Genomic DNA, 57671 nt, shown 5'->3' with positions numbered 1-57671 from the left:
TAAATGAGATTGTGATGGATTTTTATGATAAATTAAAGTCCTTAACAAAAGGTTATGCGAGTTTTGATTATGAGCCTATAGAATTTAGAGTAGGGGATTTGGTAAAACTTGATATTAAGGTAGCGGGTGAAAATGTTGATGCGCTAAGCATTATCGTGCCTAATGAAAAAGCGCAAAGTAAAGGAAGAGAACTTGTTAGTGCTATGAAAGAAATAGTTCCTAGACAGCTTTTTGAAGTGGCCATTCAAGCAAGTATTGGAAATAAAATCATCGCAAGAGAAACTGTTAAATCCATGGGTAAAAATGTGACAGCAAAATGTTATGGTGGGGATATTACTAGAAAAAGAAAGCTTTTAGAAAAGCAAAAAGAAGGTAAAAAAAGAATGAAAGCTATAGGTAAGGTAAATTTACCTCAAGAGGCTTTTTTGAGTGTTTTAAAGATAGATTGATGATAAATTTAAAACTTGGCTTGAAATTTGCTTGTATTTTTAATACAATTTTAAAATAATTTTCTAAGGAGAAAAAATGTTTAAAAAATTTTTGATTTTTATAGTGCCTATTTTATTTTTGAGTGCTTGTGCAACTAAACAAGATACTTTTGCTCAAGTTAATCAAATTTCTAAAAATTCTCAATGCAGTTCTTGTGAAAGTCCTGGTGGTTTTGAAGCAAAGATTAAAGGGCTTTTATACATTAGCGATGTTGGAATTCAATGTTGTGCCAATAAACGCACTTTAGACACTGGTATTGCTTTGAAAAAGGTTTATTTACATAGATTTTATGATTTAAAAGAAGAGCAAAAGGTTTTAAATGCTAAAGGGAAAAAGTTATTTGTTGATGTGAATTTTAATGCGGTATTTTATACTTATTTAAAACAAGAACTTGAAGCTAGAGGAATAGTTGTGCTTGACAATAACGATCAAAATTCACCTTATGTGAGTAAGATTGATTTAGAATTTATATCTTATGGAGCAACTCAAGATGCTATAGGATTACATTCAAAACTAGTAGGAGTTTTACAAGTTAGTGATATAAATAAAAATAAGAAATTTACAATCCGCACCAAGCAAGATGTACAAGGTTTTGATGATTTAAAAGAAACAACTTTTTATACTCATTTGTTAATAAAACAAATGGCAAATAAAGCAGCTAGTTTAATCTCTGAACTTTGAGGTGTATAAATTGCGGAGCTTTTGCTCTGCTCTGCTTTTGTGAATTATGCGAGCTAGAGCTTTCTGAATTTTCCTTAAATGTAAGAAAGCTTGATAATAATTTCAAAGTCTATTCTTTTTATAAATACCATGAAATACAACACTTGCTTCACTCTAAACATTATTTTTATGGTTATTTTGTTTATAAAATGCTTGCTAAATTAAGTTTTGCAAAATTTAAAGATTTTTTTGATCCTAGAATGACAATTAATGTTATAGCTTTAGATGATAAGGTTGAAGATATGCTTTATTCGCATTCTGCTATTTTAGCTAGATATCTTAAAACAAAATTTGTAAAACCTGTTTTTAATGTTTTAAAAGCACAAAATCATATTAAATATTCTGGAAAAAGTTTAGAATTTCGTCAAAAACATAAAAGAAATTACAAACTCTTAAAAACCATTCACGAACCTGTAGTTTTAGTAGATGATATTGTAACGACTGGTTCTAGCCTTTTGGAAGCTAAAAAAGTTTTAGAAGAAAATAAAATTTCTGTACTTTTTGCTCTTGTTTTAGCTGATGCAAAAGTTTAATATGCTATAATCAAAACTTTGAACTAATAGAAGGATTTTTATGGAGAATATTTTTAGCAAGGATTCTGATATTGAACTTGTAGATATAGAAAATTCTATAAAAAGTAGTTACTTAGACTATTCTATGAGTGTTATTATAGGTCGTGCTTTGCCTGACGCAAGAGATGGTTTAAAGCCTGTTCATAGAAGAATTTTATATGCTATGCAAAATGATGAGGCAAAAAGTAGAACAGATTTTGTCAAATCAGCCCGTATAGTGGGTGCTGTTATAGGTCGTTATCATCCACATGGAGATATAGCAGTTTATGATGCTTTGGTTAGAATGGCTCAAGATTTTTCTATGAGATATCCAAGTATTACAGGACAAGGCAACTTTGGATCTATAGATGGTGATAGCGCTGCTGCGATGCGTTATACTGAAGCAAAAATGAGTAAACTTTCTCATGAGCTTTTAAAAGATATAGATAAAGATACGGTCGATTTTGTTCCAAATTATGATGGTTCAGAAAGTGAACCTGATGTCTTACCTTCTAGGGTTCCAAATTTATTATTAAATGGTTCAAGTGGTATAGCTGTAGGTATGGCGACAAACATCCCACCTCATAGTTTAAATGAGTTGATAGATGGACTTTTATATTTGCTTGATAGTAAAGATGCAAGCTTAGAAGAGATTATGCAGTTTATCAAAGGTCCAGATTTTCCAACAGGTGGAATAATTTATGGTAAAAAAGGTATTATAGAAGCTTATCGCACAGGGCGTGGTCGCGTGAAAGTGCGCGCTAAAACTCATATTGAAAAAAAGACAAATAAAGATGTTATTGTTATAGATGAGCTTCCTTATCAAACCAATAAAGCTAGGCTTATAGAGCAGATTGCAGAGCTTGTTAAAGAAAAGCAAATTGAAGGAATATCTGAAGTAAGAGATGAGAGCAATAAAGAAGGAATCCGCGTTGTTATAGAGCTTAAACGTGAGGCTATGAGTGAAATTGTTTTAAATAATCTATTTAAATCTACTACTATGGAAAGTACTTTTGGTGTGATTATGTTGGCAATTCACAATAAAGAACCTAAAATTTTCTCTTTGTTAGAACTTTTAAATCTTTTCTTAACCCATAGAAAAACAGTTATTATTAGAAGAACGATTTTTGAACTTCAAAAGGCAAGAGCAAGAGCTCATATTTTAGAAGGTCTTAAAATTGCACTTGATAATATAGATGAAGTGATTGCTTTGATTAAAAATAGTTCTGATAATAATACCGCAAGAGATTCTTTGGTAGCTAAATTTGGTCTTAGTGAGCTTCAAGTCAATGCTATTTTAGATATGAAACTTGGTCGTTTAACAGGACTTGAAAGAGAAAAAATCGAAAATGAACTTGCAGAATTAATGAAAGAAATTGCAAGACTTGAAGAAATTTTAAAAAGTGAAACCTTGCTTGAAAATTTAATTCGCGATGAATTAAAAGAAATTAGAAGTAAATTTGATGTGCCACGTATTACTCAAATTGAAGATGATTATGATGATATTGATATTGAAGATTTGATTCCTAATGAAAATATGGTTGTAACTATTACGCATCGTGGTTATATTAAGCGTGTGCCTAGTAAACAATATGAAAAGCAAAAACGAGGCGGAAAAGGAAAATTAGCCGTTACGACTTATGATGATGATTTTATAGAAAGTTTCTTTACGGCAAATACACATGATACACTTATGTTTGTAACAGATCGTGGACAGCTTTATTGGCTTAAAGTTTATAAAATTCCTGAAGGCTCAAGAACGGCTAAAGGAAAAGCAGTGGTAAATCTTATTAATTTACAAGCTGAAGAAAAAATCATGGCTATTATTCCAACCACGGATTTTGATGAGAGTAAATCTTTATGTTTCTTTACTAAAAATGGTATTGTAAAGCGTACAAATTTGAGTGAATATCAAAATATCAGAAGTGTAGGAGTTAGAGCGATCAACTTGGATGAAAATGATGAGTTGGTAACTGCTATTATTGTTCAAAGAGATGAAGATGAAATTTTTGCCACTGGTGGTGAAGAAAATTTAGAAAATCAAGAAATTGAAAATTTAGATGATGAAAATCTTGAAAATGAAGAAAGTGTAAGCACACAAGGTAAAATGCTCTTTGCAGTAACCAAAAAAGGTATGTGTATCAAATTCCCACTTGCTAAAGTGCGTGAAATCGGCCGTGTAAGTCGTGGGGTGACGGCTATTAAGTTTAAAGAGAAAAATGACGAATTAGTAGGTGCAGTTGTTATAGAAAATGATGAGCAAGAAATTTTAAGCATAAGTGCAAAAGGTATAGGAAAACGCACCAATGCTGGAGAATATAGATTGCAAAGCAGAGGTGGTAAGGGTGTAATTTGTATGAAACTTACAGAAAAAACCAAAGATCTTATTAGCGTAGTTATAGTAGATGAAACTATGGATTTGATGGCTCTTACAAGTTCAGGCAAGATGATACGTGTTGATATGCAAAGCATTAGAAAAGCAGGGCGTAATACAAGTGGTGTCATTGTAGTTAATGTGGAAAATGACGAGGTGGTTAGCATTGCTAAGTGTCCTAAAGAGGAAAATGATGAGGATGAGTTAAGCGATGAAAACTTTGGTTTAGATTTGTAATAAGTTTAAAGTTGGAACGCTTATTGCTTTTTATTTTTTACTAATTACAATATTTTGAAGGTGTAAAAATGAAAAAAATTTATTTTATGCTAGCAATAGCAGGAATTTTCGCTGGTTGTGTACCAAGTGCAAACAGTGCAACTAAAAATTCAAGTGCAAATAGCACTGCCCCATCTCAAGATGTTATCGTGCAAAAAGTCGATAAAGATGATGTGCGTGATATTATCAGAGAAGAAAAAATGTTGGCTCCAGATGCTAGCGAAACGGAACTTAGTTTTACAGCAGTTGGTGAAGGGATTGCTCCGATGAATACAGTTTCTACTGCTCAAGCCCTAGCTTTAGCAAAAAGAGCAGCGATTACAGATGCTTACAGACAGCTTGCAAGTAAGCTTTATGGTGTGAAAGTGAATGGTAAAGACACTGTAAAAGATGCAATGCTTAGAAGTTCAACTATTACTGCGCAAGTAAATGGTTTGATAAAAAATGCAAGTATTATTGATGAGAATTTTAATCAAGGGCTTTATAGGGTAAACTTAGAACTTAAAATCGATGCAGACAAGTGGAAAGAATTGTTTGCTTATTAATCTTTCTTAGCTTTAAGCTTTTTGCCCAAGATGAATTTATTTTTTGGGCAGAGCTTTCTAGTAAAAATTTCATTCTTTTTCATCAAAATCAAAATTTATCCTTAGCAATGACGCAAAGCGAAAATGTTGAAGAACAATGGGTATGTGAAATTTCTTATAGTGATCAAGATTTAAAAGTTTTACCTCGAACTTCTTTAGCATTGATTGATGATAATATGCCAAAAACAATTAAATTTAATTTTTTAAATTCTCATAAAGATGAATTAAGCGATTGCTTTATAGGAGCTAGAATCAGTGTTAAGGATATTGTTAATACTGACTTATTACATGCCCAAAGCGAAACTTATGTCAAAATTTTACCCTTGCGTTTTACCGTGGAATTTGGCGAACAAAATGCGATAATTTATTATCTTAAAAAAAAGTAAATTCAAAATTAAGCGCAAATTGGATACCATAGCAGAAATTTTTTAAAAGGCTTAGGATGAATTTAGTCATAGTAGAAGATGATATTAATATGCGCAAATCCTTAGAAATTGCATTAGCAGAGTATGAAGAATTTAATATTAAATCTTATAAATCTGCCACTGAGGCTTTAAAAAAAATAGATGATAATACAGATTTGATTATTACAGATATTAATATGCCAGGAATTGATGGCATAGAATTTGTTAAAGCCTGTGAAAATAAATATGATTTTATTATTATGACAGGAAATGCTACTTTAAGCCGTGCTATAGAAGCGGTTCGTTTGGGAGTAAAAGATTTTCTAACCAAGCCTTTTGATGTTGATACTTTAGTCGAGGCTATTAAGCGTGCTAAAATCATAAGAGAAAAAACAGCCAATAAAAAAAGCAAAAAAAATGAAAAAAAAGAAGAAAATAAAGATTTTTTTTCAACTTCTCCTAATTTAGAAAAAACATTAAATTTAAGTCAAAAAGCGGCTAAAACTGATGCCTCTGTAATGTTTTTTGGAGAGAGTGGAGTAGGAAAAGAGGTATTTTCTCGTTATATTCACACTCATTCTAAACGCTCTAATAAGCCTTTTGTTGCTATTAATATGGCAGCCATTCCTGCAAATTTGATTGAAAGTGAGCTTTTTGGTTTTGAAAAAGGTGCTTTTACTGATGCCAATGCAACTAAAATAGGGCTTTTTGAAATGGCTAATGAGGGTACTTTGTTTTTAGATGAAATTGGCGAAATGCCTTATGAAATTCAAGCCAAACTTTTAAGAGCTTTGCAAGAAAAAGAAATTACGCGACTTGGAAGTACGAAAAGCATCAAAATAGATGTAAGAATTATCAGTGCAACTAATGCAAATTTAGATGAAAAAATAAAAAATGGCGAATTTCGTTCAGATTTATATTATCGTTTAAACACTGTTCCTGTTAATATCCCGCCTTTAAGAGAGCGCAAAGAAGAAATTTTAGGTATAGCTCAAAAGGTTTTAGAAGATACTTGTAAAGAATATGATTTTAAGGAAAAACAGCTCAGCCAAGAAGCTAAAAATGCTTTACTTGAATATGATTTTCCTGGTAATATTAGAGAATTAATATCCGTTGTACAAAGAGCTTGTATTTTAAGTGAAAATGATGAAATTTCAAGTGAAGATTTGTTCTTAGAAGCTAGAAGTATAAAAAAAGATGTAAAGAATTTAGAGAAAGAATTGATTTGTGAAGTTCTTTTAAGTGTAGATTATGACAAGGATCAAGCTTCTCAAATTTTAGGTATGGATATAAAAATTTTAAATGAAAAAATTAAAAAATATCAAATAAAGGATAGGTAATGTCAAAAAAACAAAAAATAGCCATTGTGGGTGCTACTGGTGCGGTTGGGGAAGAGCTTTTAAATGTTTTAGATGAACTTGATTTTCCAGTGGAAAGTATTTTACCTTTAGCAAGTGCAAAAAGTGTAGGTAGTGAAGTAGAATTTAAAGGCAAAGCTTATAAAGTCAAAGAACTTACTGAAAATGTATTTAAAGAAAATCCTATTGATATTGCTTTTTTTAGCGCAGGTGGAAGTGTGAGTGAAAAATATGCTAAATTTGCAGTAGAATCGGGTGCTGTTGTTATTGATAATACAAGTCATTTTAGAATGGAAAAAGATGTTCCTTTGGTGGTTCCTGAATGCAATCCTGAGGATATTAAAGATTGGAAAAAAACAGGGATTATTGCTAATCCAAATTGTTCTACCATACAAATGGTGCAAGTTTTAAAACCTTTAAATGATGCATTTAATTTAAAGCGTGTTGATGTAAGTACCTATCAGGCTGCAAGTGGAGCAGGAAAAGAAGGAATGCAAGAATTGGTTGAAGCCATGCAAAGTTTTTTTGCTTTTAAACTTGATGAATTTGAACCTCAAACTTTTCCTTATACTTTAGCACTTAATCTTATTCCACAAATTGATGTTTTTATGGATAATGATTACACTAAAGAAGAACTTAAAATGGTCAATGAAACTCAAAAAATTTTACATAAAAATTTAGAAGTTTCAGCAACTTGTGTAAGAGTGCCTGTTTTAAGAAGTCATAGCGAAGCCATTACTATGCATTTTGAAAAAGAAATAGATGTAAAAAAAGCTAAAGAAATTTTAGAAAAAGCACCAAGTGTTGTTGTCATAGATGATCCTAAAAATAAAAAATACCCTATGCCTTTAATGACTAGCGATACTAATGAAACTTATGTAGGAAGAATTCGTGCTGATGTGTATGATAAAAAAATACTCCATCTTTGGTGTGTGGCAGATCAAATTCGTGTAGGTGCTGCAACAAATGCTGTGCGTATTGCGCAAAAATGGTTAGAATTAAAAAATAAATAAGGAAAAAAATGTTAGAGAAAATATTTGAATCTTTACTTGTTAGAAGTCGTATTGTTACAATTTTACCCGTAATTTTTGGTTTAATTGGAGCTTTTGTATTGTTTTTTATTGCAAGTTATGATGTTTTAAAAGTTATATTTTATACTTATAATTATTTTTTTGATGCAGGTTCTAATGTGGATTTGCATGAGGATGTGGTGGCTTTAATTATAGGAGCTGTTGATCTTTATCTTATGGCTTTAGTTTTGTTTATTTTTTCTTTTGGAGTTTATGAGCTTTTTATCAGTGAAATAGAAGAATTTAAACAAACAAAACAAAGCAAGGTTTTAGAGGTGCATAGCTTAGATCAATTAAAAGACAAGCTTGCAAAAGTTATCATTATGGTCTTAGTGGTAAATTTCTTTCAAAGGGTTTTGCAGATGAAATTTGCTACTCCTGTGGATATGGCTTTTCTTGCTGGATCGATTTTAGCTCTTTGTGTAGGACTTTATTTTTTACATAAAGGTGGTCATTAACAAGGATTATCTTTTTTTGATATAATCGTTTTTTGTGTTTAAAGAATAAAAATGAAAAAAATATTTTTAATTGGTATGATTTTAAATCATTTTGTTTTTGCAGCTCCTTTAGATGAAGTCTTTAAAGATATAGAAGTTTCAGGGACTGTTCGTTATCGCTATGATATTAAAAAAGAAAAAAAATACAACAAAAAAACACATAGATATCAAAATAAAACACAAACGGAAATTACAATAAAATAAGGAAAATCATGATTATACGATGGTTGTTTATTAGTTCAATATTTGTTGTTGCGCTTTTTGGTATTAATTTGAAATCATTTTTTACTTATACCTTTGATGCAAATAAGCAATATGATATGGAAAAAGCGAAGGCTTTGTATTTTCAAAATAAATGCAATACTTGCCATGGAGATAATGCTGAAAAGAGTGTTATAGGATCTAGAATTTTAAAAGATATGTCTCCTGAGGATATTAAAGGAGCTTTGATAGGTTATACTCTTGATAGTAGTAGTTCTACAACAGCTTCTCAAATGGCTTTTTATGCTAGAAATTTAAGCCACGAGGATATAGATAATATTATTGCTTATATTAAAGGTGGAAATTTTGCGCTTGATTTGCAAGTAAAAGATCTTCTTGAAGAAGAACCTGCGCAAAAAACAAAACATAATATATTTCTAAAATAAAATGTAAAAACTATAATTAAAAGGAATGCTATGAAAAAACTAACTTTAACTTTAAGTGTTTTAACTATGGTAAATTGCTTATATGCTAAGGATATTAATATAGGAGTAGTTTTACCTTTAACTGGAACTGTGGCAGCTTATGGGCAAGATGTTTTTAACGGAATTGAACTGGCTAATAAGCTACAGCCAAAACTTTCAAATGGAGATGTTATTAAACTTATCACAATAGATACAAAAGGAGATAAGCTTGAAACTTCAAACGGAGTTAATCGTTTAATAGCAACAGATAAAGTCCTTGGGATTATTGGAGAAGCTACAACTCCAAATACCATTCAAGCTATTTCTATAGCAGAAGAGAAAAAAATTCCTCTAATAGCTCCAGTGGCATCTGGAGATAAATTGCTAGATAAAAAGAAATATGCAAGTAGAGTTTGTTTTAAAGACAATTTTCAAGGAGATAAATTTGCCACTTATGTATCTAAGGATTTAGGACTTAAAAATGCTGTTATCATCATAGATCAAAGCAATGTTTATTCTTTAGGTTTGGCAAGAGCTTTTGAAAATTCTTTTAAGAATAATGGTGGGAAAATTATAAAAAAACTTGTTATTAATTCAGGAGATAAAGATTTTAGAGCTGTGGTTTCGCAACTTAAGAGTTTAAATCCTGATTTTGTTTATATGCCTATTTATCATCCTGAAGCTGCTTTAATTGCGAGACAAGCAAGACAAATTGGTTTTGATAAACTTTTAGCAGCAGGAGATGGTGTTAATAATCAAACTTTTATAGATCTTGGCGGAAGTGCTGTCAATGGAGTAATTTTCACTGATAGTTTTGATTATAACAATCCATCTACACAATTAGGAAAAGATTTTGTTGCAGCTTATGAGAAAGTTAAAGGAACAAAAGAACTTCCAGCATTTTCGGCTATGGGGGCTGATGCGTATTTTGTAATGTTGAATGCTATGAATGCTTGCGTTGATAATCTTAGCAGCGAATGTATTAATAGTAAAATTCATCAAACTAAAGATTTTCAAGCTGTTGGTGGTGTGATTAGCATAGATGAAAGCGGTAATGCCATTCGTTCTGTTGTGATTAAAGAAATTCAAAATCAAAAACAAAATTATAAAACAATTATAAATCCATAATTACTAAAATAAAGGTAGAGAATGAAAAAAAGTTTAATTTTAGCAAGTATTCTAAGTTTAAGTTTAAGTGCTGCGGAAGTCAAAATAGGAGTTGTTTTACCACTTAGCGGAGCTACTGCAGCATATGGACAAAGTGCACTAGAAGGGATTAAACTTGCAAATTCAATGCAATCAACTTTAAGTAATGGAGATAAGGTTTCTCTTGCTATTATTGATACTAAAGGTGATAAATTAGAATCTTCGAGTGGAGCAAATCGTTTAGTTTCTCAAGATAAAGTTATAGGTCTTATAGGGGAAATGGTTACTGCTAATACATTGCAAGTTATGCGCGTAGCAGAAGATAATAAAATTCCATTGATCGCTCCTGCTGCAACTGGTGATAGATTGCTTGATAAAAAAATATATTCTTCTCGAGTATGTTTTATGGACAGTTTTCAAGGTTCATCTTTAGCAAAATATGTTTTTTCAAAACTTAATTACAAAAGTGCTGTTATTGTAGTAGATCAAAGCACTGACTATTCCTTAGGTTTAGCAAAAGCTTTTGAAAAACAGTACAAGTCTAATGGCGGTCAAATTCTTAGAATTTTAAGAGTTAATTCAGGTGATAAAGATTTTAGAGCTATTGTAGCTCAAGTTAAAAGTTTAAATCCAGAATTTATTTTTTTACCGCTTTATTATAGTGAAGCTTCTTTATTTGCAAGACAATCAAAACTCGCAGGTTTAAATATTCCTATGGGTTCTGCAGATGGAGTTGCTGATCAAACTTTTATTAGTTTAGCTGGAGATGCAAGCGAGGGTTATATTTTCACAGATAGTTTTGATGCTAATAATCCAACTACAAAATTAAGCAAAGAATTTATCAGTGTTTATGAAAAAGCTAAAGGAACAAAAGAAGTTCCAAATTTTTCAGCTATGGGGGCTGATGCGTATTTTGTAATGTTAAATGCTATGAATGCTTGCGTTGAAAATCTTACTAGTAAGTGTGTCAATGAAAAAATTCACCAAACTAAAAATTATCAAGGTGTTTCTGGTGTTATCAGTATTGATCAAACAGGAAATGCAACTCGTTCTGTAGTGGTTAAAGAAATTAAAAATCAAAAGCAAAATTATAAAGATATTATCAATCCTTAAAGGAAAAATAGAAAGATTATGGATTCTACTTTATTTTTACAACAACTTGTTAATGGACTTAGTTTGGGCAGTATGTATGCCCTTATTGCTGTTGGCTATACTATGGTTTATGGCGTGTTAAGACTTATTAATTTTGCTCACGGCGATATTATGATGGTTGGTGCTTATGCAGCTCTTTTTTGCATGACTAATCTAAATGTTCCTTTTCTAGGAGCTTTGTCTTTGGCAATGATTTTTGCTGCCTGTGTTGGAATAGCTACAGATAGAATCGCTTATAAACCTTTAAGACAGGCTCCTAGAATTTCATTGTTGATTACAGCAATTGGTATTAGTTTTTTCTTGCAAAATCTTTTTAATATGCTTTTTACTTCAACACCTAGAACTTTTACACCGCCAAGTTATTTTGAGGAAAGTGTTAATTTTGGCGGAGTGATAACAACTTATGGTTCTTTAATGGTTCCTGCTCTTACATTTGTTATTTTAATAGCAGTGTTATGGATTTTGTATAAAAGCAAGTATGGTATAGCTATTCGTGCTTTGGCATTTGATATACAAACAGTAAATTTAATGGGTATAGATGCAAATCGTATTATTGCTATAGTTTTTGCCCTAGGTTCAGCTTTGGCAGCAGTTGGGGGTGTTTTTTGGGCTGCAAATTATTACTCTGTTGAACCTACTATGGGAACTTTAATAGGTTTGAAAGCTTTTGCTGCTGCAGTTTTAGGAGGTATAGGTTCTGTAGTAGGTGCAGTTTTGGGTGGACTTATTATAGGATTTACTGAAGTTGTTGTTGTGGCTTTTTTTCCAGATTTATCAGGCTTTAAAGATGCATTTGCTTTTATTTTTTTGGTGTTTATATTGTTATTTAGACCTACGGGAATTTTAGGTATAAATTTTGAAAAGAGTAGGTTTTGATGATGGTTAGAATTAAGGTTTCACATTTAATCTTTTTAATTGCTTCAATTGTTTTTATTTTCGTTTCTCCTTATATTTTTGGGGACTATGGATTAAACATTGTTAATCAAATTGCTATTTTTATTATTTTGGCTGTGAGTTACAACCTTATTAATGGTGTAACTGGACAATTTTCACTAGAACCCAATGGATTTGTTGCAATTGGAGCTTATGCGGCTGCTTTAGTTCTTTTAAGTGCTGATGCGAAAAATGATCAGTTTTTTTTAGATGGTCCTAGTTCTTTTATTTTAGCCATCCATTCAAATTCCTTTATTCTAGCTTTAATTGTAGCTGGAATTTGTTCATCTTTACTTGCCCTGATTTTGGCTTTTGCTGTATTTCGCGTGAGAGGGGATTATTTGGCTATTGTAACTTTAGGCTTTGGAATAATTATTAAAATAGCTGCTATTAATTTTCCTTCTATTACTAATGGCTCAAGAGGACTGGTAGATATTCCACAATTTTCCACGATTTATTGGACAGGTGGTATTGCTATTGTAGCGGTTATTTTAATTTTAAATATAGTTTATTCTAAATATGGTCGTGCAATGAAGGCTATAAGAGATGATGAAGATGCTGCAAGTGCTATGGGAATAAATACTTTTTGGATAAAAACTTTAGCTTTTAGCACTTCAGCATTTTTAGAAGGTGTAGGTGGGGGACTTTTGGCTTGTCTGTTGACTACCGTATCTCCAACTCAATTTGATTTTTTACTTACTTTTCAGCTTTTGATTATTATTGTTTTAGGCGGACTTGGTTCTACTACAGGTGCTATTATAGGTGCGATATTAGTTATTGGTGGAAGTGAGTGGCTTAGATTTTTAGATGAGTTAAATATAAAAATAGATTCTTTAAATCTTGATATCCAATCAACGCCAGGGCTTAGAATGGTTGTTTTTTCTATTGTTCTGATTTTAGTAATGCTTTTTGCAAGAAAAGGCATAATGGGTTATTATGAGTTGAGTGATGTGATTAGAGGGATTAAAAAGCGTTTTAAAAGGAGTGAAAAATGATTTTGGAATTAAAACAAATTTCAAAAAGTTTTGGTAGTGTTAAAGCTATTAATGAAACTTCTTTTAAAATCAATGAGGGTGAAATTTTTGCTTTAATTGGACCTAATGGGGCTGGCAAAACAACTCTTTTTAATATTATAACAGGTAACTATAAACCTAGTTCAGGTTCGGTTGAATTTCTAGGAGAAAGAATTGACCACTTAAAACCTCATAAGATTGTGCATTTAGGAATAGCTAGAACATTTCAAAATATTAGGCTTTTTTCAAGCATGAATGTGCTTGAAAATGTTCTTATTGGTTTTAATAAACAAATGAAATATAATATTTTTGAAGCCTTTTTGCATTTAGGGCGTTTTGGAAAAATAGAACAAGTATTTAAAGAGAAGGCTTATGCAATATTAGAAGAACTTGGTATTGCAGAATTTGCCTATGAAAAGGCTACTAGCTTAAGTTATGGACAACAAAGAAAAGTTGAGATTGCAAGAGCAATGGCTACTCAGCCAAGATTATTATTGCTTGATGAGCCAGCCGCTGGGATGAATAGCTCTGAGAGCGATGAACTTGCTGAGCTCATTTTTAAATTACGAAAAGATTATAAAATTAGCGTTTTGCTTATAGAACATGATATGAAATTTGTAAATAAATTGTGTGATCGCGTATTGGTACTTGATTATGGAAAAACAATTTTTGAAGGTAAACTTTGCGATGCTGTAAATCATAAAGAAGTAATTGCTGCGTATTTAGGGGATTTTGATGCTAATAGTTAAAGATTTGCATGTTTATTATGGATTAATTGAAGCTGTTAAAGGGATTGATTTTAAAGTGGAAACAGGTCATATTGTTTCTCTTATAGGTTCAAATGGAGCAGGTAAAACTTCAACTTTAAATGCGCTTTTAAACTCAGTTAAAAGAACTGGTGAGGTTAATTTCTTAGGTTATGATACTAAAAGACATTTAACTCATACTTTAGTTCAAAAAGGTATAGCTTTAGTTCCTGAAGGAAGACGTGTTTTTATTAATTTAAGCGTAGAGGAAAATTTAAAAATAGGTGCTTTTAATAATGCTGAAAATTATGAGCATTTAAGAGAGCAAATGTATAAACTTTTTCCAAGACTTGCAAGTAAAAAGCATGCTTTAGCTGGAACATTGAGTGGAGGGGAAGCGCAAATGCTTGCGATTTCAAGGGCTTTAATGAGTGAGCCAAAACTTTTGATGTTGGATGAGCCTTCTTTGGGGCTTGCTCCAAAGATTGTGGGTGAAGTTTTTGATATTATTGTGCGTTTAAAAGAAGAGGGTATAACTATTCTTTTGGTAGAGCAAAATGCTTATTCTGCATTAAAAATAAGTGATTATGCTTATGTTTTGGAAAATGGTCGCATTGTAATGGAAAACGAGGCTAAAAATTTAATAGGTGATGATGAGATTAGAAAGAAATATTTAGGGCTTTAAAATTTAAAGGAAAAAGAATGAAAAATATAATAAAAAGCATAGGGGATTTAAGAGTTTCGGTTGTATTGTTTTTGCTTTTTGCGCTTTTTTGTGCTTTGGCAACTTTTATTGAAAGTGCTTATGGAACTCCTACGGCTTGGGCAATGGTTTATGATACTTTTTGGTTTGAATATATACAACTTTTACTTGGTATTAATTTACTATGCGGGATGTTTCGTTATAAAATGTTTGGGCTTAAAAAATTGCCTTTAATGATTTTTCATATTTCTTTTTTATTTATTTTAGTGGGTTCTGCAATGACAAGATATGCTGGTTTTGAAGGTATTTTACCTATTAGAGAGCATACTCAAAATTCACTTATAGAAAGTTCTAAGACTTCTTTGCGCATTTCTGCTATAAAAGATGGAGAACGCTATAGTGCGGTTAATGATCGTTATATAGGAAATTTGCCTTTTGCTAATTCTTTTAAACTAAAACTTAATTTAGGTGATGATCAAGCTGTATTAAAATATAAAGATTTAATCTTAAATGCTCATTATACTTATAAAGAAAATAATAATTCTAATCCTTTATTGGTTTTAATGCTTTCTCAAAAAGGATCTCAAGGTGTTGATGTTAAATTTGAAAAAGGTGAAGTTAAGAATATAGAAGGGGTTAACTTTGCTTTTATGAATGATAATGTTAAAGCACCTTTTGTAAAAATTGACGAAAATTTAACTTTAAGTTCAAGTGAAAACTTACATTTTCTAAGTATGCTAGATGGACAAAATTTAGACCTTAAAATTGGAGAAAAGGCAAATGCTAAGGAAAGAAGGCTTTATGAAATTAATGATATTAGTTTTGTAGTTAAAGCTGCTTCTTTGCATGCGCAAGAAGCTTTAGAAGGTTCCAATAGACCTCAAGATGAAAGTTTTTGGTTATGGTTTAAATCTGCTTGGTTAGAAGTGGGTAGAACTATGTTGATTTCTACTTTTGGCGAGCCTCAAAATTGGAAAAATTCTTTATTATTGCATTTTAAAGATTTTGCCTTAAGCAATGAGAATAAAAACTTAGAATTAACTGGCTCTAATGCTTTAAAATTAGAATTAAGCTATAAAAATGAAAGTAAAGAATTTTATATTTTTGAATATAATAAACCTATTATGATAGAACTTGCGGGTCAAAAATTCTTTATTTCTTGGGCGCTTTCTTATGAACAATTGCCTTTTGATATTTATTTGAGAGATTTTGTATTAGATCGTTATCCAGGTTCTATGTCTCCAGCTTCTTATGCAAGTGAAATTACCGTAAAAAATAATAATGAAAATTTTGATTATAGAATTTTTATGAATAATGTTTTAGATTATGATGGCTATAGATTTTATCAAAGTTCTTATGATCAAGATGAAAAAGGGACTGTTTTATCTGTAAATAAAGATCCAGGTAAAATACCAACTTATATAGGTTATTTTTTGCTTTGTCTTGGAATGTTTATGAATTTTTTAAATCCACATTCTAGATTTAGAACTTTGGCAAGATTAATTAATAAAGACACTTTAAAACATGCAAGTGTGATTATTTTTATTTTATTGCTATCTTTTGGTTCTGAAAAGACTTTTGCTCAAGATTTAAATTTGACCTTACCTGTGGTAAATACTAATCATGCTAAAGCTCTTGCTACTTTAATAGTTCAAAAATCAGCAGATGGAAGAATGGTGCCTTTTGATACGCTATCAAGAGAAATTTTAGAAAAAATTCATCAAAGTGATAGCTATAAGGGTCAAAATTCTAACGCTGTTATGCTTTCCATGCTCGTTGATGTAGATAAATGGCAAATGGAACCTTTTATTTTAATGCCACAAAATCAAGCAGTTCGTGATGCTATTGCAAATATTTTAGAAATTCCTAGCACTAAATATATTTCTTATAAAGATTTCTTTGATGAGAATAACCGATATAAACTTCAAAAATATGTTGAAAATGCAAATCGTAAAAACCCAAATGCAAGAGGAGTTTTTGATAAGGAAATTATAAAACTAGATGAAAGAGCTAATGTTGTAAATTTAGTTTTTAGTGGTGAATTATTTAAATTTATTCCTGTTCAAAATAATCCAAATAATGTTTGGCTTGCACCTTTTTCTGCTGTAACTACTCTTAAGGGGGATGAAGGGCATATTGTTTTGGCTTTAATACAGAATTATTTTAGTGCCGTGGAAAATGCTTTTAAAGATGGTAATTGGACTAGAGCTGATGAAGGCTTGAAATTTATCAAAGAATATCAAGAAAAAATAGGATATAAAGTCATGCCTAGTAAAACCAAGGTTGAAATGGAAATTTTTTCTAATAAGGCTGAAATTTTCGTTAAACTCGCTCCTGTATATTTAATTGCGGGTTTTTTACTTTTGATTCTTGTTTTTTCTAAAATGGTCGTACCGAATTTAAAAATCTCTTTTATATTTAAAGTGGTATATGTTTTAAATGTTTTAGCTTTTGTAATTCATACAGTAGGTCTTGGACTTCGTGCTTATTTATCAGGTCATGCTCCATGGAGTAATGGCTATGAAAGTATGGTGTATATAGCTTGGGCATTGTCTTTGTCGGGTATATTTTTCTCTAGAAAAAGTCCTATAGCCTTGTCATTAACTTCTATTTTATCCGGTGTTGTATTAATGGTTGCACATTTAAGCGAAATGAATCCGCAAATTACAAATCTTGTTCCTGTGCTCAATTCTTATTGGCTTAGTATTCATGTATCTGTTATTACTGCTAGTTATGGATTTTTAGGACTTTGTGCCTTACTTGGTATCTTTACACTGTTCTTAATGTGTTTTCTTAAGAAAGATGGAAAATATAATCTTAATATTTTGAGAAATATTACAGAGGCTACAAGAATTAATGAAATGGCAATGATTTTTGGACTTTGTTTGCTTACTGTAGGAAATTTTTTAGGTGCAATTTGGGCAAATGAAAGTTGGGGGAGATATTGGAGTTGGGATTCTAAGGAAACTTGGGCTTTAGTTAGCATTTTGGTTTATGCAGCAATTTTGCATCTTAGAATGATTCCAAAATATTGTAATCAATTTGTGTTTGCTTTATGGAGTATGTTTGCTTATTGGGTTATTATTATGACTTATTTTGGAGTAAATTACTTTTTAACAGGACTTCATTCTTACGCTGCAGGCGAAGCGGCTCAAATTCCTAATTATGTTTATTGGGGATTTGCATTGATGGTGGTTTTAGCTCTTTTTGCAAGAAGGAAGCGAAATTTTGTAGGCAAACTGTAAATGAGCCATATTTTTTTGGTTATTTTTTGTGCTGCTTTAGCGCTTTTATTGTTTTTAGGCATGATTGCTTATCTTATTACAAGTGATGGCAAAAAAACAATTAAAAAGCAAAAAACTAGCCAAAAGCAGCATGTAGCTGAAAAGACTAAAAAATTTGATACAGACTTAGATAAAATGATAATTGCTGCTTCCGATGTTAAACTAACAGATATTGAATTAAAAGAACTTGCTAAACTTTATGTGCAGACACATAAACTTGGTTCAAAAACTTCTAAAGAATTAGATGAAGCAACAAAAAAGAAACTAGAATTTGTTTCTGCTTTGGCTGCAAATATTAATGCAAGTGCACAAACAGTAAGTTACTTAAATAAAGAACTTAAGAAAATTTCTGGATCTTACAAAAAAGAAATTGATGCTTATGAGCATATGGGATTGGCTAAAAGAAAAATTAAAGAAGATAAATAATATGGTGCGCTCAAGAGGATTCGAACCTCTGGCCTTTTGAACCGCAATCAAATGCTCTATCCAGCTGAGCTATGAGCGCAAAAATAAGTTAAAATTATATATAAATATTCTTAAAATAAGCAAAATTTTGCTTATTTTGTTTGTTTTTTAGCTTTTTTACCTTCATCTAAATCAAATTCTTTAGTCTTTTTTGAATGATAAAATATAAAACCTACAATCAAAATACAGCAAATCAAAGAAAAAATATAAAGTGTGCCATAAGGGCTATCTTTGAAAAAAAGATTATTAGTATTCATTCCAAAAAATCCTACGATCAAATTTAAAGGCAAGAAAATAGAAGAAAGTATACTTAAAAGATAAATACTTTTATTCATTTTTTCATTTTTAATTGCACTTGTTAATGTATAAAGAGTATCAACTCTTACTAGATGTTCTTTGGTGTTTTTACTTAAGATGCTGATGGATAAATTTAGAATTTTTAAATGTTTTTTGTATTGTGCTTGTTCGCTAAGCAAAAGATTAAAAGCTTCGCTTAGAAGATTAATTTGCTTTAGATTTTTGTTGATTTTTTGTCTTAACACAAAGGATTTTTTGTAAAAATTTTTAACAAAACCACCTTTTAAGATAATACCTTCTTTGTGTTCTAAAAGGTTTTGAAAATGAGTATTTTGTACTTTAAAATCTTCTAAAATGGATTTAATAAAATTTGAAAATTCTTCTATACTAGAAAGCTTAAATTCTTCATCTTGAAGTTTATAAATTTTTTCATCGTTAAAAAGCCAAGTTTCCAAATTTAATCCCACATAAACAAAAATTTTTTGTCCATAAATTTCACTATAGAAAGTTTCTAAATTCTTTGCTTGTAGGATTTTTTTTAGATTTTCGTGTAGTTCTAGCATTTTATTTGCCTCTTAAGTGATAAAAATTTCTTTTAAATTGCGTAAAAGAATTATTCAAAATTGCTTCACGCATCTTTCTTGCAAGTTCAAGATAATAATGTAGATTGTGCAAACTTGCCAAACGAAAAAAAGTAAGTTCTTTAGCTTTGAAAAGATGGTTTAAATAACCCCTTGAAAAATTACAACAAGTATAACATGAGCAAGCAGGATCTATGGCTTCATGATCGTTGATAAATTCTGCTTTTTTGATATTAAATTTTCCAAAACTTGTGAAAAATGTTCCATTTCTTGCATTTCTAGTTGGCATCACGCAGTCAAACATATCTACCCCTCGCTCAACATTTTCTACTAAATCTTCAGGAGTTCCTACGCCCATTAAATATCTTGGACGATTTTCATCTAGATAAGGGTTTAAGTTTTGGACTGTTTCGTACATCAAGGCGTTTTCTTCGCCCACGCTAAGCCCACCTATAGCTAAACCATCAAATGGCATTTCGTTTAAACTTAAAGCACAACGCTTTCTTTCTTTGTAATCTGTACCACCTTGGATAATACCAAAAATATTTTGCCCTATACCTATACCTTTATTTTGCATACTTTTATGATAAGTAATAGCCTCTTTTGCCCAAAGTATAGTGCGATCAACAGAAATTTTAACCCTTTCTTTGGTTGCGGGTAGGGCTACTAAATCATCTAAAATCATCATAATATCAGAATTAAAATCATATTGAGTATCTAAAACACTTTTTGGAGTAAAAAGATGACGACTCCCATCGATGTGACTTTTAAATTCTATACCTTCATTAAAATGTTTAGAATTTTTACTTAAAGAAAAAGCCTGAAAACCACCACTATCGGTTAAAAAACTTCTATCAAATTTCGTAAAACCATGCAAACCTCCAAAATCTTTTACCACTTTGGAAGTTGGACGCAAGTACATGTGATAGGTATTTGCTAAAATAATTTTTGCATCAAGCTCATTTTTCATATCATTGGCATCAAGACTTTTAACCGCTCCTACTGTGCCAACAGGCATAAAAACAGGGGTTAAAAAAGTGCTGTGTGCGGTAGTGATTTCACAAACCCTTGCCATTCCATCTTTATGCTTTAATTTAAATTCCATTTGTTATAATTTCCTTTTTGGAGTTTAAAATGAATAATATTTTAATTATAATAGACGGTATTTTAGCAAAGCATTTCTTAGAAAGGCTTTGTTTTGAAAAAGGCTTAGGTTACTTTTTTACAGTAGTGTGTCAAAATAGTGAAAAAAATAACTTAAATATTTCTAGTGAGTATATTGACTTGCATTATTTTGATCCTACAAGCACAGCGCGTCTTGAAAATATTATGAGTAAAGATTTTAAACAGGCTTTTATTTATATGCAAGATGAATTTGAAACTAAAAAAAGTTATGAGGCTTTGCGTTCTTTAAATCCAAATTTAGAAATAGAAATAATGGATTTTTGGGGGTTAAGTGTTAATGATACTCATGCAAATTTAGCTGATGCTAGAATGACTTTAAGCCGTAGATTTATGGATTTTTTACCAGATATTGCTTTAACAGCTCAGTATATAGGACTTGGGGTTGGAGAGATTATGGAAGTAAAAATTCCAGCAGGGTCTATTTTTGCTTATAGGCACATAAGTTCAATACAACAAAAAAGGTGGCGCATAGTCCTTATTTATAGAAATTCTAAGATTTATTTTGTAAAACCATCTTTTGTTTTAGAGCCAAATGATAGCATTTTGATCGTTGGAGATCCTGTTGTTTTACAAAGTATTTTTCATAATATAAGAGGCAAAGCAGGGCAATTTCCTATGCCTTTTGGAAGTAATGTTTTTGCTTTAATTGATATGAAAAATATGAATCAAAATATGCAAGAAAGAGTGCTTGATACTACTTTAAAATTAACTCAAAAAAGCAATGCAAAAAGATTTTTTATACATGTTATCAATCCTAAATTAGGGGTAATGTATGAAAAATTAAAAAAACTTTCTGAGGATAAAGAAGGTGTGTTTTTTGATTATTTCAACACGGATTTTAAACAAATTTCCACATGGTTGCAAAATAATGATGTAGGATTAGTTGTAACCGATATAAAAAATTTTGAGAAAGAAAAACAAGCTTTTTTTGATTTAAAAATTCCTATTATGAAAGTGGGTGAAGCTTCTTTTGATGAACTTAAAGAAGCGATTATTTTAAGTGCTGATGAGAGTGAACTTGAAAACAATGCAAATGTCATTACTGATTTAAGTAAACAGCTTGATTTTGGAGTTATTTTATATTATTATAATCCAAATTCTCAAAATACTACAGATATGGAGGAGTATTTTAGAAGTTTATCTAAGCTTTATGATAAAAATATACAAATTATTAATAAAAATGATGAAAACCCTCTTTTAAATTTGCAATATCGCGAAGATTTGTTACAATTTGTGAGTTTTCAAAAAGAATTACTAAATAGAGATTTTGGCAGAAATTTAAGTACAAATTTAAATAGGCATTATTATAAAATGAGACAAAATTACCAACTTTTCATACCGGTAGAATAAATAATTAATTAAATGTGATAGAATAAACGCAAAAAGAGTAGTTCAATGCAAGTAGAAGTTAAGTTAAAAGAAAATGCTTATAAGGTTTATATTGATGAACTTGAAGAATTAGAATTTGATAGTAAGGTTTTTATACTTTCAAATCCTAAGATTTCAGGTCTTCATTTGAAAACATTACTTTCTAAAATTAAGGCAAGAGAAATTTTTATTGCCGCTGTAAAAGATGGTGAAGAATATAAAAATTTAAGCACCATGGAAGAAATTTTAAACCAAATGTTTAATTCTAAATTGGATAGAAAAAGCGTGCTTATAAGTTTTGGTGGTGGCGTGATTAGTGATATGGGCGGATTTGCTGCTAGTATTTATCAAAGAGGCATTGATTTTATAAATATTCCTACTACACTTTTAGCTTGTGTTGATGCAGCAGTAGGTGGAAAAACAGGTGTTAATAATAATTTTGGTAAAAATCTTATTGGCACTTTTTATCAACCTAAAGCTGTATATTGTGAGAGTTCTTTTTTAAAGACTTTGAGCTCTAGAGAACTTGCTGCAGGCATGGCTGAATTTATTAAAATGGCAGCAATGTTTGATGATAGTATACTTGATTTTATAGAAAAAATTGATGAAAAAAGTTTCTTAAATGCTACTTGTGAGAATGAAATTTTTACTCAAATTATAGCAAGAAGCATAGAACTTAAATCAAGGGTTGTTGAACAAGATGAAAAAGAATCAGGGCTTAGAATGCTTTTAAATTATGGTCATACTTTTGCTCATGTTATAGAAAATTTTACAGATTATAAGCTTTATTTACACGGAGAAGCGGTGGCTATAGGTATGGTTATGGCAAATCAATTGGCTTTAAATTTAGGATTTTTGGATAAAATGCAAAGTCAAAAAATAAAAGATATTTTACTTAAATTCGGTTTGCCAATATCATATAAAATCAACAATGTAGATGAATTTTATGAAGCTTTTTTCATGGATAAAAAAAGCTCTAATAAAAAAATCAATTTTGTTCTTGCTGGCCCTTTGGGTAAGGGTTTGATAAAAGGTGATATTTCTAAAGAAGATATAATTGCAACTTTAAGAGAATTCCAATGAAAAAAATTATTATTTTAACCTTTTTTGTTGTTTTTGCTTTTGGTGATGTAAATCGGACTATTATTAATAATATAAATGAGAAAATTAATACTTTAAATACTGTAATCAGTGCTAGTATTTGGAATATACGTTATGAAAATTTTATAAAATATCAAGATATAAATGATGAATTAATCATTTTAAATCTTAATTTAAAAAAGACTTCCGATATTCACCAACAAGAAGAACTTAAACGCAAGATAGCAAATTTAGAAGAGCAATTGAGCTTGCTTAAAGAATATAAAGATTTAAATTTTGCACAAAGTCTTAGTGCCCCTGATAATATAGAAACTTTATCTAAGCTTACTAATCCTTTGGCTATTATAGGAGCTTTTTCTCATATTAAGAAATTAAAAGGAGAAAAGGAAGAGTATATATTTAAATTTAATGATTTTAAAAATTTAGTAGATAAAATCAGGGAAAAAAACTCAGAACTTAAGGAATTAGTTGGGCTTAAACCAAGTGTTGAGAATATAGAAGCTTTAAAAGCTTCGGATAAAAAGTTGGAAGAATTTGAGCAAGCTTTAAATTTTGCTAGTGTTTCTTATTCTGTTTATGAGAAAAAAATTGATGAAGAGCTTTCTCGAGTAAGTGCTGAGATTAAAGTTCAAAGCTTAAGGGCTGTAAATATACTTGTTGCTATTGTTATTGTTATAGCTATAGCTTTTATGTTGAAATTTATTGCTAAAAAATATATTAAAGATAGTGAAAGATATTATACTGCTACGAAGATTATTAATTTTATTAATATAAATATTATTTTTCTTATTTTGCTCTTTGCTTATATAGAAAATATTACTTATCTTGTAACTATACTTGGTTTTGCTTCTGCAGGCTTAGCTATTGCTATGAAAGATATGTTTATGTCTATGCTTGGATGGTGTGTGATTATTTTTGGCGGAAGTTTTAGAGTAGGGGATCGTGTAAAAGTTTTTCAAAATGATACTACCTATATAGGAGATATTATAGATATTTCTTTTTTACGCATTACTCTTTATGAAGAGCTTACACTTGAAACTTATAATAAAAATCGTCGTAGTGGGCGTATTATATTTATTCCTAATAACTATGTTTTTACAAATTTGCTTGCTAATTATACTCATCATGGTATGAAAACCGTGCTTGATGGCATTGATATAAGTGTTACTTTTGATAGCAATCTTGATAAGGCACAAGAAATTGTAGAAAATATTGTAACACGCCATGCCAAAGGTTATACTGAGCTTGCTAGAAAAAATATAGCTCGTTTACAACATGAATATAGTATTAAAAATCCTAAAGTGGAGCCAAGGTTTTTTATGTTTTTTGAACATTGGGGAATGCGAATTTCTGCATGGTATATGACCAATGCTTATGCGGCTTTGGTATTAAGAAGTACGATTAGTAAAGAGATTATAAAAGAATTTAATAAGCATAAAGATATAAAAATTGCTTATCCATCGCAAAATTTATATTTAGGAAATTTAAATCAAAATCATTTTGAACAACATCATGAAAATATGCATTTTCATGCAAGGAATAAAGATTGAAAGAAAAAGTTTTTTTTAAAACCTTTGGGTGTCGCACAAATATTTATGATACAGAGCTTTTAAAAAGTTATGTAAAAGATTATGAGATTATAAATGATGAGAATAAAGCACAAATTATCGTTGTAAATTCTTGCACGGTTACAAATGGAGCTGATAGCGGGATAAAGTCTTATGTAAATACCATGCAAAAAAAAGGCATTAAAGTTATACTTACAGGTTGTGGTGCTGTAAGCAAAGGCAAGGAGCTTTTAGATAAAAAGCAAGTTTTTGGAGTGCTTGGAGCGTCAAATAAAGATAAAATCAATGAATTTTTAGGAGCAAAGACAAGTTTTTATGAACTTGGAAATTTAAATTTTATTGATAAAGATATAGTTTGCGAGTATGAAAATCATACCAAAGCTTTTGTGAAAATTCAAGAAGGTTGTGATTTTGCTTGTTCTTATTGTATTATCCCTAGCGTGAGGGGAAAATCAAGAAGTGTGGATGAAAAAGCTCTTTTAAAACAGGTTGAAATTTTGGGAGCTAATGGTTATAGTGAAATTGTTTTAACAGGGACTAATATAGGTTCATATGGGCTTAAAAATGGCACAAGTTTAGGCAAGCTTTTGCAAAAAATGGGACAAATTTCAGGTATAAAACGCATAAGGTTAGGTAGTTTAGAACCCGCACAGCTTGATGAAAGTTTTTTAGAAATCTTAGATGAAGCTTGGCTTGAAAGGCATTTGCATATTGCATTGCAACATACAAGTGAAAAAATGCTTCGTATAATGAGAAGAAGATCACATACGGATAATGATTTAAAGCTTTTTAATACTATAGCAAGCAAAGGATATGCTTTAGGGACGGATTTTATAGTAGCTCATCCAGGCGAGAGTGAAGAGCTATGGCAAGAAGCTTTAAGAAATTTTAAAGAATTTCCACTCACTCATATCCATGCTTTTATTTTTAGTCCTAGAAACAACACACATTCTGCTACCATGAAAGATGTGATAAATGGAACTTTAGCTAAAGAAAGGCTAAACACTTTAAAATCCATAGTAGAAAAAAATAATTATGAATTTAGGAAAAAAAATCAAGTTTCACTTGAAGTTTTGGTAGAAAATCAAAAAGATGGTTTTTTTGAGGGTTATGATCAGTTTTTTAATAAGATCAAAATTAAAAGTAATAAAGATATAGCTAAAGAATGGATCGTTATATCTGAATATGAAGTACAAGAAAAGTCTAACTTTGTAAATTTAAAAGGCTAGATAATGAAAAATAAAAAGATAATTTTAGCATCTTTTATAGTTTTATGTATGCTTTTGGGAATTTTATATTTTAAAAATGAACCTAAATATATAGATGAAAATCTTTATCAAAGTCTATTAAGCCAAAATTTAATCCAAAAAGCTGTGATTGATAAAGACGAAATTTGGCTTAAGGCAGAAGGTGAAAATTACATAATTATAAAAGATGGCATAGATATAAAAACACTTTTATCAAAAGTTCCCGTAGAGGTTAAAAAAGATAATACGCTTTGGGTGTTTTTTGTTTTACTTATTTTTATTATCGCACTTTTTATAAGTCTTGGTTATTTTGCTCGTAAAAAAGAGTTGGCTAAATATCCAATATCAAATAAGAATCAAAATCACACTCAAGCTCAAAATTCAAATATAAATTTAGAAAGTTCCCATATAAAACCTGTGATTTCAAATATTACTTTTAATGATGTAGCAGGTGTTGATGAAGTTAAAATGGAGCTAAGCGAACTTGTGGATTTTTTACAAAATCCTAAAAAATATAAAGAATTTGGTGTAAAAATGCCAAAAGGTGTTTTAATGGTAGGCCCACCTGGTGTAGGAAAAACGTTGATAGCAAAAGCAGTTGCAGGAGAAGCAGGGGTGCCATTTTTTTATCAAAGTGGTTCAAGTTTTGTTGAAATTTATGTAGGTATGGGTGCAAAAAGAGTTAGAGAGCTTTTTTCAAAAGCTAAAATGATGGCTCCTAGTATAGTTTTTATCGATGAAATAGATGCTGTAGGTAAGGCAAGAGGAGAAATGTCAAATGTTGAAAGAGATAGCACTTTAAATCAACTTTTAACTCAAATGGATGGTTTTGAGGACAATAGTGGGGTTATAGTTATAGCTGCGACAAATAAAATCGAACTTATGGATCCTGCTTTATTGCGTTCGGGGCGTTTTGATAGGAGAATTTTTTTATCTTTGCCTGATTTTAAGGATAGACTTAAAATTTTAGAAATTTATATGAAAGATAAAAACAATAATGTCAATTTAAATAAAATCGCTAAAGCAAGCGTAGGTTTTAGTGGAGCAGGACTTGAAACTTTGGTCAATGAAGCAGCGATTAATGCTTTAAGAAGAAATAGTGCTTTAGTTGAGGAAAGTGATTTTTATGCTGTATTAAATAAAGTTCTTTTAGGCAAGAAAAAGATTTTGAGTTTTAATGATGAAGAGAAAAAAATTCAAGCCACTTATCAAGCTGCAAAAGCTTTGAGTGCGTATTATTTTGACATAGGATTTGATAAAATAACTCTCATTGAAGATCGTTTTAAAGAATATGAGCATAATATAAAATCAAAATCAGAGCTTATCAATCGTATAAAAGTTTATTTGGCTGGTTCTAGAGCTATGAGATTGATTTATAATGAAAGTTATACTAATTCACAAGATGATTTTTTAAAGATTAAAGAATTGCTTGATTATATGTTGAGTTTTGATATGTTAAAAGAGCCAAATTTAAATGAACAAAAAAAAGAAATGGATGAATTTTTAAATTCTATGAAGGATAAAATTTTAAAATTATCAGAGCTTTTGCTTGAAAAAGAAAAGATAGAACATGATGATGTTAAAAATATAATGCAGGTTTGATTATATTTTAATCATCAATTTCTTTGTGCAAGATAGTTCCATTGAAATCTATAAGAATTTTTACATCGTTATCAAGTTTAATCTTGTAATGGTTGATTTTTCTTTCGATTTCTCTAGCTTTTATATTTGGAAATTCATTTTTAATGATATTGGCTAAATTTTGAGGTAAAAAATCTAGATCAAAAGGAAAGGCTTTATTTTCAATTTCCTTCCAAGTTCCATCTATGTCAAATTCAAGTTCTGTCCCATCACTAAGATAGACTTCATAGGAATTTTTGTCTTTTTGTACGATCCCTATAGGTGCTTTGAAATTATGTTGTAAAAATTCTTTAGAAACACTTGGCAAATTATCAGCAGAAATTATTATATCAGCATTTAAAGATAAACTTAAAATAGTAATAATACTTAAAAATTTAATTTTCAATATTTTTCCTAATTATTTTTTAGTAAAATTGTAAAGAATTTATGTGAATTTTATGTGAATTTTAAGACAATATTATAAAAAATAAAGGTTTTATACTTTGCTTACAATTTTTTTAATTTTTTTAAATATTTTATGTTATTTTTTGATTTCTTATGATTATTATAATATCCTTGGTTTGAATATTTTATTTTTTAATGGAGCTTATTGGCAACTTTTAAGTTCAATGTTTTTACATGGAAATTTAACTCATCTTATATTAAATATGATAGTTTTGTTTCAATTTGGGCGTATATTAGAAACTTATTTAGGTGCTTTGCGTTTTATTTTTATTTATTTTATTGGCGGATTGTTGTGTTCACTTTTAAGTGTTTTTTATGTGTATTTTGATTTTAAATATTTCGGAGAAAATATAAATGTCATAGGCGCTAGTGGTGCAATTTGTGTTTTAATGGGCTTTTATGCTGTTCTTGATAAAAATAGCACAAAAGGACTTATAGTGGCAATTTTACTTATGAGTTTTGCGCCATTGCTTATGGGGGTAAATGTTGCTTGGTATGGTCATATTTTCGGGTTTATGTGTGGTTATATTTTAGCTAAAATAAAAGAGGTAAAATGAAAAAAATTTATATTATAAGACATGCAAAAGCAAGTAAGAGTGGGGATATTGATGATTTTGAAAGAAAACTTACTAAGAGTGGAAAGGAAGATTTAAAAAAACTTTTTAAAAATCTTGCCTTGCATGAAATTCATCCTGATTTGGTGCTATCAAGTCCTGCTGTTAGAACCGCTAAAACAGCGAAAAAAATAGCCAAATTTTATAATTTTGATAAAAATAAAATTTGTTTTGATGAAAGATTGTATCTTTGTAATGTTGAAAATTTGCTAAAAATTCTGCAAGATATTGATGATGAGTTTAACGAAGTATTTTTAGTGGGTCATAATCCTGGTTTAATGGAGCTTGGAGAGTTATTAAGCTCGCTATGTTTAGCTTCTTTTCCAACTTCTTCTATCTTGTGTTTAGAATTTGATATTAAGGAATTTAAAAATTTAAAAAAACATAGCGGAAAATTAGTTTTTTTTGAACATGTACGCAAGTTAAAAGAAGAAAAAGATTTGGGTTTTTAGTAAGAGATTGACTCTTACTTCCAACCTTCTATATAATTTTTTAGTTTTCTTCCTACTTTAGGGTGTTTGAGTTTTTTTATAGCTGAGCTTTCTATTTGTCTCACTCTTTCTCGAGTGACATTAAGCTCTTTTCCAATTTCCTCTAAAGTTCTATCACTTTCATCATCCATTAAACCAAAACGCATACGAATTACCGCTTTTTCTCTATCGTTTAATTGATCTAAAACTTCATCAATTTGTTCTTTTAAATCATCCTTTAAGATATGATCCATTGGAGAAAGTGAATTTCTATCTTCAACAAAATCTCCAAATTTACCATCATCTTCATTTCCTATTGGAGCTTCAAGGGAAATTGGTTCTTTTGTGATTTTAATGACTTGTTTAACCTTATCTACGCTTAAACCTACTTCTTTAGCTATAACACTGACATCAGGTTCTTTTCCATCTTTTTGTAGATGTTCGCGGATAATTTTGTTAATTTGATTGATGGTTTCTATCATGTGGATTGGAATTCTTATGGTTCTTGCTTGATCGGCTATAGCCCTTGAAATAGCTTGTCTGATCCACCAAGTTGCATAAGTGGAAAATTTATAACCCCTTTTGTATTCAAACTTATCCACAGCTTTCATTAAACCTATATTTCCTTCTTGGATAAGATCTAAGAAAGGTAGACCACGATTTGTGTAGCGTTTAGCTATGCTTACAACAAGACGCAAGTTTGATTTTGCCATTCTTCCTTTTGCTTCATCAGAGATTTTTTTACCGCGTTTAATTTGCTCTAAAATTTCCTTTAAACGTGATTTTTCAAGATCAAAGCTTTTTTCACTAGCTTCTTTGGTTTGAAATAGTTTTTTAATTTCCATATAAGTGCTTACCATGGTTGTTTCTAAAGCCCGCTCTGTGATTTCTTCTTTGCTCAATTTTGTAATATCTTTTAAAATATCTGCATGGCGTTTTTTAAGTTCATCAGAAAACATAGGTAAGCGGTATTCTAAACGCTTAAGTTCTTTGTCAAATTCTTCATCGCTTTTTAGTGCAGTTTCCATTGATTTTACGATTTCACTAATAAGTTTTGAAGTAGGGCCTAGATCCATTAATTTTTCTTTTAAAATATTTTTTTTGAACGCAATGCTTAATTTATCTAAAAGTTCATCTCCGCTTTCTTTGTCTTTGGATGTTTTTAGCCAATCTTTTTTAGCTTTTTCTAGAGCTTTAAATTTTTCTATAACTTTTAAAGTTCTTTCATCTTCTTTTTTGCTGTTTTTTTTAGTATTTTCTTCATCTGATTCTAATTCTGTTTCGTTTTCTTCATCTTCATCTATATCAAGTTCATCAAGTTTATCATCACTTTTTTCTTCATCGTCAAAGCTTTTAAATAGTTCTTTTACTCTTCTTTCTCTGTTTATTAAAGGTTCTTTATAATCTAAAATAAAATCTATCAAATAAGGTACAGAACAAAAAGCATCAATGATAATATCTTCGCCAAGTTCTATTTTTTTGGAAATTTCAATTTCTTCATCTTTGTTTAATAAAGCAATTTGTCCCATTTCTCTTAAATACATACGAACAGGAGAGTCTGATCTGCTCCATTCTAATAAATCGTTTTCATTGGCTAAATCAAATTCGTTCTCAAGGCTTGTATCTTGGAGTTTTTGTTTTTCTTCTTGAAGTCTTTTTGCATCTTCTATGTTTTTCATTTGTGCAATTTCGGCTGCTGAAAAAAGTTGCACTTTGTGTTTTTTCATTAATGCTTGTACTTTTTTAGCGGTTGATGCACTTGGTTGTTTTGTAAGATATTTTACCAATTTTTCATATGTAATATAATCTTTTGCATTTTCTTGAAATAATTCTTCTAATTCAGCTTCTTGAGTTTTGGCGTTCATTGATTATCCTTGAAATTTATATAAGCTTTGGATTTTATCTAAAAATTGCTTAACTTTCTATATAAATCGGTTATTATGTTTATGATTTGAATATTTTTTCAAATTTTTCTAAAGCTCTGTTAAAATTATAATTTTTTCTTTTTAAGGTATAAAATTTACGCTTTAGGTCGATATTTTTTAATTTAATTTCATAAAGTGTTGAATTTTTTAATTCTTTTTCTATGCTTTTTTTGGAAAAAATAGAGATTGCTTTTTTTTGTAAAACAAGTTCTTTAATCGCAGCCATTCTATCAAGTTCAAGAAAAATATTAAGTTTTTTTGAGCTTGCACCAATTTCGTTTAAAAATTTATCCCTTAAGCCTGAGCCTACTTCTCTTAAAATCCACTTTTGTTCCAAAAGTTCATCGATATAAAATTCTTTTTCATTGAGTTTTTTATCACTTGTAGCTACTATAAGTTCATCATCTTGCCAAAAATTTATTTCTAAATTTTCATACTCCACTAAAGCTGGATCAAGTTCTGCTTCAATGATTGCAAATTCTATATTTCCGTTTTTTAGTAAATTTAAACATTCTTTTGAATTCTGCGTTTGAGAGCGAATTTCTATGTTTTTAAATTCTGCCTTAAAATCAAATAAAATAGGAGCTAAAAAATGTTCAGAAATGCTTTGAGTTGAGGCTATTTTTATTTCCCCTAAGAGCATACTTTCGTCGTTTAATTTTTCTAAGCTTTGGTAGTAGGCTTGTATAATTTTTAACCAATTTTTTCCTAGTTCTAAAGCTTTTGGTGTAGGTAAGAGTTTTTTTCCAAGTCTTTCAAATAAAATGCCATCAAATTTATTTTCTAAATTTTTAATTACTATTGAAACATTAGGTTGGGTTATGGAAAAATTGTTGGCTGTATGAGTTGGACTTTGAGTGTTTAAAAGATCTAAAAATATTTCCATATCTTTGATTTTCATGAGTGATTCCTTTATTTAATAAAAAAAATTTATTATAAAAATTAGAATAATATATTTTTATAATTTTAATAAAAAAAATATAATAACACAAAATTTACAAAAAGGAAAATAAATGAAAACAAGTTTTTTAGCACATAGCGTGGCTATAGTGCGATCAAATTTTAAGGGTTTGCTTTTTACTGCTTGTATAGTGATTTTTGCTATGTATCTTTCTAGTGTTCAAAGTATCAAAGATACCACTCATTTAGCAGCGACTGCTTTTGCTATCATCGTAGGAGTGTTGCTTTCTCCTTGGTTTTTTAAATACCAACATCATTTTCAAGCCGGAGTGCATTTTAGTGCGAAAAAACTTTTAAGACTTGGCATTGTTTTATATGGTTTTAATATCACTTTAACTGAGCTTTTAAGTGTAGGGTTGAAAGGGTTTTTGCTTTCTGCTATAGTGATATTTTTTGTTTTTATTATTGCTTTATTTGTGGGAATGAAAATTTTTAAACTCGATAAAGAAACTTCTATGCTTGTTGGAGCCGGAAGTGCGATTTGCGGTGCGGCAGCGGTTTTAGCACTAGAGTCAAGTTTGAAAAGTGATCCTTTTAAGGGAATTTTAGCTGTAGGTACGGTGGTGATTTTTGGACTTGTGTTTATGTTCTTATATCCCATAGCTTTTTCTTTAAATCTTTTTCCTTTTTTTGATCAAAATGCTATGGGTGTTTTTATGGGAGCTACTTTGCATGAGGTGGCAAATGTCGCAGGTGCTGCTGAAATGGCAAAGGATATGGCAGGATTTGAGCAAGGTGCTTCTAATGTTGCAGTGATTATAAAAATGATGAGAGTGATTTTACTTGTGCCTTTTTTGCTTATAGTGACTTATTTTTTCGCTAAAAATCAGCATTCAAGCAGTGGAAAAACTGCAAAAAGTATCACTATACCTTATTTTGCTTTTGCATTTTTAGGCATGATAGTTTTAAATACTTATTTAGCAAGCAAAGAAAGTATTTTAGGTATTGCTACGAGTGATATTATCTCTTTAGGTAAAACACTTTGTACTTTATGTATCGTTTTTGCTATGGCAGCTTTAGGCTTGCAAATTGACTTTAAAAAATTTTTAAAAAGTGGCTCTAGGGTATTTGGCTTGGCTTTTGTTTTAGGGCTTGTTTTGATTTTTGGAGGATATTTTTTAACCTTAGCTTTTAAAGGTATACTTTGGTAATAAAAATTATTTTTTATTTTAGAAAATTTTATTTTATTAATCAACTAAGAATATAATTTAATTCATTAATTAAATTTATTAAAAAGGAATAAAGATGAAAAAAATTCTTGTAAGTGTTTTAAGTTCTTGCTTGTTAGCTTCGGCTTTAAGTGCTGTATCTTTTAAAGAAGATAGTTTAAAGGTTTCTTTTGAAGGATATAAAACTAAAGATATGATAGGAACAAAAGGTGAATTTAAAAATGTAGAATATAAATTTTCTAAAAATATAAAGGATTTGGCAAGTTATCTTAAAGGCGCTAAAGCTACCATAAAGCCAAGCAATGCTTTTATGGGTGAAGGCAATGATATTATAACCAATAATATCACAAAAGTATTTTTCCCTGCTTTATTGGGAGATACGGATATTAAAGTTGTTTTTCAAGATGTGATTGCGGGTGAAAATAAAGGCGTTATTTCAGCAAAAATTACTATGGATAAAAAAAGTACTATTGTACCTTTAACTTATACCATCAAAGATAATAAATTTGAAGCTAAAGGACAACTTGATTTGCATACTTTTAAAAATGGTTCTAAAGCATTAAAAGCATTAAGCGATGTTGCTGCAGGACATGGTGGAATTTCTTGGCCTTTAGTGGATATCAGTTTTAATGCTAATTTAGCAGAATAAAAAGTAGCCTTAGGGCTACTTTAAAATACAATATCTTCTTAAATTATTTTCAAAAATTTCATAATCTTTTATATTTTCAAGTTCTTGATAAATTTCACTACCTTTCCATAAAATAAAAACCGTATTTTCATCTTTTAGATTTTTGCAAATTTCAAGCAAAGGCTTGACATCCATTAAGGCTCTTGAAGTGATGATATCAGCTTTAAAGGTATTCTTGTATTCTTGAACTTTTTCTTTGTAAATATGTAAATTTGGAAGTTCACATTCTATTTTTAATGTCCGCAAAAAGGCAGCTTTTTTGGGATTGGGTTCGAAAAGATGAAAATTGCTTTGCAGTAAAAAAGCTAAAAATACAGCTGGAAATCCTGCGCCACTTCCTATATCGGCAATATTTTTTGCTTTAGAAAAATCATAAAAATCTAAAATTTTAATACTATCAAAGATATTTTCATCTATATTTTTTAAATGAGTAAGATTGTGAATGCGGTTAAATTTAGATAATAATTCTTTATAAATTTTTACCTTTTCTTCAAAGTTTTTTAAATCGTAGTTTTGCAAAAAATCATAATCTTTAAAAATCATTTATTTAAGATGTCCCATTTGAGTTTGTTTTATGTTTAAATACTCTACATTAAAACGATTAGGTTCTATTAAAATCGGTATGCGTGTGATGATTTTTTCTTTGATAGAATCTAGCTTTTCAGGGTTATTTGTGAGTAAATTAACCTTAGAAATTTCATAGTGTTTGAGTATAAATTCTACAATTTCATAAGTTCTCTCATCGGCTTTAAAGCCAAGCTGATGATTTGCTTTAATCGTATCAAAACCTTTATCTTGTAAAGCATAAGCATTAACCTTGTTAAAAAGCCCTATACCCCTTCCTTCTTGCCTAAGATAAATCACCATTCCGCCATTCTTTTCTATATATTTTAGTGAAAATTCAAGCTGTTCCCCACAATCACACTTTAAACTTCCTAAAGCATCTCCTGTTAAGCACTCTGAATGAATTCTTAGATTGAGTGTGTCTTTTGGAGTATTTTTAAATATACATAAATGTTCTTTATCATTTTCTTTGAAACTTTGTATTTGGAAATTTCCCCATTTGCTAGGTAAATTCGCAATTTCTGAAATTTTTATTTTCATTTACTACTCTCTATAATCAAATTTATGTTAAGATTTTAGCAAAAAAAGGACAAAAAAATGTTTAAAAGATTTAGAAGATTAAGGCTTAATGAAAACTTAAGAGCCATGGTAAGAGAAAATTCTTTAAGTGTAAATGATTTGATTTATCCGCTTTTTGTGGTTAATGGAACGGGGATAAAAAAAGAAATTTCTTCTATGCCTGATGTGTTTCAAATGAGTTTAGATGAAATTTTAAAAGAGTGTCAAAATGTAGTTAATTTAGGCATTAAAGCCATTATACTTTTTGGCGTTTTGGAAAATGAGAAAAAAGACAGCTGTGGAAGCGATGCTTTAGATGATGAAGGGCTTGTTGCAAGAAGTATAAGAGAGATTAAGAAAAATTTTCCAGATCTTTTTATAATCAGCGATCTTTGTTTTTGTGAATACACAGATCACGGGCATTGTGGGATTATCGATCCAAAAACAAAAAGTGTGGATAATGATGTCACTTTAGAAATTTCAGCCAAACAAGCCTTAGTTCACGCAAGAGCAGGGGTAGATATGATAGCACCTAGTGGAATGATGGATGGTATTATCACTACTTTGCGCAAAGCTTTAGATAAAGAAGGTTTTGAAAATTTGCCTATAATGGCGTATTCTACTAAATTTGCTTCAAGTTATTATGGGCCATTTCGAGATGTAGCAGAATCAGCTCCAAGTTATGGAGATAGAAAAAGCTATCAAATGGATTTTGCTAATGGTAAAGAAGCTTTAGAAGAAAGCTTAGAAGACGAAGCACAAGGAGCTGATATTTTGATGGTAAAACCCGCTCTTGCTTATCTTGATGTGGTTAAAGAAATATCCCTTCATTCTAACTTGCCTTTGTGTGTTTATAATGTAAGCGGAGAGTATGCTATGTTAAAGGCAGCTAAAAATGCAGGAGTGATTGATTATGAAAAAGTTTTGTATGAAACTATGATAGCTTTTAAAAGAGCAGGGGCAAAGCTTATCATCACTTATCATGCTAAAGAATTAGCTAAAATGTTAAAAGGAGAAAAATGAAACATTTTTTAACTTTAAGAGATTTTTCTAAGGAGGAAATTTTAAGCCTTGTAAATCATGCTAGCGAGCTTAAAAAAGAGCCTAAAAAACTTTTACAAGATAAAACTTTAGCAATGATTTTTGAGAAAAACTCTACAAGAACAAGAATGGCCTTTGAATTAGCCATAACAGAGCTTGGCGGAAAGGCTTTATTTTTAAGTAGCAATGATTTACAACTTAGTCGTGGCGAGCCTGTAAAGGATACAGCTAGGGTGATAGGGGCGATGGTTGATTTTGTGATGATGAGAGTCAATAAACATGAAACTTTACTCGAATTTGCAAGATATTCTAAAGCCCCTGTGATCAATGCTTTAAGCGAGCTTTATCACCCTACTCAGGTTTTAGGAGATTTGCTTACTATCAAAGAATGGAATAAGATGCAAAATGGTATAGCAAAAGTTGCTTTTATCGGAGATAGTAACAATATGTGCAATTCTTGGCTTATTGCGGCTGCGATTTTGGGTTTTGAATTTAGTATAGCTATACCAAAAAACTATAAAATTAGCCCTGAAATTTGGGAATTTGCTATGAAACAGGCTTTGATTTCAGGAGCTAAAATTTCCTTAAGTCATGATAAATTTGAAGCCTTAAAGGATAAAGATGTAGTCATTACCGATACTTGGGTTTCTATGGGTGAAGAGAATGAAAAAGAACGCAAGATTAAAGAATTTGAAGGATTTATGATTGATGAAAAGGCTATGAGCGTTGCCAATAAAGACGCGATATTGCTTCATTGTTTGCCTGCTTATAGGGGTTATGAAGTGAGTGAAGAAATTTTTGAAAAACATGCAGATGTGATTTTTGAAGAAGCAAGAAATCGCCTTTATGTGGTAAAAGCCTTGCTTTGCTTTTTGGATAATCAGAGAGGAAGAGAATGAAAGAGCTAGAAAAGTATAACACTTGCTTAAAACGCATTGATGAATTTAGTCAAAATCTAGGAATAAAGAAAAAAGATAGAACGATTTTTAAAATGAAGCAAAGCGAGAATGAAAACGAAAAATGTTTAGTTCTTGAAAATGGAAGTTTTGATTCTCCTGAGCCTTGGTTTGTGATCGATGAAAACGATGAAATTCACACTTTGCTTTCTTTGCAAAGTCTTAAGAATATACTTGAAAGTTTAAAACAAAGTCAAAAAGAGAATTTTGAATTGCGTTTAGAAAAGGCGATTTATCAACAAATTCCTGTAGATTTTAACGATGTTTGGACGGTTGCTATGGATGAGATCAAGCAAAAGGCGCAAAATGGCACCATGGAAGTTAGTATTGATCTTGAAAAATTAATTTCTAAAATCAAACAAGAGCATCCAAATTTATTTGTAGATATGCAAGCGATGATAGAAAGGGTAAACCAAAATGAGAGATTATAAAGCTTTTGTAAAATACTCTAAAGCAGGACCACGCTACACTTCTTATCCTACAGCAGTAGAGTTTAATGCAAATTTCAAATACGAAGAATATATAGAAATTTTAAAAAAGCAAGATAGATCTTTATCGCTTTATTTTCATTTACCATTTTGTAGGAGTGCCTGTTATTTTTGTGGTTGTAATGTTATTTATACAGCCAAAGAAGAGAGTAAAGAAAGGTATTTAACTTATATTTTTAAAGAGCTTGATATTTTAAGTACTATTTTAGATACTAAAAGAGAAGTGGTGCAAATGCACTTTGGGGGCGGAACTCCAACTTTTTTTAGTGCTAAACAACTTCAAAATTTGATTTTAAAAATCAGATCTGTTTTTGGAAATTTTTCTAAAGATGCAGAGATTAGCTGTGAGATCGATCCGCGTTTTTTAAATGGGGAGCAAGCCACAGTTTTAACGCAAAATGGCTTTAATCGTATCAGCTTTGGAGTACAGGATTTTGATGAAAAAGTTCAAAAAGAAATTCATCGCATCCAGCCTTTTGAATTAACACAAAATGCTTTAAATCTTGTAAGAAGTAAAGGCATAAAGTCTGTAAATATGGATTTAATTTATGGTTTGCCTTATCAAAATTTACAAAGCTTTACACAAACTTTAGAAAAAGTTATGCTTTTAAACCCTGATCGTTTGGCGATTTTTAATTACGCTCATGTGCCTTGGCTTAAGAAAAATATGAGAAAATTTGATGAAAATACCTTGCCAAGTCCTGATGTTAAGCTTGAAATTTTAGAATTTTGTGAGAAATTTTTAAGCAAAAATGGTTATAAAATGATAGGAATGGATCATTTTGCAAAAGAAAATGATGAGCTTTTTAAAGCTTTAGAAAATGGAACTTTGCATAGAAATTTCCAAGGTTATACCACCAAAGGCGGTGCTGATTTAGTCGGTGTTGGGCTTACAAGTATAGGCGAAGGACAAAGACATTATGCGCAAAATTTTAAAGATATGTCAAGTTATGAAGCTGCATTAGATAGAGGAGTTTTACCTTTTGAAAGAGGCGTAGCTTTAAGCGATGATGATGAGCTTAGAAAAGCAGTGATTATGGAGTTAATGGCAAATTTTAAGCTTGATATTAAGTCAATAGAAAAAGAATTTTGCATTGATTTTCAGGAGTATTTTAAAGAGGATTTAAAAGCTTTAGAAGAATACAAAGATTTTATTAATTTTGATGAAAATTTTATCAAAGTCAATGAAACAGGTGTTTTACTTATAAGAAATATTGCTATGTGTTTTGATGCTTATATGAAAAACATTAGTGAAGATAAAAAAGTATTCTCAAAAACGGTGTAAGATGAAATTTAGTCAAATAAGTGATGCTTGTGTTAAATGTGGCAAATGTATACCTGTTTGTACTATACATGAAGAAAATCGCGATGAAATTACTAGTCCAAGAGGATTTTTAGATCTTTTAGCCGCTTATAAAGAGGGAAGTCTAGAGCTTGATAAAGAAGCTAAGAAAGTTTTTGAATCTTGTTTTTTATGCACCAATTGTGTTGAAGTATGTCCAAGTAAATTAAGAGTAGATAATGCCATAGAAGAAGTTCGTTATGATATAGCTAAAAAATTTGGTATAGCTTGGTATAAAAAACTTATTTTTTTCTTTTTAAGAAGACGCAAAATTTTAGATTTGGTAGCTAAGCTTGGCTATGTGTTTCAAAGTTGTGCGTTTAAAATTCAAAATGAGAATGAAAATACAGGTATGAAGGCAAGATTTTCCATGCCTTTTGTTAAAAAGGGAAGATTGCTTACAAGTTTTAATAAAAAAAGTTTCTTAAATTCTAATCCAAAATTTATCAATAATGATGGAGAAAAAACAATAGGTTTTTTTGTAGGTTGTTTGGCGAATTATTTTTACATAGATACGGCTAATGCAGTGCTTAAAATCGCTAAGGAATTAAAAATCAATGTGGATTTGATGAAAGAACAAGTGTGTTGTGGAGCGCCGCAATTTTTTACGGGTGATTTTAAAAGTGTTGAAGTTTTGGCTAAAAAAAATATTGAGTATTTTGAAAAAAAATTAGAAAAATTAGATGCTATTATAGTTCCTGAGGCCACTTGTTCGGCTATGTTAAAGATAGATTATGAACATTTTTTTATAATGCAAAATGATTTAGACTGGGCAAAACGCGCAAAATGTGTGTCATCTAAGATATATATGGCTAGCGAGTATTTTTATAAATTTACTTCTTTGGAAGAAATTTTAAAAACAAAAAATAAATTTAATTATAGTATTACTTATCACGATCCTTGCCATGCAAGAAAAATGCAAGGAGTTTTTAAAGAGCCAAGAGAACTTTTAAAAACAAATTATCATTTTGTAGAAATGAGTAATTCTAATACTTGTTGCGGTTTTGGCGGGGTGAGTATGCAAACGGATTATTATGATAGAGCTTTAAGTGTAGGGCTTAAAAAAGCACAAATGATCGATGAAAGTAAGGCTAGTGTGGTAAGCGCCGAGTGTTCAGCTTGCAGAATGCAAATTTCAAATGCATTAGAACAAAATTCAAGCAAGGTTGTTTTTGTTAGTCCTTTAGAACTTATAGTAAAAGCTTTGTGATGATGAAGATAGTATTTAAAGGCAAAAGTTCTGAATACGAAATTCAAAGATCGTGCTTTTGTGTTGATGCTTTTGTGATTAAAGATAAGATTGAAGAACGAGATGGCGTTGATTTTATCACTTCAAATGTAGATCTTTTGGAATTTAGTGATGACAGTTTTACTTTTGAAGAAATTGTAAAACATTTTAATATTTGTGATACTGAAGATATGATTATCGTTGAAGATTTTGACATGAAATCAAACAAAGATAATCAAAACCAAGAAGATGATATAGAACACAACATCTTAAAATCCGAAAAAATAATGCATGAAAACACAAAACAAACAAGTATGCAATTTAAAAATTTAAAATTTTTTTCAAGAATTTTTAAAAATGAAAATTTTCTTTCTGATTTTAAAGAAAGTAAGCAAGAAGTTGTTACTATCAAAAAACATGAAAAACTTGAAATTTTTAAAAATTTATCTCAAGAAGATCAAGAAATTAGCTTTGTTAAAATTGAAATTTTAAATTATGATAGTAATGAAGATAGTTTAATTTTTAATCTTGATATATTTCCAAGCGGTATGAGCTATAAGTACGGAATTTTAAAAGGCTCTATGCATATTATTTTACAAGGTAAAACTTCTAGTACGATGCTTTTTCCGTTTTTAAAAAGTATGATTTATAAAAATAAAAGCGAAAATTCAAGTGAAAAAATTTTTACTTTAATGATAAATCAGAAAAAACACTATAAGCTTATCGCAAATCTTTCTTAGTTTTATTTTATTATATTTTCTATATTAGAGCGATTTTTTTCAATTAAAGAGCGATTTTTTTGAGTTGTTTCTTTAAGATCGGCTATATCTTCTTTCATATTTTGTATGTTTTGGTTGAGTAATTTTATCTTTTTTTCATAGCGAGTAACGATGATAAAGACTACAAATAAAAATATAATAATCAAAAAAATAAATGCTAAAAATTCCATATTTTTCCTTTTTAAAACTAGATTTTGAAATATATCATTTAAATACTTCAAAAAACTTTTACGGGTTTTTTATTTTGTATTTTAGTTTTTTTATCTTTAAACTTATATATAAATTTTCAAAAAGTAACAAAAAAATATATAAAAAAATAATTAAATTAAAAAAATAATTAAAGATAATAAATATCTTATTTTTTTATGTTATATTTTAATAAATATCTAAAAAGGATTTTAATATGGAAAAATCACTTTTATTTCATTTTAGACGCATTGGAGTTGAATTTATAATTTTTAGTGTTTATGCTGTTTTTAGTATCTCTTGGGCAGCGACAGGGTCTTTAATGCCTTTGATTTCAAATGATCTTGCCCTAAATACTCAGCAAGCTACTTTAATCACTAGCATGATAGTAGTTGCGAAAATTTTTGGTGCTTCATTTACTGCTTTTTTGGTTTATAAATTCGGATTAAAAAAGGGATATTTTTTAGGCTGTATTTTAATGAGTTCGGGTATCTTTTTAAGTTTTGTAGATAGTTATAGTGGTATTTTGGTTATAAGATTTTTAACAGGGCTTGGTTCAGCTTGTGCTTTAGTTTGCTTAGTGCCTATTGCACAGCAATGGTTTGAAAAAAAGCTTTGCATTTTGTAATTAGTTTTAATATAACTTCAAATTTAGTAGGCATTACTCTAGGACTTATTTTAGCTGAAAGTATCTCAAATTATTTTGGAAATTGGAGAGATTCTTTATCATTTTATGCTTGGATTAATTTGATTTTATTGATTTTGTGGCTTTTTGTAGGTAAAGATGAGAATAAAAAAGAAGAAAAAAAGAATAATGCAAAAGATCTTATTTATGCTCTAAAATCTCGTGTTACTTGGGGTATGATTATTTTTTACATAGGGCCTATTTTATTTTTAAATTCTCTTTTTACTTTTTTACCAACTTTTTATGCGCAATATGCAGGTTTTAGTAAAGAATTAGCTGATTTTGCTAAAAAAGAAATTCCAGCCTTGGCTAATTTTGCTATTATTTTTGGTCCTTATCTTGGATTATTTTTTAAAAGAAAAAATATTTCTTTTAAAATAATGCTATTGTCTGGAGGAGCGTGTATTTTTATATGCGGATTTTGCATGTTGTTTTTACAAAATTTAGTATTGATACAGATTTTTGCTGTGTTATCAGGCATTTTTTATTCTATGTGGTTTCCATTTTTCTTTAATCTACCTTCAGAACTAAAAAATTCCAATCCAAATCAAACTGCTTATATTATGAGTGCTTTTTGGAGTATTACCTTTGTTATACTATCATTTAACCTATGGGTAGTATCTTGGAGTGTTGATAAAACCCATAGTTTTACTTTGGGTTTTGTTTATATTTTTGCTTTGATTTTTATTTCAGCGATCTTAGCACAATTTGTTTTGCCTAGAAGAGAAAATTTTATACAAGGAGAAAAATAGAATGAATTTAATTCCAGAAATACTAGACTTACAAGGCGAATTTGAAAAAATTCGTCATCAAATTCATGAAAATCCTGAGCTTGGTTTTGATGAATTATATACTGCAAAATTAGTGGCACAAAAATTAAAAGAATTTGGTTATGAGGTTTATGAAGAAATAGGAAAAACAGGCGTTGTGGGGGTTTTAAAAAAGGGAAATAGCAATAAAAAAATAGGACTTCGTGCAGATATGGATGCTTTGCCTTTGCAAGAATGCACAAATTTGCCTTATAAAAGCAAAAAAGAAAATGTAATGCATGCTTGCGGTCATGATGGACATGCTACTTCTTTATTGCTTGCTGCAAAGTATTTAGCAAGTCAGAATTTTAATGGTACTCTAAATCTTTATTTTCAACCTGCTGAAGAGGGTTTGGGTGGCGCTAAGGCGATGATAGAAGATGGATTGTTTGAAAAATTTGATAGTGATTATGTTTTTGGATGGCATAATATGCCTTTTGGTAGTGATAAGAAATTTTATCTTAAAAAAGGTGCGATGATGGCTTCTTCGGATAGTTATAGCATTGAAGTTATTGGAAGAGGTGGTCATGGAAGTGCTCCAGAAAAAGCAAAAGATCCTATTTATGCTGCTTCTTTGCTTGTGGTGGCTTTGCAAAGTATAGTATCTCGCAATGTTGATCCTCAAAATTCAGCAGTTGTAAGCATAGGAGCTTTTAATGCAGGACATGCTTTTAATATCATTCCAGATATTGCAACGATTAAAATGAGTGTTAGAGCATTAGATAATGAAACTAGAAAGCTAACTGAAGAAAAAATTTATAAAATTTGTAAAGGTATTGCACAGGCTAATGATATAGAGATTAAAATCAATAAAAATGTTGTTGCACCAGTGACTATGAATAACGATGAAGCTGTGGATTTTGCTAGTGAGGTTGCAAAAGAATTATTTGGCGAAAAAAATTGTGAATTTAATCATCGTCCTTTAATGGCAAGTGAGGATTTTGGATTTTTTTGCGAAATGAAAAAATGTGCCTATGCTTTTTTAGAAAATGAAAACGACATTTATTTACATAATTCTAGTTATGTTTTTAATGATAAGCTTTTAGCTAGGGCTGCAAGTTATTATGCGAAGCTAGTTTTAAAATACTTAAAATAAAAACTAATCTAGAATTTCAAGCACAATTTCTTCCTTTAAACCTTTGATTTGAATTTCTTTGAGTTTTAGGTTTGAAGGAAGGTTTGCTAAAAGCTCTTTATTGTTTTTTACTTGGTTTTTTGCACTTATGGAGAGTAAAATTCCCCTATAAGCTTTAGCAAAATGACTGATGACTTTACCATTTTTTACAAATTTATAAGTATAAAATTTCTTTTTTGGGGTGTAGAATTTATCATAAAATCCTGCTCTAAGGTCAAGTATTTCCTCATTTTCTAAGTATGCATCTAAGGCTTTACTAAAATGTTCTTTATAAAATTTCTCTATGGCAAAATTTCCTATTTTAGCCCCTTGCTTGAATTTATAAAAGGGTAGGGTATCATTAGCTCTTACAACGCCAAAAAGATTAGAAAATATAAGAGTATTTTCTAAAATATAAGCTTGGCTTTTTTTATCTAAGGCTTTAAAATTAAGATATTCATAACTTACCCCAGTGTAAAGCAATATAGCTTCTTGAGTGGGAGCTTGTTTTAAGTCGTGTTTAAATTTATCAATTTCATTTTCATTTTTAATGCCAAAAAGTTCTTGTAAATTCTGTAAACTTGCGTTTTTGATAAATTCTTCATAATGCTTTAAAGCTTTTATTCTATAAGGAAATAATTCTTTAAATATAAATGAGTTTTCATTGATAGGATTTTTTACGCAATTTTCATTTTTGCTTTCACTAGGGGAGAATAAAATTTTCATTTTAGCCTTTTTTGTTAATATTATGAAAACATTAAGAGCAAAGAATTTAATCTTGCTTTTAATGTTTTTGAAGTTTTTATCATTTTAAAATTTAAAATGACGCTCCGCCCATTAACATAGAAAACATGATAAATGGAAGTATAATTTTTAACGCTTCTGTGGCGTCTTGATTGTTGATGCTTAGTTTTTCTATGCTGTCGATTCCCTGTGTGCTATAGTCACTAACAGGGATGTTTTTAAATTTTAAATCAAGATTGAGTTTATAATCATCATTTTGAGTGATATTGTTTAAAATAGCTAAAGCTTTATCAAAGATTAATGCTTGTTCTTCATTTTGACTTTGAGCTTTTAAGGTTTGTAAATTTTCCTTAGCAGTTGCTATATAGCTACTAAATACGCCTTCGGTTTTAAGAGTTGAATCAATTTTAAAATTATTTAAGATGATGTATTTTTGGATTGTATTGCTAAAATCTGAAGCTTGTTCGTAGTTTACCATATTAAGAAGTTCATTGATAGCTTGTTCATCCATAGCTAAAGTTTGAGTGTTAAATTTTATACCCTTAGAATCAAGGTAATTAAGTAAATCTTCTTTTAGATTTATATTTAGATTTGTATTGAAATTTAATTTTGCGTTATAAAATTTTATATCAAGATTATCTAGATAATTGTTTTCTTGTTTGTTTATGGAGTTATCAAATGATAAAGTATAAGAATCCGAGCTTAATTTATTGATAAAAGAGCTGATTTTTGGATCTTGTTGAAATAAGCTTGCATTGATGTCACTAACAACTTTTTCTCCAAGTTTAAAATCTTCAAAAACCAAATTTGATTGTATGCTTTTTTGGTTTTTAAAAAGATCGTTGTAATATTCTTTAATGCTAATTGATGTATTTGTTTCGCCTTTGTAAATTTCATTTGAGCGAATTTTGATATTTTTTGCTTGAAATAGTTCTTGATACTCATCGTTATTATCTTTTGCAAGAGTTTTGAAATTTGGACTTAAACACGCTATAAAATCACCATCTGCATTGCATTTAAAATCTGAGAATTCAATCTTTATTCCAGAATCCTGAGAAAGGCTTGCAATTTCTTGTTTAACTGTTTGATTTAGTTGATTTTCATATTTTTTAACTGTTTTTTCATCTATGGAATTTCCGCAAGCTGAAAACAAAACAGCTATTCCAATAGAGAGAAAAATACCTTTTTTCATAGTTTTCTCCTTAAAAATTTAAAAAAAAGATTATATCTTTTTTTACTTAAAATTTAAACAATGCTAAAAGAGAGTGTGAGATTAATTACATTTTTACACATAGGAAAATCTTTTTAGTTTGTTTCAAATGCATTATTTATAATTTTAAGTATAATTAACTTTGCAATTATTATATATTTTTGCAATAGCTTTAAGCTTATTTTTAAAGAAAGGAAATGTATGAAAAAAATACTTCTAAGTGTTTTAACGACCTTTGTTGCAGTAGTATTGGCTGCTTGTGGAGGAAATTCTGACTCTAAAACTTTAAATTCTCTTGATAAGATCAAGCAAAATGGAGTTGTTAGGATTGGGGTATTTGGCGATAAACCACCTTTTGGTTATGTGGATGAAAAAGGAAACAATCAAGGCTATGATATAGCTTTAGCTAAACGCATAGCAAAAGAACTTTTTGGCGATGAAAATAAGGTGCAATTTGTTCTTGTTGAAGCTGCAAATAGGGTTGAGTTTTTAAAATCAAATAAAGTAGATATTATTTTGGCTAATTTTACTCAAACTCCAGAAAGAGCCGAGCAGGTTGATTTTTGCTTGCCTTATATGAAGGTAGCTTTAGGCGTAGCTGTACCAAAGGATAGTAATATAACTAGCGTAGAAGATTTAAAAGATAAAACCTTGCTTTTAAACAAAGGCACAACAGCAGATGCTTATTTTACGCAAGATTATCCTAATATTAAAACTTTAAAATATGATCAAAATACCGAAACCTTTGCCGCTTTGATGGATAAAAGAGGCGATGCTTTAAGTCATGATAATACCTTACTTTTTGCTTGGGTGAAAGATCATCCTGATTTTAAAATGGGTATCAAAGAGTTAGGTAACAAAGATGTTATCGCACCAGCGGTTAAAAAAGGCGATAAAGAACTTAAAGAATTTATCGATAATTTGATCATCAAACTAGGCCAAGAGCAGTTTTTTCACAAGGCTTATGATGAAACTTTAAAAGCTCATTTTGGAGATGATGTTAAGGCTGATGATGTAGTGATTGAAGGTGGAAAAATTTAATAAAGGGCTTTTTGCCCTTTAGTTGATTTAGGATAAAATATGCAAAAAAAATACAAAAATATTATTTATGCTTCTTTGGGTGGAATTTTAGAATTTTATGATTTTGTGCTTTTTGCCTTTTTTTTGGATATTTTTGCTAAGGTATTCTTTCCGCAAAATGATGCTTTTTGGATGCAGATAAATGCTTATATAGCCTTTGGTGCTGCTTATTTAGCGCGTCCTTTTGGTTCTATTGTGATGGCACATTTTGCTGATAGATATGGAAGAAAGAATATTTTTTATATTTCTATGCTTTTGATGGTTTTGCCTAGTTTTGCTTTAGCTTTTTTACCAAGTTATGAAAGTATAGGTATATTTGCTACTTTGATTTTATTTACTATTCGTATTTTGCAAGGTTTAGCCGTTGGAACTGAGGTGAGCGGAGCTTGGATTTATGTGAGCGAATTTGTCAAAGGGCGTCAAATTCCTTTAGCTCTTGGTTTTATTTCAGCGACTTTAACCATAGGTTTATTGCTAGGAAATATTGCCACTTTAGGCATAAGATCTTATTTTACCCCAGAAGAAGTTCAAAGCTATGCTTGGAGAATTCCTTTTATCATAGGAGGATTTTTTGGAATTTTAGCTTTGTTTTTAAGAAATAAACTCAGCGAAACTCCAGAATTTATAAAAGTTCAAAATGAAAAGAAAATTTTAAATTTTCCATTGTTTGAAGCTTTAAAAACTCATAAAATGAGTATGCTTGTTTGTTTTTTAATGACCATGGTTTTAACAAGCGGTGTGGCAACTTTGATGATTTTGCCTAAGTATTTTGAAAGTCTTTTAGCTATGAGTAAAACTTCTGCTTTATGGGTGCAAAATTTTGCTATTTTAGCGGTGATTTTTGGAGCTTTATTTCAAGGTTTTTTAGCAAGCAAATGGGGAAGCTATAAAATTTGCTCTATTTTTAGTATAGCTTTTATTATCTTTGGTATGTTTTTTAGTTTTTATGATGAGAATTTTTTATTTTATTTTTTACTGGCTTGTTTTGCACAAGGTATTATTACTTTCGCGCCTGTTTTTATGACGCAAATTTTTAAAAGCGAACTTAAATTTAGTGGGCTTAGTTTTGCTTATAATATTTCTTATGCGATTTTAGGCTTTTTAACCCCTTTTATAGTTAATGCTTTTTATAAAGAGTATTTAGGTATTTATCTTGCTATAGTGGGATTTTGCTCCTTGCTTTGTGTGTTTTTGTTAAAACGCGTTTTTGCAAGAAGCAAGATTAAAGAATTAAGCATTGTCTTTTAAAACTTCAAAAACAACCTTAGATATTTTTTCAACTGAAGCGATTTCACAATGCTCATCAGTTGAATGAGGATTATGGATATTTGGGCCTATAGAAGCACATAAAAGCTCTTGTTTTTTCTCTATAATACCACACTCAAGTCCTGCATGGATAGCTGAAACTTTGGCATTAGGCGATACTTTTTTAAGTGCTTTAAAAACCATGTCGCTAAGTGTGTTTGGTTTGCCTTCCCAAGGCGGATAGAAATTAAAACTTCTTACTTTAAAATCAAAAGCTTTGAAAAATTCTAAAGTTTCAAATTCTACTTGCTTAAGCCCATCAAGTATATTAGATCTTGCAAAAAGTGCAAATTTGATTTGTTGGTTTTCCATTCTTAAAGTAGCTAGGTTAATACTTGTTTGAACCATGCCTAGATTTTCATCATAAGCTCTAACTCCATGAGTGAAAGAATTTATAAGACTTAAAAGTTTTTTGCTTTGATCGCAAATTTCAAATTCGCCTTCTTCTTTAAATTCGCATTTTATCCAGTTGTTGCTTTTTACTTCATTTTTAAAATGCACTAAAGCTTTGGCGTGTTTAGGTATAGAATTGATTCTTTCTCCACCTTCAAAAGAAATGATTTCTCCTTCATTTTCTTGTATGAATTTAGCCATTTCTTTGATGGAACTTTTTTCGTTGCGTATGATATTTATGCCTGAGTGTCCACCTTTAAAATTTTGTGCACAAAGCTCATAAATTTTACCTTTTTTTCTAAGGGTATTAAAAGACAAACTTGCTTCTATATCTACTCCACCTGCACAGCCTATCATGATCTCATCATCGCTTTCATGATCTAAATTTAAAAGCATTTTAGATTCTAAAGTGTGCTCGAGTGAATTCACTCCCATGAGTCCTACTTCTTCATCGTTTGTAAAAAGACACTCTAAATTTTCAAATTCAGCCATAGCGCTCATCATGATGGCTATACCTATACCATTATCTGCGCCAAGACTTGAATTTTTGGCTCTTAAAAAGCCATTTTCTTCATAAACTTCTAAGTTTGGTGCATCACCCATGCAGACCATATCATAATGGCTTTGTAGACAAATTTTTGGTTTGCCTTTTATGGCATGAATATTTCCTGCTTTATCTACACTCACTTTAAAGCCTTTATCTTTAGCATAAGAGCTTAAAAATTCTTTCATTTGTTCTGTTTCATAACTGCAATGAGGAATTTTGCATAATTGTTTAAAATTTTCTATAACATTTTGCATTTTATCTCCTTTGTTTTGATAAAATTATGGCATATTTTTTAAAATTTAAAGGCAAAATGATTAAAAAATGAGAATAAATTATAAAAAAATATTTAATCTGAGAAAATTACTAAGTGATCCAAAAAAACTTTTTTCTGTATTAATCTTCACTCTTGTAGTTGTTTTTATCCAGAACTATATTGCCCAAAATTCTAGTTTTGAAGGAAAAGTAGTTAGAATTATTGATGGAGATACTATAGAAGTTAATCATGAAAACAAACTCGCTAGAATAAGATTTTTTGGTATAGATGCACCAGAACTTAAACAAAGTTTTGGAAAGCAATCAAAAGAAGCTTTAAGTAGAATTTTAAGCGGCAAACAAGTTGAAATTATTTATAAAAATAAAGATACTTATGGTAGAATTGTTGCTATTGTAAAGCTTAATGACGTTGATATTAATCGATTTTTAGTAAGCAAAGGCTATGCTTGGGCTGATACTTACTATAGTAACGCTTATATCAAAGAACAAGAAAATGCTAAGAAAAATCATTTAGGTCTTTGGAAAGAGAGTAATCCTATAGAGCCTTATAAATGGAGAAAACACAATAAATTCTAAGGAAAAACATGAAAAAATATACTTTAATGATACTATTAGCTTTAGGAATTTCTGGATGTTTTGTAAATGAAAGAGGGATTTCAAATCGTTTTTATGATGATTGTAAAGAGTATTATGATGGAAGCGGAACTTATCATAAGGATTGCCCAAAAAATTGGGTGGATATTAAAATGACTCCTTGATTATTTTCCACCCACAGAGGCCATTAATGCAGCTGCTACGGCTTCTGGATTGTTGATTTTGGTACCTTGTTCTTGATTTTCGGTAGGTTTAACAGTATTAAGTGGCGGACGCTTGAGTTTAAATATATGCTCATCGGTGCTAACAACTTGTATCGTTCCTTCAAACATTTTAATTTCTTTAACATGCCCAACCACTTTTACATCTCTTTTTTTGGAGGTTTCGTCAAAAAGTGCATGAGCTTCAAGTTCTAAAACATCGCCTAATTTAAGCGGAGCATAAAAAAAACATTTTGATCCAATAATCACTGAAAATTCTTTATTGATAGAGGCTTGTGCTACATAGTTTGCCGCAGCGAAAATAAAGGCATCAAAAATCAATCCTTGATCATCTGCTACCATTTCGCTTGTGGTTATTAAAATTGATTTGGCATAGTTTTTATCAATTTCTATAATGGTTCCAGCAAGCGAGGTGTTTAATTCAGGACAAGTGAGTAATTCTGCTCTAACACGAGATATATCTTCTGCAGATGCGTATTCTTCAAGTTGTGCATATTCTTCAAAATTATCTTTTTTTGCCATATCTAACCTTTAAATTCTACTTATCTACTTCAAAATATCTAAATTTCAATATCGGCAAAAAAGAAAAAGAATTTATATCTTAATGCGTATATAAACTCTTTTAGGTGCTTCATAGCCTTCAATGGTAAGATTTTTATCCTTTGGATCTAAGAAATTTTCCAGCGAAAAAGAGTCTATCCATTCTGTTTTTCTTTGTTCGTTTTCATCGGTTTTTTTTGTAGCCAAAACTTCAAATTCTTTAAATCCTGCTCTTTCGCACCAGTTTTTTAATGCATTAATGCTTGGTACAAAATAAATATTTGGAATTTTAGAATAAGTTTTATTAGGTACAAGAGCAATTTCTCTTTCATCTTCTATATACATGGTATCTAAAAAAACAACTCCATTTTTATTAAGTCCTGCTTTTAAATCTTTTAGCATTTTTATAGGATCACTTCTATGATAAATCACCCCAAGACAGAAAATCACATCAAATTTCAAGCCATAGTTTGGAAGATCTTCTACGCCTAAAAGTTCGTATTTTATAGGAGTTTTAGCTAAAGCATTGATGAGTTCAAATTGCAAACGGTATTTGATAGAAGGATCAAAACCTATGAGTTTTGCAGGATTAAATTCAAGCATTTTAAACATATAATAACCATTATTACAGCCTATATCAGCAACGCATTTTTGAGAAATTTCGTTCATGAAAGGCTTTAGAATGTTGAATTTAATAAAACTTTGCCATTCCGTATCGATGAAAAGATCGTCTATTTTAAAAGGACCTTTTCTCCATGGTTTAAGTTCTTTTGCTATAGCTAAGATTTCATCTTTGGCTTGAGAATTTGTAGATAAATTCACGCTATCATCTAAAGAAAAATTACAAGCAAGATTGAGAGCTTTAAGTTCTTGAATTTTAGCATATAAAGGGTGATTTAGAAATTGTTTTTCGAGTAAATTTTCTTGCATTTTTATCCTTGACATTTGCTTTTAATGCTAAATTATAACATTAAAAGCTTTTATGGCAATATAAATCTCATATGCATTAAGTATTTGATCAAAAATAAATTTTTAAAAACTCAAAAATACTTCCCAAAGCTCACATAAGCTTTAGAACTATAATCATCATCTAGTTTATACTTCTTTAAAGCTCTAGCTAAATCAAGCTTAACATAAAAATTCCCTGTTTTATTATAAAGCAGTTGTAAACCATAAGCATCCATATAGTTTGTATAAGAATCATTCTCATACCAAGAATAACCTATATCATAAAAAGGAGTGATATAAAAATCTTTTAAAGGAGTAGCCATTCTAAGTCCAAAGCTAGCCACTACAGCATTATCTCCTTCTCCATCTCCATTATTATAAGCCCTTACTCCATAAGGACCTCCTAAAGATATAGTTTCACTACTATCTAATGTAGCTCCATTGATAACTTGTTGATAATTTAAACTAAAAAGATGAGTAAAGGTATCATTAAAGAAATAAGCATTGTTAAGATTGACATTGAGTTTAGCAAATTTTCCAAATTCTACTCCACCTACTTTGCTTGTTCCTATACCTACTATAGTCATACCTTCATCTTTAACATTACCATAGCTTACATTAGCACTATAAGAAAAACTATCATTGCTAATGCCATTATAAACTCCTTCTATACCAAAGCTTATCGTATCAGAGCTTTTATCAAAGGTTAAAATATCAAATTTAGAATCACTAAGTTTTTTATGATAATAGCTTGAAGTTAAATAAAAAGAATTATAAGTCGTAATCCACAAAGGATATTTTAAATCTATACCTAGATTTTCAGAAGTTCCTATAAAGTCAAATTCTCTCCAAATTCCCCCTAAAGCATAGTTTCCTTTAGAATAACTTGGAGTGATTTTTAAATTCCCTAAGAAAAGTAGTATAGCTTATACCATAGTTAGTTTGTGCTTCATCGCTTCTTTGCAAATAAGCATTAAGACTATCTCCTTGATGAGCTATGTTATTAAAACTCATACTAGCACCACCCCTATATCTACCTGATTCTTTTATACCGTAATTATCTCCATAAAACAATACAGAAACAAAGCTATCACTAGGGGTAGTTTCTATCACTACATCTGTTTCACCTGGATTATCTCCTGCTTTTAAAGAAGCAAGGGTTTGTATGCCATACATTTCATTGACTTTATAAACTGCATCTTCTACTAATTTAGTAGTGATGATTTCACCTTTGTGATTAGGTAATTTACTTTCTATAGCATAATCTCTTACACTAGAATTGTTTTGAACCACATATTTACCTAAAACACCTAAGGTGATATTGATTTGAATTTGATCTTTTAGTTCTTGTTGTGGGATATAAGCTGTAGCAGCAGGATAACCACTAACTTGAACATAATAAGAAATGATATTGGCTATATCTTGTAAGTCTTGAACTGAAATACTTTCTTTTTTGTAATCGTTTAAGGCTTCTTGTAAAACTTGCTCATCTAAACCTAGATCTTTAAAGTTTATGTTTTTATTGGTAATATGAAAGCTAAAGCTAACTTTATGAATTGATTCTTCTTTAGAAGTATTTTTTAAAGAAGGAGTGTTTGAATTTGGGGTTTTAGTTTTTAAAGTATTATCATTAGACAAGTTAGGTTGATTTTTTTGAGTGTTGTTATTATCTTTTTGAATGTTTTTCTTTGTGTTAGTGGTTTTTGAATTATTATCATCACTAGTATTAGAATGATCTATGATAATCACTCCATCTTTTACTTTTAAAGTGTTATTGTAGTTTTTTAAGTTAGCATCTTCTTTATAAGGAGATTGTTCTAACATTTGTATGGTTTTTTTATTATCTTTAGTATCACTAGCATAAAGGCTTAAGATAGCTAAACTAGATAGTAAGATAATGCGTTTCATTTAAATTTTCCTTAGTGTTTGTTTGATTTTTAATCTTTAAATTTTGTTTGTTTTATTAATTTTTAACAAGATCCAAAAGGCTTTTAACCTTTTGGATTTTAATCATCTTGAGCAAGGATTTCCTGCTTTAAAATTATCCGATACTATACAAGCATTACCACTTTCTTGAGTGCTGCTTCATCTATACTTGCTTGTTTATCATCTTTATTGATATTTGGATCTTCATCTGTAGTTTGCATAAGCAAAGCTGTAGCAATGTCAGGCTCTTGTTGTCCTATGGTATCATTTGGGTTATTATTAGAACCGTTGTTGTTACCATTGTTAATATCACCTGAATCGGTTCCATCGTTTCCGTTGTTGGAACCACTATTGTTATCATTAGGCTTGTTAACAGTTTTATAATCTGCAAGATATTCTCCATTAACTGTGAGTTTATAACCATCTATGCTTACACTTGCTAAAGTTTCATTAGAACTTTTTAAGCTAGAATTATTACTTGCTGTAGTGCTTTCAAGGTTAGCTTCAGCATTTTTTAAATCATTATATGCTTTATCTAAAACAGTTTTTAAAGCAGTTATAGTTTCACTAGCATTACTACCCGTTACTCCACTTAAAGCAGCATTGTATTTTTTCACTGCTTCATTGTAAGCATCTACAGCTTGATCGTAAGCTTTTTGAATATTTTTTTGTTGTTCGGTTATTTTAGGAATTTGAGAAAGAATTTCCTTTGTTTTAATAATGGCTTGATTAGCTTTTCCTAGATTACCATAAGAATTTCCCAATACTTCCTTTAAAGCGTTTGCAAATGTTGCATTATTGCTATCTTGAGTTTGTCCATATAAAGCAGTAATAAAATCCATACTTTGATTAATGCTTGCTAAATCATCAGCTGTTAATAGTTTTCCATCTTTATAAAATTTGCTTAAATCTTCAATGTTAACACTAGAATTAAATTTTAAGTCATTAAATATAGAATTCATAACATTAGCGTCGATATCTGTTGAAGTTATTTTATCATTGGTTTCATAAACAACTTGGTTATTAGCAACAAACTGTTCGACTGGAGAACCTTTTTGAATACCATAATTCATACTTCCACTTGCAATAGAATAATTAGATTTCAATATAAAATATAATAAATTTGCCCTAAATGAAATTGGGTTATCAGATATAAATAAACCTACATTTTTATTCTCATCATGATGAGCCACTTCATTTCCTATCAAAGTGACATCGCTTTTACCTTCTATAACTCCTAGATTAATAACATTGCCATTTAATTTTGCAATTACAGGAGACAAACTTAATCCTAAACCAAATATTGCATCTGTGTCACTTACACCATTTGCAAATCTTTGCATATCTTCATTGCTAACTGATGAAGTGGACAAATACACTCTATTTGCATTAATACTTCCACCTTTACCCACTACTATACCATTAGGATTGATTAAAAAGATATTATTGCTTCCACCTTCTAGCTTTCCATCTATATGAGAGCTTTTAGAACCATAGACAATATTTAAGTAGTTATAGCCACTACCTTTAAAATTTACAGTTTCACCACTTGCTATATTAAAACCACCACCCCATTGGATAACAGAGTTTGTTTTACTTCCTGAGATATTCATAGTGCCATTGCTTGAACTTATACTTCCACTTGTTCCATGAGTGAACTTACCCCCACTTGGTAAAGCATAGCTTTGTGTAAAAAGTAAAGAACCTACAACTAAAGACAAAGAAAGTTTATTTAACTTTTTCATGACTTGCTCCTTTTTGTAAGATTAAGATTTAAGAATCTTTTGTTTATATTTATAAAAATACAAGCAAAAGATTCCTATCTTTAAGATAGGAATGATTTATTTTATCTTTGCGTAAATGCTTTTACCATCTTGGGATATTCTTACTTCATAAGAAAGTTTTTGTAAATTCATCTTTTTTAATCTATCTATAGAACTTAGTTTAAAATCTTCTTTGTTTTTTTGCATTTTTTCAATAAAGCTTTGAAGTTCTTCTTGATTTAAAGTATTAGAATTTTCATCTATAAAACCTTGCTCACTTTATAAGATTAAGATTTCTTTATTTTTAAGGTAGGGGTATTACTCTTTGAGGGTATAAAGAGCCAATACTTTCTCGCTAGAAATATTAATAGGAGCATCGTATGTGACTTCAAAAGGGGAGTTGTGTTGATTTTATTGGATACAATAAGATAATAATGCTCAAAGTTATTAATAATTCTAGCTTCAACTTTAGTATTTAAATCAGTCTATTGTTTTTACTTAAACTGATATCTGAAGGAGTTATAGCATTAGAAGCACTATAATTATCTTCATAATGTACTAAGGCTCCTGCTAATATATCTATGAAAGTGTTTTTAAATATATTAAATTCCCACCTATATAAGGTATTATTATAAGATTTAGCTTCACTTAAACCTGTAATGGCTGAAGGAGCTATAAAAATAGAATTGTTATTTTTATACTCATCAAGATTAAGATTGTTTATGATTAAGGTATTATCATGGCCATTGTTTGAAAGTCCAGCTATAATACTTAAAATCCCTTCTCTTTTATCTGAAGCTACACCCAATAAAGTATCATTGATAATGATTTTATTATAAGCAGCTTCATTATAAGCCATAATCAAATAAGCATTATCAGCTGCATTAGAAGAATAGTTTTTTATATCTATGGTATTATGATTGGCTTTATCCAAAGCTCTTATGATGATTTTAGAACCTTTATCTATATTACTTGCATCAGTAATGCTTTGAACATTGTTGTAATTTATAGTATTATAAGAAGCTTCTTTGGCTTCTGTTAATACAGTTAGATTTCTAAAAGAAGCAAAATCTTTAATCGATACTTTATTGTTATTAGCACTACTAGGATAAAAGTCTTGATTATTAAGAATATTTTTCTTAGCTGTATAAATGTATACAGGTAAGGTTGACATAGAATTATTAATATAAACTTTATTATAATCCGCACTGCCTTCTAAGGTTCTAGCAGCTACAATATTTAAAGCATCTTTATAGCTTTGAGAAAGATCGGTTGTGGTAAGATCGTTTTTAATGTTAATGGTATTATGATTAGCTCCTTTAGTTGCAAAGCCACCATAAAAAGAATGTTGGTTATAACCTAAGAAGTTATTAGCGATTTCTAAAGGATGTTTTAATTCTATGTTTAAGGTATTATAATTTGCTTCTCCATTATTAGAAGCTCCTGCATAGAAGTTAAACAAAGCTTGAGTAAAAATGTTCTCATTGTTTTTATCTTTTTTTAGGTTTTTAATATCTTTTAATATTGATAGTATTATCTAAGGCTTGTCCTTGTTCGGTTTTTCCACCCCAAAAATCAGCAAATAAAACAGAATTATAAGCTAGGGGTTGTTTATCATGGTTCATATATATATCAAGATTAAAACCATCTATGTCTAAAAGGTTTTTACTGGCTTGAAAGTTTTTATCTGTTCCACTATCTATATAACCTGCACTAATATGAGCAGCAGCTAAACTAGCATAAGCTTTGCTTGGACCATGGATAATCATATTAGCATCTTTGATAAAGATTTTATTGTTTTTTACATTGCCTTGATAAGCTAAACCACCTACAAGGTGAGTGATTCTTTCGTCAAAGGTATTATTACCATTTTTATCTTTTTTAGGTAAGGAAGTAAAAAACTCTACACTGCTACCTGCTTCTATATTTAAACTATTATTTGTAGAATCTCCATAAGTGGCTATAGCTCCAATTAAATAAGGAGCACCATTTAAGGCTAAATCATAAGTGTTCTCAACTCCCATACTAATATGAGCATCTTTTTGAAGTATGGTTTGGTTATAGCTTGCATTACCATAATGAGTAAAGGTAGAACTCATTAAGAAATTCATGCGTTGATTGCTTTTAGAATTACTAGGGTTTTTTATATGAGTATCTTTAGGTTTAAGATAAAAAACCGAACTAAGTTCTCCTTGTTCTAATATAAGTTTATTATAACTTGCATCAGCATGATCGGTTTTTACTGTGATTAAAAAAGGAAGCACTCTAACTGTTTTTATACTATGATCGGCTGTATTAACACCATGCCTTGCTTTAAAAGAAAGAACTTCATCTTCTCTCATATCAGGAGTAAGTAAATAATGTTTAAAATTTAAATCGTTTATATTTATAATATTTGGTTTAGGATTGTTATAAATTAAAGTAATATTGTTAATATCTTGTTTAGAACTCTTAGCATAATAATTTATACCTTGGAGTTTTTTATAAGTAGAATTGCTTTTATCATAAAGTTCGCTATCATTAAAATAATGCTCTGGGATATTGAAATTTCGATTGTCTGTAGTATTTGCTTGAGTGGCTGCAAAAGCGTTGATGCTTAAGAAGGTAACAATAGAAAGTCTAAAACAAAATTTCTCTATACCCCCCCCCGTGAAGTTAAAAAGCTTAATAGCTGGCATAGATGTCCTTG

56 protein-coding genes, 1 tRNA gene and 3 pseudogenes (1 of these 60 running past the window's edge) are annotated in these 57671 nt (G+C 29.9%); 41 read left to right on the top strand and 19 right to left on the bottom strand.

Annotated elements, in window-relative coordinates; all coding sequences use genetic code 11:
- The 19 genes from lepA to AJN56_RS06130 form a co-directional block, all read left to right on the top strand.
- Positions 1–449, top strand: the 3' portion of a protein-coding gene (lepA, locus tag AJN56_RS06220) for a translation elongation factor 4 (RefSeq protein WP_002837927.1). 1348 nt of this gene lie to the left of the window's left edge; 449 of the gene's 1797 nt are visible here — the last part of the coding sequence; its start codon lies off the left edge, out of view; the stop codon is at positions 447–449.
- 76 nt (positions 450–525) lie between these two features.
- Positions 526–1170, top strand: a complete 645-nt coding sequence (mapA, locus tag AJN56_RS06215; protein ID WP_002869124.1) for an outer membrane lipoprotein MapA — start codon at positions 526–528, stop codon at positions 1168–1170.
- Positions 1167–1742 carry a ComF family protein gene (locus AJN56_RS06210; protein ID WP_070294436.1) on the top strand — a complete coding sequence of 192 codons (576 nt, stop codon included), beginning with the start codon at positions 1167–1169 and terminating at the stop codon, positions 1740–1742. Before mapA ends, AJN56_RS06210 begins: the two co-directional genes overlap by 4 nt.
- 40 nt (positions 1743–1782) lie before the next feature.
- Complete coding sequence (gene gyrA / locus AJN56_RS06205; RefSeq protein ID WP_070246452.1) at positions 1783–4371, top strand: DNA topoisomerase (ATP-hydrolyzing) subunit A; 2589 nt, start codon at positions 1783–1785, stop codon at positions 4369–4371.
- 68 nt (positions 4372–4439) lie between these two features.
- Entirely contained in the window at positions 4440–4955 is a 516-nt protein-coding gene (gene flgP, locus AJN56_RS06200; protein ID WP_002852972.1) for a flagellar assembly lipoprotein FlgP, read from the top strand.
- Positions 4931–5380, top strand: coding sequence for a flagellar assembly protein FlgQ (gene flgQ / locus AJN56_RS06195; protein ID WP_002869126.1), 450 nt, complete (start codon positions 4931–4933; stop codon positions 5378–5380). The genes flgP and flgQ overlap by 25 nt, the downstream gene beginning before the upstream one ends.
- 56 nt (positions 5381–5436) lie before the next feature.
- The gene (gene flgR / locus AJN56_RS06190; RefSeq protein WP_002869127.1) at positions 5437–6738 is read left to right on the top strand and encodes a fla regulon two-component system response regulator; all 1302 of its coding nucleotides are present in this window, start codon (positions 5437–5439) and stop codon (positions 6736–6738) included.
- Complete coding sequence (locus AJN56_RS06185; protein ID WP_002866058.1) at positions 6738–7769, top strand: aspartate-semialdehyde dehydrogenase; 1032 nt, start codon at positions 6738–6740, stop codon at positions 7767–7769. Before flgR ends, AJN56_RS06185 begins: the two co-directional genes overlap by 1 nt.
- Before the next feature lie 8 nt (positions 7770–7777).
- Positions 7778–8284 carry a YqhA family protein gene (locus tag AJN56_RS06180; protein ID WP_002852919.1) on the top strand — a complete coding sequence of 169 codons (507 nt, stop codon included), beginning with the start codon at positions 7778–7780 and terminating at the stop codon, positions 8282–8284.
- Positions 8285–8335: 51 nt separating this feature from the next.
- Positions 8336–8527: a mini-MOMP protein gene (locus AJN56_RS06175; protein WP_002853004.1), complete on the top strand. Its 192-nt coding sequence runs from the start codon at positions 8336–8338 to the stop codon at positions 8525–8527.
- A gap of 8 nt (positions 8528–8535) precedes the next feature.
- A complete protein-coding gene (locus AJN56_RS06170) occupies positions 8536–8970 on the top strand; it encodes a c-type cytochrome (protein ID WP_002853959.1) in 435 nt (144 codons plus the stop codon).
- A 30-nt stretch (positions 8971–9000) separates the two neighbouring features.
- Positions 9001–10116, top strand: a complete 1116-nt coding sequence (locus tag AJN56_RS06165) for an ABC transporter substrate-binding protein (protein ID WP_002866056.1) — start codon at positions 9001–9003, stop codon at positions 10114–10116.
- Between the two features lie 21 nt (positions 10117–10137).
- The gene (locus AJN56_RS06160; RefSeq protein WP_002853905.1) at positions 10138–11247 is read left to right on the top strand and encodes an ABC transporter substrate-binding protein; all 1110 of its coding nucleotides are present in this window, start codon (positions 10138–10140) and stop codon (positions 11245–11247) included.
- Between the two features lie 18 nt (positions 11248–11265).
- A complete protein-coding gene (locus tag AJN56_RS06155; RefSeq protein ID WP_002852952.1) occupies positions 11266–12162 on the top strand; it encodes a branched-chain amino acid ABC transporter permease in 897 nt (298 codons plus the stop codon).
- Positions 12162–13214 carry a branched-chain amino acid ABC transporter permease gene (locus AJN56_RS06150; protein WP_002878153.1) on the top strand — a complete coding sequence of 351 codons (1053 nt, stop codon included), beginning with the start codon at positions 12162–12164 and terminating at the stop codon, positions 13212–13214. Before AJN56_RS06155 ends, AJN56_RS06150 begins: the two co-directional genes overlap by 1 nt.
- Entirely contained in the window at positions 13211–13981 is a 771-nt protein-coding gene (locus tag AJN56_RS06145) for an ABC transporter ATP-binding protein (RefSeq protein WP_002853599.1), read from the top strand. The genes AJN56_RS06150 and AJN56_RS06145 overlap by 4 nt, the downstream gene beginning before the upstream one ends.
- Complete coding sequence (locus AJN56_RS06140; protein ID WP_002852965.1) at positions 13968–14663, top strand: ABC transporter ATP-binding protein; 696 nt, start codon at positions 13968–13970, stop codon at positions 14661–14663. The genes AJN56_RS06145 and AJN56_RS06140 overlap by 14 nt, the downstream gene beginning before the upstream one ends.
- Positions 14664–14680: 17 nt before the next feature.
- The gene (gene ccsA, locus AJN56_RS06135; protein WP_002866054.1) at positions 14681–17926 is read left to right on the top strand and encodes a cytochrome c biogenesis protein; all 3246 of its coding nucleotides are present in this window, start codon (positions 14681–14683) and stop codon (positions 17924–17926) included.
- A gap of 15 nt (positions 17927–17941) precedes the next feature.
- A complete protein-coding gene (locus tag AJN56_RS06130) occupies positions 17942–18391 on the top strand; it encodes a hypothetical protein (RefSeq protein WP_072238654.1) in 450 nt (149 codons plus the stop codon).
- 2 nt (positions 18392–18393) lie between these two features.
- Here the strand turns inward: AJN56_RS06130 and AJN56_RS06125 are convergent.
- The 3 genes from AJN56_RS06125 to tgt form a co-directional block, all read right to left on the bottom strand.
- Positions 18394–18470: transfer RNA gene (locus AJN56_RS06125), tRNA-Arg, on the bottom strand.
- Positions 18471–18522: 52 nt separating this feature from the next.
- Positions 18523–19290, bottom strand: coding sequence for a magnesium transporter CorA family protein (locus tag AJN56_RS06120; RefSeq protein WP_002866051.1), 768 nt, complete (start codon positions 19288–19290; stop codon positions 18523–18525).
- 1 nt (position 19291) lies between these two features.
- Positions 19292–20413 (bottom strand): tRNA guanosine(34) transglycosylase Tgt, encoded by a 1122-nt coding sequence (tgt, locus tag AJN56_RS06115; protein WP_002866050.1) that lies wholly within the window; start codon positions 20411–20413, stop codon positions 19292–19294.
- A 29-nt stretch (positions 20414–20442) separates the two neighbouring features.
- Here tgt and AJN56_RS06110 point away from each other — a divergent pair, with 29 nt between their 5' ends.
- From AJN56_RS06110 to AJN56_RS06090, 5 genes are read left to right on the top strand one after another with little or no spacing between them, the layout of a single operon-like run.
- Positions 20443–21843, top strand: coding sequence for a COG3400 family protein (locus AJN56_RS06110; RefSeq protein ID WP_002866049.1), 1401 nt, complete (start codon positions 20443–20445; stop codon positions 21841–21843).
- A 45-nt stretch (positions 21844–21888) separates the two neighbouring features.
- Positions 21889–22944 (top strand): 3-dehydroquinate synthase, encoded by a 1056-nt coding sequence (gene aroB / locus AJN56_RS06105; protein ID WP_002866048.1) that lies wholly within the window; start codon positions 21889–21891, stop codon positions 22942–22944.
- Positions 22941–24512 carry a mechanosensitive ion channel family protein gene (locus tag AJN56_RS06100; RefSeq protein WP_002866047.1) on the top strand — a complete coding sequence of 524 codons (1572 nt, stop codon included), beginning with the start codon at positions 22941–22943 and terminating at the stop codon, positions 24510–24512. The genes aroB and AJN56_RS06100 overlap by 4 nt, the downstream gene beginning before the upstream one ends.
- Positions 24509–25759 carry a tRNA (N(6)-L-threonylcarbamoyladenosine(37)-C(2))-methylthiotransferase MtaB gene (gene mtaB / locus AJN56_RS06095; RefSeq protein WP_002856047.1) on the top strand — a complete coding sequence of 417 codons (1251 nt, stop codon included), beginning with the start codon at positions 24509–24511 and terminating at the stop codon, positions 25757–25759. The genes AJN56_RS06100 and mtaB overlap by 4 nt, the downstream gene beginning before the upstream one ends.
- A gap of 3 nt (positions 25760–25762) precedes the next feature.
- A complete protein-coding gene (locus tag AJN56_RS06090; RefSeq protein WP_070246449.1) occupies positions 25763–27379 on the top strand; it encodes an AAA family ATPase in 1617 nt (538 codons plus the stop codon).
- A gap of 7 nt (positions 27380–27386) precedes the next feature.
- Here the strand turns inward: AJN56_RS06090 and AJN56_RS06085 are convergent, their stop codons facing one another.
- Complete coding sequence (locus AJN56_RS06085) at positions 27387–27803, bottom strand: PepSY-like domain-containing protein (RefSeq protein ID WP_002856369.1); 417 nt, start codon at positions 27801–27803, stop codon at positions 27387–27389.
- Positions 27804–27900: 97 nt separating this feature from the next.
- On the opposite strand from AJN56_RS06085, the gene AJN56_RS06080 reads away from it, so the two are divergent.
- Both AJN56_RS06080 and AJN56_RS06075 read left to right on the top strand, forming a co-directional pair.
- A complete protein-coding gene (locus AJN56_RS06080) occupies positions 27901–28419 on the top strand; it encodes a rhomboid family intramembrane serine protease (protein ID WP_002853517.1) in 519 nt (172 codons plus the stop codon).
- Entirely contained in the window at positions 28416–28928 is a 513-nt protein-coding gene (locus AJN56_RS06075; RefSeq protein ID WP_002853673.1) for a SixA phosphatase family protein, read from the top strand. The genes AJN56_RS06080 and AJN56_RS06075 overlap by 4 nt, the downstream gene beginning before the upstream one ends.
- A gap of 14 nt (positions 28929–28942) precedes the next feature.
- Here AJN56_RS06075 and rpoD read toward each other — a convergent pair whose 3' ends face one another.
- A complete protein-coding gene (rpoD, locus tag AJN56_RS06070; RefSeq protein ID WP_002853451.1) occupies positions 28943–30811 on the bottom strand; it encodes an RNA polymerase sigma factor RpoD in 1869 nt (622 codons plus the stop codon).
- Between the two features lie 79 nt (positions 30812–30890).
- The gene (locus AJN56_RS06065) at positions 30891–31772 is read right to left on the bottom strand and encodes a LysR family transcriptional regulator (protein ID WP_002855820.1); all 882 of its coding nucleotides are present in this window, start codon (positions 31770–31772) and stop codon (positions 30891–30893) included.
- A gap of 112 nt (positions 31773–31884) precedes the next feature.
- Between AJN56_RS06065 and AJN56_RS06060 the strand changes: the two genes are divergently transcribed.
- Both AJN56_RS06060 and AJN56_RS06055 read left to right on the top strand, forming a co-directional pair.
- On the top strand, positions 31885–32982 hold the full coding sequence (locus tag AJN56_RS06060) for a YeiH family protein (RefSeq protein WP_002856085.1): 1098 nt from the start codon (positions 31885–31887) through the stop codon (positions 32980–32982).
- A gap of 94 nt (positions 32983–33076) precedes the next feature.
- Positions 33077–33649: a hypothetical protein gene (locus AJN56_RS06055; protein WP_002856132.1), complete on the top strand. Its 573-nt coding sequence runs from the start codon at positions 33077–33079 to the stop codon at positions 33647–33649.
- Positions 33650–33664: 15 nt separating this feature from the next.
- Here AJN56_RS06055 and rsmG read toward each other — a convergent pair whose 3' ends face one another.
- Together rsmG and ribA are read right to left on the bottom strand one after the other, a co-directional pair.
- Positions 33665–34231: a 16S rRNA (guanine(527)-N(7))-methyltransferase RsmG gene (rsmG, locus tag AJN56_RS06050; RefSeq protein WP_002855974.1), complete on the bottom strand. Its 567-nt coding sequence runs from the start codon at positions 34229–34231 to the stop codon at positions 33665–33667.
- Complete coding sequence (gene ribA / locus AJN56_RS06045; protein WP_002855920.1) at positions 34232–34792, bottom strand: GTP cyclohydrolase II; 561 nt, start codon at positions 34790–34792, stop codon at positions 34232–34234.
- A gap of 57 nt (positions 34793–34849) precedes the next feature.
- On the opposite strand from ribA, the gene hemB reads away from it, so the two are divergent.
- From hemB to AJN56_RS06015, 6 genes are read left to right on the top strand one after another with little or no spacing between them, the layout of a single operon-like run.
- Complete coding sequence (gene hemB, locus AJN56_RS06040) at positions 34850–35833, top strand: porphobilinogen synthase (RefSeq protein ID WP_002859198.1); 984 nt, start codon at positions 34850–34852, stop codon at positions 35831–35833.
- Positions 35830–36750 carry an ornithine carbamoyltransferase gene (gene argF, locus AJN56_RS06035; protein ID WP_002854006.1) on the top strand — a complete coding sequence of 307 codons (921 nt, stop codon included), beginning with the start codon at positions 35830–35832 and terminating at the stop codon, positions 36748–36750. Before hemB ends, argF begins: the two co-directional genes overlap by 4 nt.
- The gene (locus AJN56_RS06030; protein WP_002856534.1) at positions 36747–37238 is read left to right on the top strand and encodes a DUF2603 domain-containing protein; all 492 of its coding nucleotides are present in this window, start codon (positions 36747–36749) and stop codon (positions 37236–37238) included. The genes argF and AJN56_RS06030 overlap by 4 nt, the downstream gene beginning before the upstream one ends.
- Positions 37225–38580, top strand: a complete 1356-nt coding sequence (gene hemN / locus AJN56_RS06025; RefSeq protein ID WP_002856393.1) for an oxygen-independent coproporphyrinogen III oxidase — start codon at positions 37225–37227, stop codon at positions 38578–38580. Before AJN56_RS06030 ends, hemN begins: the two co-directional genes overlap by 14 nt.
- Position 38581: 1 nt before the next feature.
- Positions 38582–39847 (top strand): (Fe-S)-binding protein, encoded by a 1266-nt coding sequence (locus tag AJN56_RS06020; protein ID WP_002856666.1) that lies wholly within the window; start codon positions 38582–38584, stop codon positions 39845–39847.
- The gene (locus tag AJN56_RS06015; RefSeq protein ID WP_011812755.1) at positions 39844–40605 is read left to right on the top strand and encodes a DUF5416 family protein; all 762 of its coding nucleotides are present in this window, start codon (positions 39844–39846) and stop codon (positions 40603–40605) included. Before AJN56_RS06020 ends, AJN56_RS06015 begins: the two co-directional genes overlap by 4 nt.
- Positions 40606–40607: 2 nt before the next feature.
- On the opposite strand, the gene AJN56_RS06010 is transcribed toward AJN56_RS06015, so the two are convergent.
- Positions 40608–40814 carry a membrane protein gene (locus tag AJN56_RS06010; RefSeq protein ID WP_002853356.1) on the bottom strand — a complete coding sequence of 69 codons (207 nt, stop codon included), beginning with the start codon at positions 40812–40814 and terminating at the stop codon, positions 40608–40610.
- Positions 40815–41047: 233 nt separating this feature from the next.
- Here AJN56_RS06010 and AJN56_RS08650 point away from each other — a divergent pair, with 233 nt between their 5' ends.
- From AJN56_RS08650 to AJN56_RS05985, 3 genes are read left to right on the top strand one after another with little or no spacing between them, the layout of a single operon-like run.
- Positions 41048–41458, top strand: coding sequence for an MFS transporter (locus AJN56_RS08650; protein ID WP_011812754.1), 411 nt, complete (start codon positions 41048–41050; stop codon positions 41456–41458).
- Positions 41446–42267: an MFS transporter gene (locus tag AJN56_RS08645; protein WP_002853457.1), complete on the top strand. Its 822-nt coding sequence runs from the start codon at positions 41446–41448 to the stop codon at positions 42265–42267. The genes AJN56_RS08650 and AJN56_RS08645 overlap by 13 nt, the downstream gene beginning before the upstream one ends.
- Before the next feature lies 1 nt (position 42268).
- Positions 42269–43420 (top strand): M20 aminoacylase family protein, encoded by a 1152-nt coding sequence (locus AJN56_RS05985; RefSeq protein ID WP_002869228.1) that lies wholly within the window; start codon positions 42269–42271, stop codon positions 43418–43420.
- Positions 43421–43423: 3 nt separating this feature from the next.
- Here the strand turns inward: AJN56_RS05985 and AJN56_RS05980 are convergent, their stop codons facing one another.
- Positions 43424–44164 (bottom strand): YaaA family protein, encoded by a 741-nt coding sequence (locus AJN56_RS05980; RefSeq protein WP_002856021.1) that lies wholly within the window; start codon positions 44162–44164, stop codon positions 43424–43426.
- Positions 44165–44255: 91 nt separating this feature from the next.
- Positions 44256–45374 (bottom strand): lipoprotein adhesin JlpA, encoded by a 1119-nt coding sequence (jlpA, locus tag AJN56_RS05975; protein ID WP_009882608.1) that lies wholly within the window; start codon positions 45372–45374, stop codon positions 44256–44258.
- Positions 45375–45593: 219 nt separating this feature from the next.
- Here jlpA and AJN56_RS05970 point away from each other — a divergent pair, with 219 nt between their 5' ends.
- Both AJN56_RS05970 and AJN56_RS05965 read left to right on the top strand, forming a co-directional pair.
- Positions 45594–46433, top strand: a complete 840-nt coding sequence (locus tag AJN56_RS05970) for a cysteine ABC transporter substrate-binding protein (protein ID WP_002869157.1) — start codon at positions 45594–45596, stop codon at positions 46431–46433.
- Positions 46434–46472: 39 nt separating this feature from the next.
- Positions 46473–47720, top strand: a complete 1248-nt coding sequence (locus tag AJN56_RS05965) for an MFS transporter (protein WP_002855823.1) — start codon at positions 46473–46475, stop codon at positions 47718–47720.
- Here AJN56_RS05965 and AJN56_RS05960 read toward each other — a convergent pair.
- Positions 47703–48971 (bottom strand): M20/M25/M40 family metallo-hydrolase, encoded by a 1269-nt coding sequence (locus AJN56_RS05960; RefSeq protein WP_002856444.1) that lies wholly within the window; start codon positions 48969–48971, stop codon positions 47703–47705. The genes AJN56_RS05965 and AJN56_RS05960 overlap by 18 nt on opposite strands.
- 67 nt (positions 48972–49038) lie before the next feature.
- Here AJN56_RS05960 and AJN56_RS05955 point away from each other — a divergent pair, with 67 nt between their 5' ends.
- Complete coding sequence (locus AJN56_RS05955; protein WP_002855917.1) at positions 49039–49566, top strand: thermonuclease family protein; 528 nt, start codon at positions 49039–49041, stop codon at positions 49564–49566.
- 8 nt (positions 49567–49574) lie between these two features.
- Positions 49575–49748, top strand: coding sequence for a hypothetical protein (locus AJN56_RS05950; protein WP_002855981.1), 174 nt, complete (start codon positions 49575–49577; stop codon positions 49746–49748).
- On the opposite strand, the gene AJN56_RS05945 is transcribed toward AJN56_RS05950, so the two are convergent.
- The 7 genes and pseudogenes from AJN56_RS05945 to AJN56_RS05910 form a co-directional block, all read right to left on the bottom strand.
- The gene (locus tag AJN56_RS05945) at positions 49749–50327 is read right to left on the bottom strand and encodes a hypothetical protein (RefSeq protein ID WP_002854139.1); all 579 of its coding nucleotides are present in this window, start codon (positions 50325–50327) and stop codon (positions 49749–49751) included.
- 72 nt (positions 50328–50399) lie between these two features.
- Positions 50400–51290, bottom strand: a complete 891-nt coding sequence (gene cmoB / locus AJN56_RS05940) for a tRNA 5-methoxyuridine(34)/uridine 5-oxyacetic acid(34) synthase CmoB (protein WP_079263677.1) — start codon at positions 51288–51290, stop codon at positions 50400–50402.
- Positions 51291–51385: 95 nt separating this feature from the next.
- Positions 51386–53117 (bottom strand): annotated as a pseudogene (locus AJN56_RS05935) (ShlB/FhaC/HecB family hemolysin secretion/activation protein).
- Between the two features lie 58 nt (positions 53118–53175).
- Positions 53176–53316, bottom strand: a pseudogene (locus AJN56_RS05930) (hypothetical protein).
- A 28-nt stretch (positions 53317–53344) separates the two neighbouring features.
- Entirely contained in the window at positions 53345–54964 is a 1620-nt protein-coding gene (locus AJN56_RS08640) for a filamentous hemagglutinin N-terminal domain-containing protein (protein ID WP_250539083.1), read from the bottom strand.
- 96 nt (positions 54965–55060) lie between these two features.
- Complete coding sequence (locus AJN56_RS08905) at positions 55061–55189, bottom strand: hypothetical protein (protein ID WP_002853440.1); 129 nt, start codon at positions 55187–55189, stop codon at positions 55061–55063.
- Between the two features lie 111 nt (positions 55190–55300).
- Positions 55301–57621 (bottom strand): annotated as a pseudogene (locus AJN56_RS05910) (hypothetical protein).
- Between the last annotated feature and the right edge of the window lie 50 nt (positions 57622–57671).

This window comes from Campylobacter sp. BCW_4319, assembly GCF_001764435.1.
In the GTDB taxonomy this organism is placed as follows: Bacteria; Campylobacterota; Campylobacteria; order Campylobacterales; family Campylobacteraceae; genus Campylobacter_D; species Campylobacter_D jejuni.
This window is presented reverse-complemented; position numbering and strand designations above follow the sequence as displayed.

Coding starts and splice junctions, on each gene's coding strand:
- ccsA (WP_002866054.1), top strand. CDS start 14,681: ATGAAAAATATAATAAAAAGCATAGGGGATTTAAGAGTTTCGGTTGTA.
- gyrA (WP_070246452.1), top strand. CDS start 1,783: ATGGAGAATATTTTTAGCAAGGATTCTGATATTGAACTTGTAGATATA.
- AJN56_RS06180 (WP_002852919.1), top strand. CDS start 7,778: ATGTTAGAGAAAATATTTGAATCTTTACTTGTTAGAAGTCGTATTGTT.
- AJN56_RS05985 (WP_002869228.1), top strand. CDS start 42,269: ATGAATTTAATTCCAGAAATACTAGACTTACAAGGCGAATTTGAAAAA.
- AJN56_RS05960 (WP_002856444.1), bottom strand. CDS start 48,971: ATGCAAAATGTTATAGAAAATTTTAAACAATTATGCAAAATTCCTCAT.
- AJN56_RS06175 (WP_002853004.1), top strand. CDS start 8,336: ATGAAAAAAATATTTTTAATTGGTATGATTTTAAATCATTTTGTTTTT.
- AJN56_RS06120 (WP_002866051.1), bottom strand. CDS start 19,290: ATGCTAGAACTACACGAAAATCTAAAAAAAATCCTACAAGCAAAGAAT.
- jlpA (WP_009882608.1), bottom strand. CDS start 45,374: ATGAAAAAAGGTATTTTTCTCTCTATTGGAATAGCTGTTTTGTTTTCA.
- AJN56_RS06160 (WP_002853905.1), top strand. CDS start 10,138: ATGAAAAAAAGTTTAATTTTAGCAAGTATTCTAAGTTTAAGTTTAAGT.
- flgR (WP_002869127.1), top strand. CDS start 5,437: ATGAATTTAGTCATAGTAGAAGATGATATTAATATGCGCAAATCCTTA.
- AJN56_RS05970 (WP_002869157.1), top strand. CDS start 45,594: ATGAAAAAAATACTTCTAAGTGTTTTAACGACCTTTGTTGCAGTAGTA.
- argF (WP_002854006.1), top strand. CDS start 35,830: ATGAAACATTTTTTAACTTTAAGAGATTTTTCTAAGGAGGAAATTTTA.
- AJN56_RS06110 (WP_002866049.1), top strand. CDS start 20,443: ATGAATAATATTTTAATTATAATAGACGGTATTTTAGCAAAGCATTTC.
- AJN56_RS05945 (WP_002854139.1), bottom strand. CDS start 50,327: ATGGCAAAAAAAGATAATTTTGAAGAATATGCACAACTTGAAGAATAC.
- hemN (WP_002856393.1), top strand. CDS start 37,225: ATGAGAGATTATAAAGCTTTTGTAAAATACTCTAAAGCAGGACCACGC.
- AJN56_RS08905 (WP_002853440.1), bottom strand. CDS start 55,189: ATGCAAAAAAACAAAGAAGATTTTAAACTAAGTTCTATAGATAGATTA.
- AJN56_RS06170 (WP_002853959.1), top strand. CDS start 8,536: ATGATTATACGATGGTTGTTTATTAGTTCAATATTTGTTGTTGCGCTT.
- AJN56_RS08650 (WP_011812754.1), top strand. CDS start 41,048: ATGGAAAAATCACTTTTATTTCATTTTAGACGCATTGGAGTTGAATTT.
- aroB (WP_002866048.1), top strand. CDS start 21,889: ATGCAAGTAGAAGTTAAGTTAAAAGAAAATGCTTATAAGGTTTATATT.
- AJN56_RS05965 (WP_002855823.1), top strand. CDS start 46,473: ATGCAAAAAAAATACAAAAATATTATTTATGCTTCTTTGGGTGGAATT.
- AJN56_RS06020 (WP_002856666.1), top strand. CDS start 38,582: ATGAAATTTAGTCAAATAAGTGATGCTTGTGTTAAATGTGGCAAATGT.
- AJN56_RS08640 (WP_250539083.1), bottom strand. CDS start 54,964: ATGAAAAAGTTAAATAAACTTTCTTTGTCTTTAGTTGTAGGTTCTTTA.
- AJN56_RS06055 (WP_002856132.1), top strand. CDS start 33,077: ATGAAAAAAATTCTTGTAAGTGTTTTAAGTTCTTGCTTGTTAGCTTCG.
- hemB (WP_002859198.1), top strand. CDS start 34,850: ATGTTTAAAAGATTTAGAAGATTAAGGCTTAATGAAAACTTAAGAGCC.
- AJN56_RS06100 (WP_002866047.1), top strand. CDS start 22,941: ATGAAAAAAATTATTATTTTAACCTTTTTTGTTGTTTTTGCTTTTGGT.
- AJN56_RS05980 (WP_002856021.1), bottom strand. CDS start 44,164: ATGAAAATTTTATTCTCCCCTAGTGAAAGCAAAAATGAAAATTGCGTA.
- flgP (WP_002852972.1), top strand. CDS start 4,440: ATGAAAAAAATTTATTTTATGCTAGCAATAGCAGGAATTTTCGCTGGT.
- mapA (WP_002869124.1), top strand. CDS start 526: ATGTTTAAAAAATTTTTGATTTTTATAGTGCCTATTTTATTTTTGAGT.
- AJN56_RS06075 (WP_002853673.1), top strand. CDS start 28,416: ATGAAAAAAATTTATATTATAAGACATGCAAAAGCAAGTAAGAGTGGG.
- rsmG (WP_002855974.1), bottom strand. CDS start 34,231: ATGATTTTTAAAGATTATGATTTTTTGCAAAACTACGATTTAAAAAAC.
- AJN56_RS06165 (WP_002866056.1), top strand. CDS start 9,001: ATGAAAAAACTAACTTTAACTTTAAGTGTTTTAACTATGGTAAATTGC.
- cmoB (WP_079263677.1), bottom strand. CDS start 51,290: ATGTCAAGGATAAAAATGCAAGAAAATTTACTCGAAAAACAATTTCTA.
- AJN56_RS06155 (WP_002852952.1), top strand. CDS start 11,266: ATGGATTCTACTTTATTTTTACAACAACTTGTTAATGGACTTAGTTTG.
- AJN56_RS06065 (WP_002855820.1), bottom strand. CDS start 31,772: ATGAAAATCAAAGATATGGAAATATTTTTAGATCTTTTAAACACTCAA.
- AJN56_RS05950 (WP_002855981.1), top strand. CDS start 49,575: ATGAAAAAATATACTTTAATGATACTATTAGCTTTAGGAATTTCTGGA.
- rpoD (WP_002853451.1), bottom strand. CDS start 30,811: ATGAACGCCAAAACTCAAGAAGCTGAATTAGAAGAATTATTTCAAGAA.
- ribA (WP_002855920.1), bottom strand. CDS start 34,792: ATGAAAATAAAAATTTCAGAAATTGCGAATTTACCTAGCAAATGGGGA.
- tgt (WP_002866050.1), bottom strand. CDS start 20,413: ATGGAATTTAAATTAAAGCATAAAGATGGAATGGCAAGGGTTTGTGAA.
- AJN56_RS06140 (WP_002852965.1), top strand. CDS start 13,968: ATGCTAATAGTTAAAGATTTGCATGTTTATTATGGATTAATTGAAGCT.
- AJN56_RS06010 (WP_002853356.1), bottom strand. CDS start 40,814: ATGGAATTTTTAGCATTTATTTTTTTGATTATTATATTTTTATTTGTA.
- AJN56_RS05955 (WP_002855917.1), top strand. CDS start 49,039: ATGAGAATAAATTATAAAAAAATATTTAATCTGAGAAAATTACTAAGT.
- AJN56_RS06150 (WP_002878153.1), top strand. CDS start 12,162: ATGATGGTTAGAATTAAGGTTTCACATTTAATCTTTTTAATTGCTTCA.
- AJN56_RS06090 (WP_070246449.1), top strand. CDS start 25,763: ATGAAAAATAAAAAGATAATTTTAGCATCTTTTATAGTTTTATGTATG.
- AJN56_RS06030 (WP_002856534.1), top strand. CDS start 36,747: ATGAAAGAGCTAGAAAAGTATAACACTTGCTTAAAACGCATTGATGAA.
- AJN56_RS06145 (WP_002853599.1), top strand. CDS start 13,211: ATGATTTTGGAATTAAAACAAATTTCAAAAAGTTTTGGTAGTGTTAAA.
- AJN56_RS06185 (WP_002866058.1), top strand. CDS start 6,738: ATGTCAAAAAAACAAAAAATAGCCATTGTGGGTGCTACTGGTGCGGTT.
- AJN56_RS06060 (WP_002856085.1), top strand. CDS start 31,885: ATGAAAACAAGTTTTTTAGCACATAGCGTGGCTATAGTGCGATCAAAT.